Raw genomic sequence first — 56,601 nt, 5'->3', positions numbered from 1 at the left:
GTGCGCCATGCGCATTCCATCGGCAATCCTCACCCTGATTGCTGGCATGGCCTTGGTTCTACTAGGGCAATGGGTCGCCAACGATGTCAATTGGCTACCCGTCAGTGCCAGCACCAATGCACCCGTTTACGACGAACTGTTTCGGGTGTTGTTGGCTATCGGCACGATGTTGTTAGTGGGCATGACCGGGGTTGTTGTTTACAGCCTGATTCGCTTTCGCCGGCGTGACGGTGATCAAAAAGATGGTCCTCCAGTGGAAGGAAATCTTTCGCTTGAGTTGTTTTGGACTGCCATTCCTGCTGTTGTTGTGTTGTTTTTAGGCATTTACAGCTACGACATTTACGACCGTATGGGCGGCATGACCGACCTCAACGCCCACGGCATGGATCACCACGTCGCTGAGTTGGCCTCGGTGCGCCAAAGCCAACCGGGCGATGAGGAGCGCATTTGGGGCGGCATTGCCCCAGCCAGCGGCAACGAAGCTGTGTTGCCCGTGGAGGTCACCGCTCTGCAGTTCGCCTTTGTCTTCCACTACCCCGAGCAGAACATCACCAGCGGTGAGCTGCATGTGCCCACCGGCCAAGCGGTGGAGCTGCGGCTGAAAGCCAACGATGTGATCCATGCCTTCTGGGTGCCGGAATTCCGCATCAAGCAGGACGTCATCCCGGGCCAACCCACCGTGTTGACCTTCACCGCCAACCGAATCGGCGATTACCCCATCGTTTGCGCTGAGCTCTGTGGTCCGTACCACGGCGGCATGCGCTCCCACGTGGTGGTCGATGAGCCCGAAAGCTTCGCCACCTGGGTGGAAACCAACACCCCCGCCACCCTGTCATGACCATCGCTTCACCCCCGAGCCCCAGTCCCCAACCGTTGCGGCTGCAACCAACGGGCTGGCTGCGCTACTTCAGCTTCAGCCTCGATCACAAGGTGATCGGGCTTCAGTACATCGTTTGCGGATTTCTCTTCTATTTCGTCGGTGGTGCACTGGCTGGTGTCATCCGCACCGAACTCGCCACACCGATCTCCGACTTCGTTAGCCGTGACACCTACAACCAGGTGCTGACCCTGCACGGCACGGTGATGATCTTTCTCTGGATCGTGCCAGTGGTGAATGGGGGCTTTGGCAACTACCTCATCCCCTTCTATGTGGGTGCTCGGGACATGGCTTTCCCGCGCCTCAATGCGGTGGCCTTCTGGATGATCCCGCCTTCTGGCCTGCTGTTAATCAGCAGCTATTTCATTGGTGGCGCCGCGCAGTCGGGCTGGACGGCCTACCCGCCCTTAAGCCTCACAACCCCAGCAATGGGGCAAATCCTTTGGATTGTGAGCGTGCTGCTGCTGGGGGGAAGTTCGATCTTTGGCGGCATCAATTTCATCGCCACGATCCTCAAGTTCCGCCAGCCGGGCTTGAAGCTGATGATGCTGCCGATGTACTGCTGGGCCATGCTCGGCACCAGCATCTTGGTGGTGCTGGCCACGCCGGTGTTAGCCGGAACGTTGATTCTCCTCAGCCTCGACATCGTTGCCCACACAGGCTTTTTCAACCCAGCTGCCGGCGGCAATGCCGTGGTCTATCAACACCTGTTTTGGTTCTATTCGCACCCTGCGGTGTACATCATGGTGCTGCCAGCCTTTGGACTGGTGAGCGAAATCCTGCCAGTGCACGCACGCAAGCCGCTGTTCGGCTACGTGACCATGGTGTATTCGATCATGGCGATTGTGATCTTGGGCCTGGTGGTTTGGGCCCATCACATGTTCACCAGTGGCACCCCGCCCTGGATGCGGTTGTTCTTCACCATTGCCACGGCATTCATTGCCGTTCCAACGGGGATCAAGTTCTTCAACTGGATTGCCACCCTCTGGCAAGGGCGACTAGCCCTCAATAGCGCCATGTTGTTTTCCTGCGCCTTCATCTTGCAATTTGTCTTCGGGGGCATCACCGGTGTAGCCCTCGCCCAGGTGCCCTTCGACGTGCATGTGCACGACACCTACTTCGTTGTGGCCCACTTCCACTACATCGTCTACGGCGGCACGGTGTTCGTGATCTTCGCCTCGATCTATCACTGGTTCCCCAAATTCAGTGGCCGCATGCTGAATGAAGACCTGGGGCGGCTGCACCTGGCGCTCACCTTCATTGGCTTCAACCTCTGCTTTGCCCCTCAGCACTGGCTGGGCCTCAACGGCATGCCGCGCCGGGTGGCGGAATACGACCCGCAATTCACCTTGATCAATCAGATCAGCAGCGTGGGCGCCCTACTGATGGCGATTAGCACCCTGCCCTTCCTAATCAATGTGGTGATGAGCCTGCTGCAGGGTCCAGCCGCTGGGCCCAACCCCTGGCGCGCCCTCACACCGGAGTGGCTGACCAGTTCCCCTCCTCCGGTGGAGAACTGGATTGGCGCCGCACCGCTAGTGAAAGAGCCCTATGGCTACGGCAGCACTGAGGGGCGCATCGATGTGAACCAAGCCCGAGGCCAAGATCTCTGGAGACAGCAGCCATGACCACCACCACCCCCATTGACACCGATCTGCAGCAGCAGGACGACAACGAGAACCACGGCCATGGCCATGGCGAACATCCCGATCTGCGCATGTTTGGGCTGGCCACCTTTTTGGTGGCCGATGGCATGACCTTCGCTGGCTTCTTTGCCGCCTATCTCACCTACCGCGCCGTGAACCCCCTGCCACCAGGGGCGATCTATGAACTCGAGCTGGTTCTCCCAGTGATCAACACGGCGATTTTGATCGCCAGCAGCTTCACCTTTCACCGGGCCAGCAAGGAGCTGATGCGCGGTGCCATGGGCGCCTGCCGCGGCTGGCTCTTGCTGACGGCCGTGATGGGGCTGAGCTTCCTTGGCGGGCAAATGGTGGAGTATTTCGAGCTCCCCTTTGGCCTCACCGACAACCTCTATGCCAGCACCTTCTATGCGCTGACTGGTTTTCACGGCCTGCACGTGACCCTGGGGGCCCTGATGATCCTGATTGTTTGGTTCCAGGCCCGAGAACCTGGTCGCTTCACCCCCTCAGACCACTTCGGCCTCGCGGCTGCTGAGCTCTATTGGCACTTCGTGGATGTGATCTGGGTGGTGTTGTTTGGCCTGCTCTATCTGCTTTAAGCAGCAAGCGGCAGAATCAAACGATCTCGCAGCCGATCATGGAGAGCACGCAGCCACTGGTGGGTGATGCCCTGCTGAAGCGAGCCGGTGAGCTGAGTGATCGCGCGCCCGATCAAATTGCCCGCGCCTGCGGCTACACCGGCAACAGCGGCCGGGTGCTGAAAAAAGCATTTCTGCGGGCCTTGGTGGAAGCCAAAGGCTTTGTGTTTCCTGGCAAAGAGAGCAGCGGCAGCCGCGGCCGCCAAGCGGAATACCGCACCAAGGTGCACGGCAACGGCAACCTCTTGGTGGGCAATGTGTACACCCGCAAATTGGGATTGGTGCCGGGCCAAGAGTGCACAATCGAGCTGCACGAGGAAACCGGCACCATTTGGCTGCGCCTCCCCGACGATCTCGTCGTGGATGACGCAGCACTAGAGGATGAGCCGAGCGATCAGGCAGCGGATGCCTGAGGGCCATCGTTGTCGTCAGGTCCGTGGAAGCTGCTGGCGAAGGCGATCAGATCAATCCCCGAGAAGATGAAGCTGATCCCCACCAGGATCCCGAGCACCGAGAGCAGACCAAAGGCCTTCATCGACAGGATGATCAAGCCAAGGATCAAGGTGATGATTCCGTTGGCCAAACCCCAGCGCCAGCCTTCCACCTCCTGGTGACCCAGTGAGGCAATGATGGCGACGATGCCTTCCACCAAAAAGACGATGCCCACAGCCAGGCTGAGGGTGGCCACCTGAGCGGCCGCATCAATGGCTCCGGTTGAGAACTGATCAAGGATGGTCCAGCCAGCCACCAGGAACAGGGTGGAGACGACCAGACGCCAAAACACCAACCAGCCCTTCATGCCGCGGCTGCGGCTGAGGTTGTTAATCCAGCCGATGATGCCTCCCACCAGGAAGACAACACCCAGAACGGCGGTGACGATGAAGGAGGCTTTGATGGGAGCGATCAAAGCCAGAACGCCGAGAACGATCAGCAGGATGCCCTCCGCGATCGTGAATGATTTGAACATGAGAGCGAGGGATGCCCCCAAAAGCTAGACATTCCAACCATTCTCGGCCATCCACTGGGATGTCAGATCAGCTGAAGCCGACCCAGGCAGGAGACGTTCCACGTATTTAGCGAGCAAATCGGCTTCCAGATTGACCGCATCACCACAGCGCAGCTCCTGCAGTGTCGTTTGCTCCCAGGTATGGGGGATCACGGCCAAGCTGAAGCTGACGCCGTCTGGATGGCACGACGCCACCGTGAGGCTGATGCCATTGACGGCCACGCTGCCCTTCTCGCAGATGTAGCGGCCCAAGCGGGGGTCGTCCCAAGCCAGCTGCAGATCCCAGGAATGACCCTGACGGCTGATCGCCTCCACCCGCCCCAAGCCATCGATATGGCCACTAACGAGATGGCCGCCGAGGCGATCGGCCAAGCGCAAGGCCGGCTCAAGATTGACGGCTGCGCCGCTGCGGGCCCGCTCCCCCAAGGTGGTGCGGGACAAGGTCTCGGGGCTGACATCAGCTTCAAAGCCGTGCTCCAACAGCTTTCGCGCCGTGAGGCAAACCCCATCAACGGCGACGCTGTCGCCCACAGCCAAGCCGTCGGCCATCCAATGCTGCGGCGACCAGCTAACGCGCACCGCATCCGGCAGCGACTGCAGCCGGCCAACAGCCTGGACCAATCCGGTGAACACTGAGCAGTAACCACGTGGCTGATCTGGCCATAATCGTCGCAGCAGCCAGCACCACCAGATGGTGGAGATGAGCGTTGCAGGCATCGCCCTCGATGCCGCCAGTCGCAGCCCGATCGTGTTGTTGCGCGATCCATCGGGCCGGCGTCAGGTGCCGATCTGGATTGATCAAGCCCAAGCGCAGAACATCCTGGCGGGGCTGCACATCAAGGAACCACCGCGGCCCCTTAGCCACGATTTGATGGCCACCCTGCTGGCCCTTGGCGGCCTCGAGCTCAACAAGGTGGTGATCCATGCCATTGAGGACAGCACCTTTTTGGCGGTGTTGAAGCTCAACGATGAGGACGGCGAGGAGCACGCCATCGATTGCCGCCCCAGTGATGCGATTGCCTTGGCCCTGCGCACCGGAAGCAGCCTCTGGATGTTGGAAGAGGTGGTGGGCGATGCCTCCATCCCAGTGGATGCCGAAGCCGATGCCGAGGAGGTGGAGGATTTCCATCGCTTTGTCGAAGGTCTGAGCCCAGCGGAGCTGATCCGCCAGCAAGGGCTCGCCCAGCCCGATCCTGAGCCGCCTCTCGATGACGACGGGCTCGATTGAGCCGCAGCGGCGCCCCTTTGGATCGGGGAAGCCGGTGTCGCTGTTCACCTTGGGCACCATGCGCGCCCTGCAATCCCCCGGCCAATTGCAGGCCGTGGTGGAGGCAGCCATCGCTGCTGGGATCAATCACCTCGAGACCGCGCCGGCCTATGGCCCCAGCCAGCGCTATGTGGGCCAAGCGATCCGCCGGTTGGGGCTTCGCCCTGAGCAGCTGGTGATCACCAGCAAAGTTCTGCCAGGCCAAAGCCTGGTAAGCGCCCAAGACGAGCTGCGGCGCAGCCTCGAGCAGCTGGGGCTTGATCGGCTCGACAACCTGGCAGTGCATGGCATCAACCGCCCGCAGCACCTTGATTGGGCGTTGCAGGGACCGGGCCAAGAGCTGCTCAGCTGGGCCTTAGACGAAGGGCTTGTGGATCAGGTGGGCTTCAGCTCCCACGGCAGCCATGCGCTGATCGCGGCAGCAATCCGCTCGGGCCGGTTCAGCTTTGCCAGCTTGCACCTGCATCTGTTTGATCCAGGGCGGCTGCCTTTGGCCGAGGAGGCCCTGGCCAAGGGGTTGGGGGTGATGGCGATTTCGCCTGCCGATAAAGGCGGCCGACTATTTGATCCACCGGAGCTGCTGCGCCAGGCCTGCGCCCCTCTCGACCCGCTGCCATTGGCCTACCGCTTTCTGCTGGCGCGCGGCATCAGCACCCTCACCCTGGGGGCGGCCGAGCCCGCTGAGCTGCACTGGGCTGGCCTCACCGGCGGCCCGCTATCGGAGCTAGAGCAAGCAGCCCTCGAGCGGCTCCACCAACAGCAGCAGCAGCGCTTGGGCCCGGAGGCATGCGGCCAATGCCGGGCGTGCCTTCCATGCCCGCAACAGGTGCCCATCCCCGAACTGCTGCGTCTCCGCAACCTGGCTGTGGGCCATGGCATGGAGAGCTTCGCCAAGGAGCGCTATGGCTTGATCGGCCAGGCCGGCCATTGGTTTGAAGAGATCAATGCCGCGGCTTGCCTTGAATGCGGCGACTGCCTACCCCGCTGCCCCCATCACCTGGCCATCCCCGAGCTGCTGGCTGACACCCACCAGCGCCTGGCCTCACCCCCGCGGCGCCGGCTCTGGGGCTAGGGGCAAGAGGCTGGTGCAGCGCTGCAACACCTCAGCGGGTGGCAGCAGCAGCTCAGCGTGGGGTTGGCGGGCCAAGGCAGCCTCCAGGGTTGGCCTTTCCAGCGGCGGCGTGAATCCAGCGCGCAGCAATTGATCCAGCAGCGGTGAACGGCGCGGGTTCAGCAGCCACTCCACCGGCGGCGCCTCCCCCTGGGCCGTTTGTTGCAGCAGGGCCCACCACAGCGGAGCACCACTCTCTGGCAGCAGCGCCTGCAAGCGGGTGTCGCGGCTGAGCTGGGGAATCACCGCGCGGCTTGGCAACACGGCCGCTTGAGCATCGCCATGCAGCAGCAGGGTGAGCGCGTCGTGATCACCAAAGCCCAGGGCCTGCTGACGCAAACGGGCCAGGCTCTCAGCCGGATCACCAATGCGCCTGGCAATCTCTTCCACCACGCGCGCGCTGGCGGGCAACACCACTTGCTGGCGCAGGCTGGGATCCAGCAGCAACGACCAGCCCCGCTCCGCCCCGCCGCCGGCAAGCAGATCGCGGCGGTTGCGCAGCACCAACAGCCAAGGACCAAACCCCACGGGCAGGCCAAAGGGCAGCAGTGGTTGGGCCAAAGGCAAAAGCCCTTCGAGGGCCTCTTGCGGCCAGGCCTGCGCAGCCAGCGGCTGGTTGGCAATCGCCCAGCCATCGGTGAGCGCCAGGCAACGGCTGCCGCTGGGCCAAGCCGGCAAGCTCTGGCGCCAATCGAGGGATTCCGCCCGCCAACTGCGCGGCAAACGCCTCAGCCATGCGGAAGGCACTAGGCCCTGTTGCACCACCAGCTTCTGGCTCGTGCCGGAGCAGGCTGCCAGCAAGCCACTGCCCGCCAACAGCATCCAATGGCGCCGGGTCAGCCGCTGTCTCATGGCTCGACCTTAAGCAGCTGCCCGCAGGCCTGATCACAGGCGGCGGCGAGGGCCTGCGGGTCCAGGCCCGCCAACTGCGTCAACCAGGCCAGCCCACCAGCGCCCACTCCCTCTTTGACGTAGCCACCTTCGTAATCAAGCAGCGCCTGCTGCTGGCAGCCATCGAAGCGCAACGCGCTGCTGAACAGAGGCGGCTGCACGCCCCACACCGCAGCCAAACGCTGGGCCAGCAGCTCAAGGTTGCTCCCCGGTTCCTGCATCACCCAGGAGGTGGTCACCACAGCCAGCTGCTGGTGGCAGGCCGCCCGCTCGGCTTCGCTGAGGCTGGCCATCCACAGCCCCGCCAGCGCCAGCATCTGGCTGCCGCCGGCGAGCAGAGCCTGGGGCCCTGGGCCCTCAGCCGGCAGCAACAGGCCCTGCAACACCCCCAAGGCCATGGCTTGAAAGGGATCACCCACCGCCGCCAACACCTCCAATGGCTCCTCAGAGCTGATGCCGCGGGCTGTCATCGCATCGAGCCCCTGCTGCACCAAGACCCCACGCAGGCTGTGGGGCGGCTGCCGCAAGCTTCCGCTCACCAATCCAGCCGCATCGACACCCAAGCCGCGCAACAGGGCTTCAGCGGTGCTGGTGCCGCCTGGCACGCACTCAGCCAGCACGAGTAATCCCTCAGGGAAGCGCTGGCGAAAGCCAAGGCCCAACTGGCGGCCGCGCTGCAACAACCGCTCCACCACAGCTGGAGCCATGGCAGCCCCGCTACTGAGGCAAGCCGCTGGCGGCACCCCCAACTGCAGATGGGGCACCGCTGGGGCAACGAAGGCTCCGGCATCAGCCACCACCAGCGGCAAGCGCAGCTGCTGCTGCGCCACCCAACTGATCAACGCCGGGCTGACGCCAGCTGGCAGCGGCGGCAAGGCATGGGGCCTGGGGCCATTGGGGCCGCCCCAAAGCAATTCGGCATCGGCAGCAGCGGTGAATCGGCGGCTATCGGGTGTGGCACCAGCCGCTGAAATCCCAGGCACAGCTGCGGTTTGCGTGCCAGCAAGCACCAACAACAGCTGGCTCTGGTTGCTTTGCAGCGCTGCTTGAGCCCGAGCTCGCCAGCGATCAGGAAGGGTCAAGGGCCAGCAGGGGACGCAGCAGCCGAGGCGGGTCCGGGATCGCCTGACGCAAACGCGGCAACACCCACCAGGCCACGGCATGCAGGGCCAGCAAATACACGATGTTTTGCGCCACTACGAGCAGCAACGCCGCCACCTGCACCTGATCGAGGGTTGGAGCCACCGGCAGCTGCAGGCGATCGGCCAGGCCATTGAGCAAGCCCGAGGCAGCGCCTGTGATCACCACCCAAAGGTTTTCCCCTAGCAGCAGCGACACCAGCGCCACCCGCACCAAAAAACCCGCCGCCCCAATCAGCACGCCCACGGCCATGGAAAACCACCAGCTGCATTGGCGGCGCCAACACCAGCCCAGCCAGAGCGAGAGCAGGCCATAGGGGAACAGCATCAACGGCCCGCGCACCGGCCCCATCAACACGGTGAGCAGCAGCACCGTGACCGCCACACCCTCCAAGGCCGTGCGGCCGCCATGGCGCAATTGCAACAGCACCAGCGGCAATGGGATCGCCAGGCGAAACAGGGCATCACCGATGGGCAAGTAGTAGATCGCCACCCACAGCAGACCGGTGCTAGCGGCCATGTAGGCCGTCTCGGTCATCTGGCGCGGGCTCATGGCTGTTTGGCGGGCTGAAGCCGCTCGATGGTCTCCACTTCAAAGGGCAAGCCAGCGGCCCGCAAGGCTTTGGTCACCGCTTCAGCAGGTGCTGAAGGATCCGCCGATGGCAGCCGCAGGATGACGCGATAGGGCTGGGGATCGCGGGGCTCAGCGGTCTGCTCAGGCTCAGCCTTGGGTTCAGGCTCTGGAGCTGGTGTGGCTTCAGCGGCCGGTTCAGGGTCGGCTTGGGGCTCTTCCGCCTTGGGCTGTTGCGGTGGAACGGGCTTGATGGCTGGTTCCAACTTGGCCGCTGGCTTGGGTTCGGTTGGAGGCGGCGCATCAAAGCTGGCCCCCAACTGCTGGCCCAGGGGCGTGCTGCTGCATCCCACCAGCAGCAGTGGCAGCAGCCCAACAAGCAGGGGCCGAGCCATCAACTGTCGGCAGCCTTGATCACCCGCACGGCGCTAGCCCGCAGCCGGCCCGTCTTGGTGGTGCGCGGTGCTGCAGGTTTTTTGGCCGCTGGTTTCTTGGCCGCGGGCTTTTTCTTGGCTGTGCTCTTGCGGCTGGATTTTTTGGTGGCGGCCTTGGCCTCCAACAATTCGATGGCCTGCTCGAGGGTGATCGTCTCGGCGGTGGTGCCCTCCGGCAACGAGGCGTTCACCTTGCCCTGCTTCACGTACAGCCCATAGGGGCCATCAAACAGCTGGATTGCTTCATCGCTGCCATCGGGCGTGCCCAGCGACTTCAAGGCGGTGCGGCCGCCACGGCCCCGCTTGGGCATCGACAGCAGCTCCATGGCGCGCTCAAAGCCCACCTCGAGCACATCGTCATCGGCCTTGAGGGAGCGGTAATCCTTCTCGCCCTTGCCCTTGTCGTGAACGACATAGGAACCGAAACGACCCAAGCCCGCTTGCACCTTGCCGCCTTCAGGGTGCTCACCGAGCAGCCGGGGCAGCTGCAGCAAGCCACTGGCCATCTCCAAGGTCACGTCTTCAGGCTTGGTGCCACGCGGCAACGAGGCCCGCTTGGGCTTAGGGGTCTCCTCGCTGGCCTGGCCGCGCTGCACATAGGGGCCGTACTGGCCAAACAGCAGATAGATCGCCTCACCGCTGGCGGGATCTTCGCCCAAGCTTTCGGGGCCATCGGCCTTCTGCTTGAGCAGCAATTCCGCCTGATCACTGTCGAGATCAGCGGGCGTCAGGTCCTGGGGCAGGGTGGCCTTGATCAGCTCCTCTTCGCCGTCTTCGCCGGGGCGCTTGGCCTCGAGATAGGCACCAAAACGGCCGATTCGCACCACACAGGGCAAGCCATCGAGTTCGATCGTGCGGGAAGCCACCGGATCGATATCCCCCTCGCGCTTGGCCACCTGTTGCTCCAGGCCCTTGTCACCGCGGAAGAAGTGATCGAGGTAGGGAAGCCACTCCGCTGAGCCGTTGGAAATCTCATCGAGGGTGTTCTCCATCCGCGCTGTGAAGCTGGGATCAACCAAATCCGGGAAGTGCTCCTCCAGCAGAGCCGTCACGGCAAAGGCCGTGAAGCTGGGGGTCAACGAGTTGTTCTGCAGGGTGGCGTAGCCGCGATCGCAGATGGTGCCAATGATCGAGGCGTAGGTGGAGGGACGACCAATGCCCTCTTTCTCCAGCATCTTCACCAGAGCCGCTTCGCTGAAACGGGCGGGGGGCTGGGTCTGGTGGCCGTGGGGTTCGCAGCTTTGGCAGCTGGGGTGATCGCCGCTGCGCAGGGTGGGCAGCAGCACCTCTTGACCTTCCAGGGCCGCATCGGGGTCATCGCTGCCCTCCACATAGGCGCGGAAGAAACCAGCGAAATCGATGCGCTTGCCACTGGCGCGGAAACGGGCGTTCTCCACCTCGATCTGGGCGCTGACCATGGTCAGGCGGGCATCGGCCATCTGGCTGGCGACGGTGCGCTTCCAGATCAGCTCGTAGAGGGAGAGATCGAGGCCCTTGAGACCGGATTCGGCCGGCGTGCGGAAGCTGGAACCTGCGGGCCGGATGGCCTCGTGAGCCTCTTGGGCGTTGCGGCTTTTGGTGGTGTATTGCCGGGGTTGCGGGCTGAGGTGATCGGCTCCGTACTTATCGGACACGCAGCTGCGGGCCGCCGTGATCGCCTGCTCGCTGAGGTGCACCGAGTCGGTGCGCATGTAGGTGATGTAGCCGCGCTCATACAGGCCCTGGGCCGTGCGCATCGCTTCGCGAGCGGAAAGGCGCAGTTTGCGGTTGGCCTCCTGCTGCAGGGTGCTGGTGGTGAAGGGCGGTGCCGGCCGGCGGGTGGTGGGTTTTTCCTCAACTTCAGCCACCGACCAGGTTTTGCCATCGATGGCCTTCAGCAGCCCTTGAGCATCGGCTTCGCTGAGCAGCTTGACCTTGGTGCCGGCCTTGATGGCACCGGTGCTCTCATCGAAATCGCCACCGGTGGCAATGCGCTCACCAGCGAGATGGCTGAGCTTGGCTTCAAAACTGATGCCCTCGTGCTTCAACTGGGCCTTGAGATCCCAGTAGCTGCCGCTGCGGAAGGCACGCCTGGCCCGCTCGCGCTGCACCAGCAGCCGCACCGCGACCGATTGCACGCGGCCGGCCGAGAGCCCCCAGGCCACCTTCTTCCAGAGCAGCGGTGAGACCGTGTAGCCCACCAGCCGATCGAGAATGCGCCTGGTTTCTTGGGCATGCACCAGCTCCATGTTGAGCTCGCGGGTTTGGCCCAAGGCGCGCTTGATCGCCTCTTCGGTGATCTCGTGAAACACCATCCGCTTCACCGGCACCTTGGGGTTCAGCAGCTGCAGCAGGTGCCAGCTGATCGATTCCCCTTCGCGGTCTTCGTCAGTCGCGAGCAGCAACTCATCGGCCACTTTGAGGGCGTCCTTGAGCTCTTTGACGATCTTTTTCTTGTCTTTGGGAACCACATAGAGCGGTTCGAAATCTTTTTCGGTGTTAACGCCGGTCTTGGCCCATTTCTCAGCCTTGTGGCTCGCCGGGATCTCACTGGCGTTGTTGGGAAGGTCGCGCACATGGCCCATCGACGCCTCCACGCGGAAGGTGCGTGGCAAGAAGCCGCGGATGGTTCGGGCCTTCGTGGGGCTCTCGACGATGACGAGGGTGTTGGGCACAGGCGGCAGCAGCCGAACGCAGGGGAGTCCGAATCCGAAGGGTAGATCCGAGCCCTCAAGGGGAGAGGGCTACCATCCGGCTTAGTACGAAACAGTGCTGCGCGCAGATGGAGAGCCTGGCCCAGTCCCTCAATGCCGGGGCCATTGCGCCTGAAGCTGCCATCTTGATCGCTTTGTTGGCCTGCCTTTTGGCCGATCTGGCGGGTGAGAGAACAGCGGCGCGCCTGGTGCCCCCTTTTTGTTACGTCGGCTTGGGCACCAGCTTGGTGCTGCTGGCTTTGCAGTGGAGCGAGCCCACGGCCGATGCGTTTTTCTCCTCTTTTATTACTGACAACCTCGGCGTGGCCTTCCGCGCTGTGGTGGCCACTTCAACCCTGCTCTCGCTGCTGATTAGTTGGCGCTACGTGGAGCGCGCCGGAACGCCTGTGGGCGAGTACGCCGCAATCTTGATGGCCGCCACGGTGGGGGCGATGTTGCTCTGCGGCGCCACAGATCTGGTCTCCATCTTTGTGGCCCTGGAAACCCTGTCGGTGTCCAGCTATTTGCTGTCGGGCTACATGAAGCGCGATGCCCGCAGCTCAGAAGCTGCCCTGAAATATCTGCTGGTGGGTTCAGCCGCTGCAGCCGTCTTTTTGTATGGCACCTCGCTGCTTTACGGGGTCAGTGGCGGCTCCACCAACCTCGACGCCATCACCATCTCCCTGCAGGGAGCTGGTGTCACACCGTTGAGTGCTCTGGCTCTGGTGTTTGTGCTGGCCACGGTGGCCTTCAAAATCTCCGCCGTGCCCTTCCACCAGTGGACCCCCGATGTCTATGAGGGTTCCCCCACACCGGTGGTGGCCTTTCTCTCGGTGGGCTCCAAGGCCGCTGGTTTCGCCTTGGCTCTGCGCCTGTTGGTGGGCTGCTTTGAAAGCTTCCAGACCCAGTGGCAACTGCTGTTCACAGTGCTGGCCGTGCTCAGCATGACCCTGGGCAACGTTGTGGCCCTGGCGCAGACATCCATGAAGCGGATGCTGGCCTACAGCTCCATCGGCCAGGCGGGCTTCGTGATGATCGGCTTGGTCTGCGGCACCGAAGAAGGCTTCGCCGCGATGGTGCTCTATATGGCGGCCTACCTGTTCATGAATTTGGGGGCCTTCGCCTGCGTGATCCTGTTCTCGCTGCGAACCGGCAGCGATCGCATTTCCGACTACGCCGGCCTCTATCAGAAAGACCCTTTGATCACCCTGGGGCTCAGCCTTTGCCTGCTCTCGCTGGGCGGCATCCCACCGATGCTCGGATTTTTCAGCAAGATCTATCTTTTCTTTGCCGGTTGGGCCGATGGCCAATACCTGCTGGTGGTGGTGGGCCTGGTGACCTCAGTGGTGTCGATCTACTACTACATCTCCGTTATCAAAATGATGGTGGTCAAAGAGCCTCAAGAGGCTTCTGACGTCATCAAGGACTACCCAGCACCCACCTGGAACCTGCCCGGTTTACAACCGCTTCGGGCCGCCCTGGTGTTCTGCGTGGCGGTGACCGCCATTGGCGGCGTGCTCTCCAATCCCCTGTTCACCTGGGCCAATGCGGCCGTGGAAGGCACACCGTTGCTGCAACAGGTGATTAGCAACGGCGGCCATTTGCCGACCGGCTGAGATGGGCAGCAACCCGGTGGCCGAGCTGCGCCACATCCACAAGGTGTATGGCAGCGGCGATACGGAGGTGAGGGCGGTCAACGACCTCAACCTCACCGTTGAAGCCGGCGATTACATCGCCGTGATGGGCGCGAGCGGCTCAGGCAAAAGCACGGCGATGAACATCCTGGGCTGCCTCGATCGCCCCAGCAGCGGCAGCTACCTGCTGCAGGGCCAACAGGTTGATGGCCTCAGTGATGACGCCTTGGCGATCCTGCGCAACCGCTGCCTGGGTTTTGTCTTTCAGCAGTTCCATCTGCTCGGCCATCTCTCGGCCCAGGAAAACGTTGAACTGCCGATGGTCTACGCCAATGTGCCCGCCGAAGAACGGCAGCAGCGGGCCGTTGAAGCGTTGCAACGGGTGGGCCTGGGCCAGCGGCTGCGCAACAAACCCAACCAACTCAGCGGCGGCCAGCAGCAACGGGTAGCGATTGCCCGAGCAATCATCAACCGCCCCGCCCTGCTGCTCGCCGATGAACCCACCGGGGCCCTGGATTCGGAAACCACCGCCGATGTGCTGGAGATCTTTGATCAGCTCAACGGCGATGGCATGACCGTGGTGCTGGTGACCCACGAGCACGATGTGGCCGAGCGGGCCAAACAGCGGGTGCTGTTCCGCGACGGACGCATCGCCAACTGAGCCTCAGCGCTCCAATCCGCGCAGCATCTGATTGAGCAGGGCCGCGACGGCACCGGCTGGATCTACCTCCATGCCATCGGGCAGCAGGCGGCCAGGATCAACGGCCACCCAGCCGCCGGCTTGCGGGCGGCGCAACTCGAAATGCAAATGGGGGCCGGTGCTCAAGCCCGTGCTGCCCACTCGGCCAATCACCTCCCCCTGTTGCACGGCATCACCAGGCTCCACGTAGAGCTCCGAGAGATGGCCGTAGAGGGTGCGCTGCCGCTGGGGCTCTTGGTGGTCCAGCTCGATGGCCACGCCATACCCGCCAGCCAAACCGGCTGAACGCACCGTGCCGCCCAGGGCCGCCACCACGGGGGTGCCCTGGGGAGCCGCTAGATCACGGCCGGCATGCAGCATCAACCCGCCCAGCACCGGGTGCTGACGCCAGCCAAAACCACTGCTGGTGAAGGCCGATCCAATCAAGGGGAACAGCAGGGCCTGGTTGCCATTGCCCCCCAGCGGCGCTGGCCGCGGGGTGACCCGCAGCACCTGTTGCAGCGAGAAGGACCCATCCAATCCCCCCAGCAAGGCTGAAACAGGCACCTGCAGCGGATTGGGCGCCACCGCTGCGGTGCATTCCTGCCGGCTCACCGCACCATCGTCCTGCTGGCAGAGGCGCTGCAAGGCAGGGGTTGGCGCCGCGCGGAGGGAACCACGCTCCAGGCGCCGGCGCTCAGCCGGCGTGATCACCTGCTGCTGCTCCAACTGCTGCAGCGAGGGAGTTGGCAGCTGTGCCAGCAAGGGGAGCAGGACCAGCACAACAGCTCACAAGCAAAGCTCAGTGTCCCAGTTGCCAGCCTCGCGGGCCAGCCGTTCGATGGCGCCCAGGCCAATCAGCAGCAATTGATCAAAGCGGGGACAACGCCCGTTGAGCCATTGCTCGAGCGTGATGCCTGGAGGAGCAATGGGATGACGCCCATTGAGGCCAATGCCAAAGCGCAGCAAGCGAGGCTGCCCCCCGCGCCAAGTCACCGAGCTCAAGACGCCGGCCAATTTGCGCTGACCCACCATCAGATCGTTGGGGGACTTGATCGTTAGCGGGGGACTGGCCTCTGCCGTCCATGGCGCCAATTGAGCGGCGAGGGCGGCGGCCATGCGCCGGGGCAACTGCTCAGCAGCTGCAGGGGAAAGCGGCCGCTGCCATGGAATCGCTGCACTCAGCCAAAGCCCGCCTGCCGGGGATTGCCACTGGCGGCCGTGCTGACCAACCCCATAGCGCTGCCGGCGGGCCACCACCGCCAGCGGCGGTTCAGTCCCTTGCTGCAAGCAGCGGCTCAAGTCCCGTTCGGTGCTGGCGCACAGCGGCACATAGTGCAGACGCCAGGGCAGCAACAACGGGACTGGCTGCATCAAAGCAGCTTGATCACATCCACAGGACGGCGCAGCACAGCAGCAACTGAGCGAGCGGTATCCACGGCCTTTTCGTGGGTGTGGAACTGGAAGGCGTGCTCCAAAGTCTGGACCGTCTCGATGGTGTCATCAGCGGCCAAACGCAGGTATTGGCCATCGGGGCCGGCAGCCAAGGCATAACGCTCAGGCGCAACACCGCGAAGGCTGTCACCAGCGGGATCTAACCAAGGGCTCCAGAGATTCATGGCGGGGATGCAGGTGCTTCCACCATGCGTCGCACGGGTCTCAAAGTTTTCTCATCATGGGAAAAATTTCAGATTGTGCGTTGCTCCAGGGCCAACCGCAGGCGTGCACTGGCCTGCTCCAACACTGGTTCATCGGCCACCAGCGCCAGCCGCAGCCAGCCTTCCCCGCTGGGGCCAAAGCCCACCCCTGGCGTGAGCGCCACACCACTGCTGCGCAGCAGCCACTGGGCAGCCGCTTCACTGCCGAGATCATGCAGGGGTTCTGGGATGGGAAGCCACTGGTAAAGCGCCATCGAGCTGTTGGGCACCGTCCAACCAGCGGCCGTGAGCAATTCGGCCATGTGGTCGCGGCGCTGGCGGTAGCGATCGCACAATTGCCGCGGCCAATCCGGGAACTCCTGCAGTGCCGCAATGGCTCCAGCCTGCAAGGCCAGCGACTGGTTGAAATCCACCACCCCTTTGACCCGGGCCAAGGCCTCGATCAAGGCCGGAGCGCCCACAGCAAACGCCAGGCGAAATCCAGCCAGGCACCAGCCTTTGGAGAAGGAGAAAAACTCAATGCCCCGCTCACGCCAGCCATCACAGCGCAGCAACGCTGGAGCCTCCCCTTCCAGAGCCAAATCGACATAGGGGTTGTCGTGGGCCAGCACGGCATCACTGCGTTTGGCGATGGCCATGGCCTGCTCGAGCCACTCCTGCGAACCCGTGGTGGCCGTGGGGTTATGGGGATAGCCCAGCACCAACAAACGCAACTGCCGCCGCTGCTCATCGCTGAGCTGCTCAAAGGCTGGACGCCAGCCCTGATCAGCCAACAGCGGCAAACGCACCAACTCACCGGAAGCCAGGGCCACCCCACCGGCATGGCTGGGGTAGCTGGGATCCAGCACCAAGGCCGGATCGCCGGGATTGAGCACCGCCAACGGCAGATGGGCGGTGCCCTCCTGGGAACCCACCAACAGCAAAATTTCCTTCTCCGGATCCACAGGCACACCGAAGCGCCCCTCGAGCCAGGCGGCTGCGGCCTGGCGAAAGGGAGCGGTGGCAGCCTGCAAGCAATAGCGGCTGCTGGGGGGCTCAGCTATCGCCTCCGCCATCACCTGCAAGAGCCGAGCGGGAGGCTTGAAATCAGAGCTGCCCAGCGACAGATCAATCAGCGGACGCTGCTGCTGTTGCTGCGAGAGGCGATAACTGCGTTTTTCACCATCAACCCGGCCAAAAACGCCGGAGCCCAGTTGCCCGAGACGCTCAGAGATGGGCATCCAAGAAGGCCTTCAACTGGGGCTGCGCCATGGCGCCTTCATGGCGCGCCAATTCCTGGCCATTGCGGAACAGCACCAAGGCCGGCAACCCCTGCACCTGCAGAGCATCACGGCTGGTGGGATTTGGGTCAGCCTCCAACTTGCCCACCTTGAGGCCATCGCTATAGGTGCTGGCGGCCCAATCCATCAACGGCGCCATCAGGCGACAGGGGCCGCACCAGGTGGCCCACACATCGACCAACACCAGTCCGGAATACTCCATCACCTCGGCCTGGAAGTTGGCATCACTGAGGCTGTGGACAGTCACGGGAGGCGGCACTCAAACAGGGCTGATCCTAGGCAGCTGGCCGGGCGTTAGAGCTGATCGATCGAGCGCTTCAGCGACTCAAGCTCCTCATCGACCTGGGCCTGCTGGGCAGGCTGCAGTTGGGGCTTGGCCTTCTCATCGGGCAGGGCCAGCGGTGTGGGATTGACGCTGGCCTTGAGAGCCTCAAAGTCGGCATCCACGTCATCGCCGGATTCCAGGGCCTGGAAGCGGCTATCAAGATCAGCACCAGCAATCTCAGCGGCAGCCTGGCCCTGGGCCTCCAGCGCTTGGACTTTCTCCTCCATGCGCTCAAAGGCAGCCATCGAGCCATTGGTGTTCAGCCCCCCCACGGCTCCTTGCAACTGGGCCTGGGCCTGGGCGGCTTGGGCCCGGGCCTTGAGCATGTCTTTTTTGGTGCGGGCCTCGGCGATCTTGCCCTCAAGGGCCAAGAGGTTCTTTTTCAGGGCCTCCACCTGACCGCCCTGGGCATTGAGCTGGCCATTGAGAGCGGTGGCGGTCTCCTGATAGGTCTTGCGGCGGCTGAGGGCTTCTTTGGCCAGATCCTCCTCACCTTTTTTGAGTGCCAACTCCGCCCGCTGGTACCAGGTCTGCGCCTGGTTTTCGGCCTGCTCGGCCTGGTTTTGGATGCGTTTTTGGCTGGCGATTGCGGTGGCCACGGCCTGGCGCAGCTTGATCAGGTCCGACTGCATGTCGGCAACGGACTGCTCCAGGATCTTGACGGGATCTTCCGCCCGGCTGACCAGATCGTTCAAGTTGGCGCGAAACAGACGCCCGACACGATCAAAAAAGCCCATGGAGCCAGCACAAAGCAGCGGGCTGACCCTAGCTAGCTTGAGCCGATGAGTCCCATCCAGAGGCCCACACCCCGTGCTCCGGCACAGCCCCTGGGGCAATGCCTCGGCCAGCTGGAACGCCAATGGCAAAGCGAAGGCAGCCTGGCAGCCCTCTGGCAGGCCTGGCCGGAGATTGCTGGAGCCCAGTTAGCGCCCCATTGCCGGCCCTTAGCCCTGCGGGGCAACACCTTGCTGGTGGGAGCCTCCCAACCCCAATGGCTGCAAGCCCTGCGCTATAGCCGCCATCAGCTGTTGGCGGTGTTGCGTAGCCGCGGCTACGCGGTCAACCAGCTGCAGTTTCAGCAGCACGACGTCTCCAAAGCAAGCGAACCGTTCAGCGCGGAATTGGCCCGCAGCTGGAGCGAGCACCCCTGCCGCATCACCGGAAGCTCCACCGACTGCCCCCGCTGCGGCGCCCCCAGCCCCAGTGGCGAAATTGAGCGCTGGGGCTGCTGCGCCCTGTGCCTGCATCAACAGAGCAGCTAAAGGCCGAAGTGGCGGCAGATCAGCCAGGGGGTTAACAGCGTGAGGCCAATGGTCAGCGGTGCCCCGTAGCGGGTCATATCAAAGAAGCGATAGCGACCAGGCCCCATCACCATTAAGTTGCACTGGTAGCCAATCGGCGTCAGGAAGCTGAGGCTGGCCGCAAACAAGATGGCGTAGATGAAGGCCATCGGCGGCAGGGCCAAGCCTTTGGCCAACTCGGTGGCAATTGGGATGAGCAACACCACGGTGGCGCCATTGGTGAGGGTCTCGGTGAACAGCTGGGCCAACAGGAACACCACCATCAGCACCAAGTAGTTGGGCCAACCCTGCAGCGACTGCAGCAGGTCGACCGCCAAACCCCTGGCCAAACCGGTGCTTTGCATCGCCACGCTGAAGCAGACGATCGAACCCAGCAGCAGGATCACGTCCCAGCGAATCGCCCGTTGCAACTCACCCGGCCTAAGGCATCCGGTGACCACCATCAGCACGACGCCAAACAGCACCGACGCCATCAGATCCAAAACCTGCAGCATCGGCAGCAGGATCACAGCGATGCAGATGCCGATGGCGATGCCTTTGCGGCTGGTGGTGGGCAGATCTTTCTCAAGCTCATCGAGCAGCACCAGGTCATTGCGGTTCTGCAAGCCGCGAATCGTGTCGATCGGGGCCTGAATCAGGAGCACATCACCGGGCTGCAGCACCACACGGCCCAGCAGATCGCGGATCACATCGCGGCCGCGGCGCACGGCCACCAAGGTGGCGTTGTAGCGCTGGCGAAAGCGCAGCTCCCGCACACTGCTGCCGGCAATGCTCGAACCCGCCGGCAGCAACACCTCCACCAGGCGCATGGTTTGGCCCGCCTGCTGCTGCGGCATCGCTTGGCCGGCCACCGGCGCCAGGGCGATGGTGCTCTCCTGCTGCAACCGCAACAGGTCTTCTTTGCGGCAGCGCAGGAGCATGCGATCACCGGCCTGCAATTCCAAATCCGCCAACGGCGAACCGAAGCTTTGGCTGCCGCGGTGTAGCTCGAGCACATCAACATCAAAACGGCGCTGCAAGCGGCTGTTGTGCAGCGACTGACCCACCAGCTCCGAACCCGGCGGAATCAACACATCGGTGAAATAGCCCTGCTTGGCCATCGCCGCCATCAGGTCATCGTCTTGGCCGCGATCGGGCAGCAAGCGATCACCCACCACCACCATGTAGAGGGCGCCCAGCAGCCAAATGGGCAGGCCGATGGGGGTGAAATCAAACAGATCAATGCCGCCATAACCCAACTGCCGGCTGACATCACTGGCCAGCAGGTTGGTGGAGGTGCCCAGCAGGGTGATGGTGCCGCCGATCACCACGGCAAACGACATCGGCAGCATCACCTTCGAAGGGGAAATTCCGCGGCGATGGCACCAGTTCTCCAGCACCGGCAGCAGGGTGGCCACGATCGGTGTGTTGGGAATGAAGCCCGACAACGGCGAGACCACCGCCACCAGCAGCAGGATCATGCGCCGCGGCGTGCGCACGGATTCCGAGCCGAGAATCGCCCGTAAGCGATCCACCCCGCCACTGCGGAACAGGCCAGCCGAGAGAGCAAACAATCCCATCAAGGTGATCAGGGCCGGGCTGCCAAACCCCTTGACCGCCTGCTGCGGGTCGAGCACGCCAAAGCTGACCAGCAGCGCCACAGCCAAGAGGCCCGTGAGCTCCGGCGCCAACCAACCGCTGATGAACAGAACCAGCGAGACAGCAAACACCAGCAGGGTGATTAACCCGTGCGGCGTGCTGGCAGCAGCAAGAAATCCAGCGGCTTCAGGCACGGCTTACGGCCGTCGAGCGGCCGTAGACATCTTCGAGGCGGACGATGTCGTCTTCACCCAGGTAGGCGCCGCTTTGGATCTCGATCATCTCCACCGGGATCTTGCCCGGGTTGCTGAGGCGATGCTGCGCCCCTAAGGGGATGTAGGTGCTCTGGTTTTCACCAATCAGCTCCTCCACTCCGTTCTTCTCCACCAGGGCCGTGCCGCGCACCACCACCCAATGCTCGGCGCGGTGGTGGTGCATCTGCAGCGACAGGCTGGCGCCAGGCTTCACCGAAATGCGCTTCACCTGCCAGCGGCTGCCCTCAACGATGGAGGTGTAGTGGCCCCAAGGCCGGTAGATGCGCCGGTGGGCTTTGCCTTCTGAGCTGCCGTCGGCTTCGAGCTGCTGAACGATCGCTTTGACGTTTTGCGCCTGGCTGCGCTCTGCGATCAACACGGCGTCATCGGTTTCCACCACCACCAGGTTTTCAACGCCCAGGCCCACCACCAGGCGGTGCTCACTGCGCAGATAACAGTTGCGGCTGCCTTCCGAGATCACGCGACCGCGCAAGACGTTGCCGTTCTCGTCTTGATCAGCGGTTTCCCATAGGGCACTCCAGCTGCCCACATCACTCCAACCGGCATCAAGCGGCAACACCGAACCCAGCGGCGTGCGCTCCATCACGGCCACATCGAGAGCCACCGAAGGGCATTGGGCAAAGGCCTCACGATCAAGCCGCAGGAACTGCAAATCGGGGGTGTCGTGCTCCAGGGCCGAGCGGCAGCAGCTCACCAATTCAGGGGCCAGGCGCTCGAGCTCGGCGAGCATGGCGCTGGCGCGGAACAGGAACATGCCGCTGTTCCAGGTGAAACGGCCACTGGCCAAAAACTGCTCGGCGGTGGCGCGATCAGGCTTCTCCACAAAGCGGGCAATCGGCACCGGCGAGGCGGCATTGAGGGCCTCAGCCGATTCGATGTAGCCGTAGCCCGTTTCCGGAGCCGTGGGCACGATGCCGAAGGTCACCAGCCGGCCCGCTTCCGCCGCTGGAATCCCGGCTTCGACCGTGGCGCGGAACTTCTCTGGCTCACGAATCACATGGTCGGCCGCCAGCACCAGCAGCAAGGGGTCTTCACCGCGAGCGGTAGCCCGCAACGCCGCCACACACACCGCCGGAGCGGTGTTGCGGCCCATGGGCTCCAGCAAGATCGACTCCGGCTCCACCCCGAGCTGGCGCATCTGCTCGGCCACGATGAAGCGGTGGTCTTCGTTGCAGATCAAGATCGGTGAGCCCAGACCCGGCAAGCCTTCGAGGCGCCGTTGGGTGAGCTGCAGCAGCGTGTCTTCGGCGTTATGGGCCAGGGCCCAATACTGCTTGGGGTAGCTCGCCCGCGATAGGGGCCACAGGCGGGTGCCCGTGCCACCACAAAGGATCACCGGCAGCAATGCAGAGGCCTTGGGCATGGACCTAGCCGAACGGGGGCGCTCAGTATCGCTCGAGGTTGGGCAGGCGCCAGGTGGATTCCACACCGGAGGCCGCTAAGGCCTGGCCACGCTGCTGCAACGCATCCAAGGGGACGCGCCAGAGCCGGTAGATGCCAGCAGCGCCGAGTTGCTCATGGGGCATGTCTTGCCAATGGGGCAGCTCAGCGGTGGTGGCATCGATCACCACCAGCACAGTGCCGGGGGCCTGGGGCGGCAACTGCTCGGCTAAATCCAACAGGCCACTGGGCGGCCGGCCCACATAGAGCACCACCTTGCGGCTGTAGTAGTGCAGCGAAGGCTTATTCACGCCCACCATGGCGAGCTGTTCGCCCGGCCGCTGCTGCAGGCGCACCTGCTCAGCCAACTGACGCACGGGCTGCTGACGCCGCTGATCCACCAACTCACCGGTGGGAACCAGGGCCAGCACCTGCCAAGCCACCAAGGGAAGTTGCAACGCCAGGAGCCAACTGCCCGGCCAGCGGCCGCCACGGCGCCACAGCAGCACAGCACCAGCCATCGCAGCCAGGGCAAACACCCCGCCACTGATTACAAGCACCCCCGAGGCCTCTAGGGCCGGGCCAAGGCCAGGAATCTCCGGTGAATCGATCTGAACCGCCAGCGGCGCTGCGATCCAAAACGCTGCCGCCATCACCGCGGCCATCAGCACCGACGCCCAACGGGCCCAGGTGAGCCAGCGGCCAGGGGCATCAGCCAGGGCAATCAACAGGGCCGCTGCCGGCAGGGCGGGGAGCATGTAGCTGGGCAGTTTTGTGGCTGAAATCGAGAAAAACAGCACCACAAACAGCAGCCAGGCCAGGGCAAAGCGCGGCAAGCTCTGATCCGGTTTCAACGGCCGCCTCCACCAGCAGCCCTGAAGCTGGCTCGCGACGCCCAGCAGCAGCAGTGGCGTGAACGGCAGACTCGCGACCACCATCACCGGGGCATAGAACCACCAGGGCCCGGCGTGGTTGTTCACCACTGCCGTGTAGCGCTGCAGGTTGTGGTAGCCGAAAAAGCTGTCCCAAAACGGCTGACCTTCCACCAGCAGCTCCAGCACATACCAGGGCAGGGCCACCAGCACGGCCAAGGCAACACCAGGGACCAGGCGAACGGCGCGGCAGAGCCCGCCGAGATCGCGCTGCCAAAAACCGAACAGCAGCAGGCTGGGCACGGCAATCACCAAGGCCACGGGCCCTTTGGTGAGAACGCCCAAGCCCAACACCAGCCAGGGCCACCAAGGGAAAGGGGCCCGGGGTTGGGCATAGGTGTGCCAAAGCCCCAGCATTCCCAGCCCAACGCAAGCGACAAGCAAGGGATCACTCACGGAGACCCGGCCCCAGACCAACACCAAGGGCGAAAGGCCAAAGGCCAGGGCCGCCTCTAGTGCCACCCATGGGCCTGAGCGGGGCAGCACCGTGAGCGCCAAGCCCAGCATCAAGGCGATCATCGCCAGGGCCGACGGCAATGTGGAGGCCCAGCTGCCAAGGGGGTCCCATCCAGCTGGCAGCAGGGCCGTGAAACCGCCGATCAGCCAATAGATCAGAACGGGTTTGTCAAAGCGCGGATGGCCATTCACCCGGGGGGTGAGCCAATCGCCGGTTTCCGCCATGGCCCGGCCCGAGGCCGCAAAGATGGCTGGGGTTTCATCCCACTGGCCCACCGCGCCAAGACGCCAAACAAACAGCAGCGCCCCCAGCGCCAGCACAGCCAGCACCAGCCACAGTCGCTGCCGACGAATCAAAGCCAAAGGCTGGGGTTAGAAATGCAGGCCAGCCTATGCAGGGGTCTGGGCAGCAGCCACTAGGGAGCACTCAACCCCAAGGCGGGTGAGGCCCTGTTGCAGAAGCCGGCCAGGGGCTTGATAGATGGGCTTGGTGCGCTGGGGGCCTGCGGCGGTCTCGAGGTAGCGACCAACCTCACCAGGGGCCTGGGCCAGATAGCGGGCCAGCAGCACCTGGGCTTCAAAGCCATTGCAATTGCGGCGGCAGCCCCGCACCTCCAGCTGCCAGCGCGGCGGGGCGAGCGTTCCGTTCTCCACAGCCAGCAGGGCCTGGAGATCGGCCATCACCACCAAGGCATCGCCGTGCTGCAGCACCCGCTCGAGATTGGGCAACACGATGGGCTTGCGCTGCCCCAGCGGCGTCACCTGCAACGGGATCAAGCCGTATCCGCCCGAGACGGCAGCCAGACTCAAACCCACCAGGGTGTCGCCAGGCTCGATGCGGTAATCGGTGAGCAGCAGGTTGTCCTCCGCCAGCCGCAACACCCCGCGCACCCGCTCGCCAAAGGCAGTGGCCACCACCGCATCAGCCGCCACCTGCAGCGGGTTGATCACCTGCATGTCACTGAACAAGCCGCTGAGCTTGGCCCCATCCGCCAGCGACTGGGCCTGCACGGCCAAGCGGACGCCGGGCCAGCGCTCCTGCAGCTCCAAGGCCATGTCGAGGTTGTCCACCAGATCAGCCCCAAGCACTCCTACCGCCTGGCAACTGCTGCGCCGCAGGGCCCGCTGCGCCTGATCCAGTTGCGTGTAGGCCTGGCCGCTGCCATCGGGTTCAACGCGAACCACCTTGAATTTCTGCAGCTGCAGCAAGCTCGCCAGCCGTTCCGCCAGCCGGCCCCCTTCCAGCAACAGCACGTATTGGCTGCCCGCAGGCAGCGGGCGGGGCTGACGCCGGCCGAGGCGCTGGGCCAACAGGCGATCGAGGATCACGGCCACCAACCAGGCCGTCAGGAAGGTGCCCACCACGGCATACAGCAGGCTGAGATAGGCCAACGCGAGGTTGTCCGTTGCCATGGGGTTGTCCTCGACCAAGAAGCCAACCGAATCCAGAAACTCACCCTTCAGCAGGGCCAAGGTCAGCAGCAGCCCCCCCATGGCTGAACCGGAGCCAAAAGCGCTGCTGCCAGCGATCAGGGCCAGCAGCAGCAACCCACACCCCCACAGCAGCAGGGGATCGCGGCGGCGCACGCTGCGTTGAACCATCTCCGTGAGGTTGTCGAGGCGATGCAGCCATGGAGCCATCGCCGCGCGCAGCCGGTGGCGCCGGGGCGGGCGGGTCTCCAGGGTGCTGGCCAGCTCAAGGCAGAGCAGCCGATCACCGCTGCGGGGGCGATCATCGAGGTCCCACCACTGGCTGGCGGGGGCGCCTCCGGGGCTGCCCTCGGCCGGCACCCACTGCACCAGGCGCTCGCGGCGGCCCAGCAGATCAAAAAGGTCGCGGGCGCTGTCGCGCTGCACGGTGCGGCTACGGACACGAAACAGCTCATCGCCGAGGGCGAACGCTGCCTCGGTGCCATCGGTGCGCAGGGCATTGGCAAAGACGCCGGCAGTCAGCAGGCTTGGGTCCACCGTTGCCAACCCCGGTAGCCGCTGCTGCAGCTGACGCTCCAGGTTGCGGCGGCTGTTGGTGCGCACCACCAGCTGAGCCTTGGGATTGAGCAGCCGCACCTGCAAGGCCGCCTCCAGGTTGATGGCGCTGTCATGGCTGAGCAGCAGCACCGCGCGGGCCTCTGCTGCGCGCCCCATCCGCAGCACTTGCGGGCTGCGCATGTCGCCGATGAGCAGGTTGGCGCCGTACTGATCAGCCAGCAGCGCATCCACCCAGCGTGGCTGGCGTTGATCGATGCAGTGGATCTCAGCCTCAAAGCCGATCAGGGTGCGCAGGCAGGCTTGCCCCAGCCCGCCGAGACCGCAGATCAGGATCACGCCGGAGCGGGGATCCATGGTCCAGCACAAACCCCTTCAACGCTAGCCAGGCTGCTGCAACCAGGCTTCCAAGCGCGCGCCAAAGGCGTCCAATCCAAAGCGGCGCTCCGCCTGAGCGCGGCAGGCCAAACGATCGAGCGCCAAGGCAGCGGGAAGGTGCTGCAATAACGCCTCGGGCTGATCCGGCGGCACCCCATAGCCCGTGAGTCCGTCTTCGATCAGCTCCCCAGGCCCCCCGCGCCGGTAGGCCACCACGGGCACCCCGCAGGCCATGGCCTCCACCACCACGTTGCCGAAGGCTTCATTCCACTTGGGTGTGTTGAGCATCACGGCGCACTGGCCCAACTCCCGCTGCAACTGCTCGGTGGGTAAAAACCCACGCCATTCGATGGTGCCGGCCGGCACAGAGGCCTCCACGGCCGCTGCATAGGCGGCGTCTTCCTTCAACCCCCAAACCCGCAACGGCCATTGCTTAGCGGCGGCCACGTGGGCCGCATCTTCGAGGCCTTTTTCTGGGGCAATGCGCCCCACCCAACCCAGGCAGGGCTGGGGATCGGGATTGAAGCTGTAGCGGCTGAAGTCAAAGCCGTTGGCCAACAGCGTTGGGGGGCCAGAAAGCTGGAAATCAGCCGCCTGGCTGGCGGTGTGGAAGGCCAGCTGGGAGGGGAAATCTTTGGCAATGGCAGCGATGACCGCATCCATGGCCTCCCCAACGCTGCCCATGCTCACCAAATGGCAGAGGGGTGTTTGGAACTGGGGCGTGAGCCAGAGCGGCAGCCAGTCGTAGCCGAGGTTGAGCACCGCATCGAAGGGCTGCTGCTCGGCAATGGCCCGCTGCCAGAAGCGCGGCAGCAAGCCATCCGCTGGAATTTGCACCGGCGCGTTGCGCTGCTGGTGCTGCCAACTGGGTTGCGGCACCCCTGGCTCCAGCCAGCAGTTCTGCAAGGGGGTGCTGGGCAATTGGCTGCCCTCTGCAGCGACCAGCGACAGGGCATGGCCGCGGCGATGCAAGCTCTCCAGCACCGCTTCCAAGGTGAGCTCCACTCCACCGCCCAAGCCCTGTCCCAACGGGCCCATGGGGGTGCTGACCACCAGCAGCTTTAGGCCTGCCACAGCTCAGCGCGGCGATTAATCAAGATCACCGAGGCCAGCGCCAGCACCACCCCAAGCCACTGCAAGGGCTCGAGTTGCTCACCTAACAAAACCAGGCCACTGGCGAGGGCAAACACGGGGGTCAAAAAGGTGAGGGAGGTGAAGCCAGTGAGATCACCGCGGCTGGCAAACCAAAAGAACAGGCCATAGGCCAGGGCTGTTCCAAACAAGCTGGCATAAGCCATCCAGCCCCATTGCGCCGCGCTCAAGTGCGGCCAGTGCTGACCCGTCACGGCCAAGGGGCCCTGCAGGCTGAGCAGCAACAACGGAACGCCCCCCAACAACAGATGCCAGCCGGTGATGGCCACCGGATCGCTGTGGCGACAAGCCCAGCGTGACAGCAAGGTGCCGCCAGCCATGGCCGCAGCTGCGGCCAGCATCAAGAGTTCACCAGCTCCAGGCAACAGCGAGCCATCAAGGGCAGGGCCATCGAGCCACCAATGCTGCAAGGCACCAGCTGGCAAGCCCAAACACAGAATTCCCGACAAGCCCAGCAGCAGGCCAAACCAACCAATTGGGTTGATGGCTTCCCCCAGCAGCGAGCGGGCCAGCAGCGCCACCAGCAGCGGCTGCGAATCAATTAACACCGAACCCAAACCAGCGCCAGTGCGCTCGAGCCCCTCAGCCAGCAGCCCATGGAACAGGGCGCCATCGACCAGGGCAAACAGCAGCAGCCACAGCCAATCGCGGCGATCCACCTGCCAGGGGCGCTGCAGCAGAGGAGCAGCGAGCAGCAACACCACAGCCGCCGGCAGAATCCGCAACCAGGCCAGGGTCAGGGGCGAGATCTCCTGCAGCAGCGGTTTCATCGCTGCCATCGCCGTTCCCCACAGGGCAAAGGGCAGCAGCATGGCCAGCCAGGTGAGGCGCAGGGTCAACGGGGCCAGCAAGTCGGCGTTGAGCCTAGGCACCTCGCCCTGCATAGGATCCGCTGACCAACACCACGCCCCATGGTTTGGCCCCTGCGCCGCCAACGCCGTAAACGCATCGCCCGCATCAGCCTCACTGGCCCGATCGCTGGAGCCGCCCGCAAACGGGTGGTCAAAGCGCTTCGCCAGGTGGAGGAACGCAAGTTCCCGGTGTTGCTGCTGCGCATCGATAGCCCCGGCGGCACGGTGGGCGATAGCCAGGAAATCCATCAGGCCCTGCTGCGGCTGCGCGAGAGCGGCTGCCAGGTGGTGGCCAGTTACGGGAATATTTCCGCCTCAGGCGGGGTGTATGTGGGCTGCGCCGCCGACCGGATCGTGGCCAACGCCGGCACGATCACTGGCTCCATCGGCGTGATCCTGCGGGGCAACAACCTCGAAAAACTGCTGGAGCGCGTTGGCATCCGCTTTGAAACCGTCAAAAGCGGGCTCTACAAAGACATCCTGTCGCCCGATAAACCCCTCAGCGAGGGGGAGCGCTCGATCCTGCAGGCCTTGATCGACAGCAGCTACAGCCAATTCGTGGCGGCCGTGGCCCAAGGCCGCAAGCTCAGCGAGGAGACGGTGCGCACCTTTGCTGATGGCCGCGTGTTTAGCGGCGCCCAAGCCCTGGAACTGGGCATGGTGGACCTGCTCGGCGATGAGGACACCGCGCGGCGCGAAGCGGCACGGCTCGCTGGACTCGATGAAGAGAAGAGCCAGCCCGTGGAACTGGGCAAAGAACGGGCCGGCTTGGTGCAAAAGCTGCGCCAAGAGCTGCAACTACAGCTGGCCTGGGGCGGCCAACCCCTGTGGCTATTCCGGCCATGAGCAACACCAGCTTGAAAATGCGGGCGCTGCGGGGCGCCACCACCGCCAGCGCCAACACCGCCGCAGCCATGACCGAAGCGGTGGACGAATTGCTCGATGCACTGATCACTAACAACGGGCTGCAGGGCGATCAGGTGCTGAGCGCCACGTTTTCGGTGACCGCAGATCTCGATGCCATGTTTCCGGCCTCACTGGCGCGGCGACGGCCGGGATGGGATGGCGTTGCCCTGCTGGATTGCCAGCAGATGCGCGTGCAAGGCGACCTACCCCGCTGCATTCGGGTGCTGGTGCAGGCGCAAATGCCAGCCGAGCAAACGCTGCATCACCCGTATTTACGCGACACCCAACGGCTGCGCCCGGACCGATCCAGTCACAACTGACAGCTGATCCGCCGGCCCATGACAACCGGAGAAGGTGCAGAGCCTCATGAGAATCAATCCACTGATGTTGGGCATCTCATGGCTCTGCGACTGCGCACCGTGCTTGGCCTGGGGGGAGCCGCTGCCCTGGCAGGCGGAATTGCCCTGAGTGGCTTGAGCGAGGTGAAGGCCCAGAGCTCAGTGGGCACCCCTGGTTTCTCCTTTCGCTGGGACAGCACCAAAGACTTCAAAAAGCTCTACTACGTCATTTCCAACCAGGAACGCGACACCTGGTCGGACTACACGCTGATCCTCAAAGGCAAAGACCGCAAGGCGGCGATCATCAAGCTCGATGTGACCGTGCCGTCGTACTTCGACACCACCATCAATCCCAAGGAAGTGGCCTTGAAGTACTGCTCGGTGGGTAGTGCTCTGTCGCGCACCCGCTGCAAGGAAACGATCCCGGCCACCGTGGAGCTGGCCAACGATGGCAAAACCCTGGAGATCTTCCCGGACAGCCCAGTTCCTCCCAACAAAGCCATCGGCGTGGTTTTCCCCGTCTACAACCCCGGCAGCGGCATGTATCAGTTCAATGCCCTGGCTCAAGCCCCTGGCGATGTGCCCATGGCTGGTTATTTGGGCAGCTGGGTGATTGAGATCACCGACGGCATCGACGGCTAACCGCCCGGTGAACCGATAGGCCGCCTAACGACGTGCTGGGTTCTGATCGAGCCCAAAAGAATCCAACTCAACGGAAGCAACAAGGATGCGTTTTTCTCACGGTGTGATCACAGCCTGCGCCAGCGCAGCAATCGTCGCTGGCGGGCTGCAGCTGCCCCAAGCTCTGGCCCAAAGCTCATCGGGCGCTTTTTCGATCCTGCAGCAGCGCTGGGGCAACCGTGAAGGCTTCAAGAACCTCTTTTATTGGGTGTCGGAAACCAAGCCGAACCGCCGCTCCAACTACTTCTTGATCCTGGGCAAGAACGATCGCGACAAGGCGATCATGAAGCTGGATGTGATGGTGCCCAGCTACTTCGATTCGAAGCTGAAAACCAAAAACATCCAACTCTCTTACTGCCAGGGAGGCGAGGGTGCCATGAAGCGCACCATCTGCGAGGAAACAATTCCTGCGGCGATCAGCCTCGTGAACGACGGCAAAACCATTCAGATCGTGCCCGAAACCCCCATTCCTCCCGATCGCACCATCGGCGTGGTCTTCCGCGTGGCCAACCCCTCCAATGGCGGCATGTATCAGTTCAACGCGCTGGCTCAAGCCCCGGGGAAGGTGGATATCGCTGGCTACCTGGGCAGTTGGGTGATCGAAATCCAGCCCGGGGGCGCCCGTTGATCAGCTGATAAAATTTGAGATCGGCCCAGTGTTGAGAACAGTTCGATGACCAAGCGCACCCTCGGAGGGACCAGCCGCAAACGCAAGCGCGTCTCTGGTTTCCGCGTGCGCATGCGCAGCCACACCGGCCGCCGTGTGATCCGCACCCGCCGCAAGCGCGGAAGGGCCCGTTTGGCCGTTTGATCCGGCGACTGAGCTGAACCTTGGTCTTACCGCAACGGCATCGCCTGCGCGGCCGTGGTGTTTTTGATTACATCTACCAACGCGGGCAACGCTTTCAACAAGGCTTGCTGCAGCTTCGGGTTGCTGATGCAGCCACCGAATTGCTGCGGGAACCGCCTGAGACCCTTGAGGGCGAGCTGCGTTTTGGCGTGGTGATCAGCAGCAAGGTGAGCAAGCGAGCGGTCAAACGCAATCGCCTGCGGCGCCTGCTGCACGACGCGTTTTTGCGTCAAAAGTTCCGCTCGGATCTGCCGCCCACCTGGCTGCTGCTGAATCTGCGACCAGGGGCTATGGAGCTCAGTGACGACAATCTCCTGGAAGAATGGTCCACACTGATCCAGCGTGCCGGGCTAACGGATTCATGAGTGTTGTCACCCCACCTGCCATCAAAGAGGAGATCCACTACGAAGGCGGGCCTGCGCGCGGTGATCTGATCATCAACCTGATCTTTGGCGTCACCTTGATTGGTCTGCCCTTTGCCATTGGTGCGGTCGTCCGCGCCCTGTGGCTGCGCTTCAAGGTGACCAGTCGCCGGGTGTCCGTCACCGGTGGCTGGCTGGGCCGTGACCGCAGCCAGGTGACCTACACCCAGATCAAAGAGGTGCGCTCTGTGGCCCGCGGCTTTGGCGCCTACGGCGACATGGTGCTGGTCCTCAAGGACGGTGCCCGCTTGGAAATGCGCGCTGTGCCCCGTTTCCGCGAGATGCAGACGTACATCGAAGAGCGCATCGCCAGCAAAGGGAAGCCGGCCGATGCTCCCTCTGGCTTCACAGCCAGCAGCGCCAGCTAACCGTCATCAGTCACACTCACCGTCATCCAGGTTCCTGCCGTGATCGGATACATCTCAGACAACGTCCTGCTGCCCATCCTGGATTTCTTCTATGGATTGGTGCCCAGCTACGGCCTGGCCATCATTGCGCTGACGGTGGTGATCCGTTTGGCCCTGTTCCCCCTCAGCGCCGGCTCGATCCGCAATGCCCGCCGCATGCGCATTGCCCAGCCGGTGATGCAGCAGCGCCAAGCTGAAATCCGCAGCAAGTTCGCCAACAACCCCTCCAAGCAGCAGGAGGAGATGGGCAAGTTGATGAAGGAGTTCGGCAGCCCCCTGGCGGGTTGTCTGCCCCTGCTGGTGCAGATGCCCATCCTGTTTGCCCTGTTTGCCACCCTGCGGGGATCACCGTTCGCTGATGTGCCTTACAACATCAACGTCAAGGTGCTGCCGGCTGATCAGATCGCTGCGGTGGAAACCAAGCCGTTCAACAGCGCCAGCCACTCCATCTTTTTCACTGAGAACGATCACGTGCCTGTGATCGCTTCGTTGCCCGGCGGCAACAAGCTGGGTGTGGGCGAAAGCGCCCAGGTGCAGCTGGCATCGAAAACAGGCGAAACCATTGATGCGATCGAAGAGCGCATCCACCCCAGCTTTGATCTGACACCGCAGTGGAAGCTCACCAAGGGTGATGACGTGGTCAGCGTTTCCTCTGACGGCACGATCCAAGCCCTCAGCCCTGGTGATGCCACCGTTGAACTCAAAATCCCGGGCCTGGCTGCCCGCAGCGGCTTCCTGTTCATCAAGGCACTGGGCCAGGTGGGCTTCATGGCCGATGGCGTTATCAACTGGGATATCGCCACCTTGGTGGCTGGCTTTGGCTTGAGCTTGTTCCTCTCCCAAATCCTCTCGGGCTGGGGCATGCCCGCCAACCCGCAGCAGGCCACAGCCAACCGGATCACGCCCGTGATGATCACCGGCATGTTCCTGTTCTTCCCGCTGCCCGCCGGGGTGCTGCTCTACATGGTGGTGGCCAACATCTTCCAGGCGCTGCAAACCTTCCTGCTGATCCGCGAGCCCCTGCCGGACAACCTGCAGACGATCCTCGAACAGCAACTGGCCAACCAAACGGTGGCGGCCAGTGCCACGGCTGTGTCCGCTGAGCGCCTGCCATTTGAGCCCAAGGGCAAGCGCTGATGCGTCCAGTGGCCCTGCAGGAGCTCAAGCAGCTCGGCGATGGCAAACACTGGAACGTCGAGCAACAGCTGAGCGAGCTGGACAGCATCGGGCCGGTCAAAGGCTGGCTCAAGGCCTTGCATCGGGGTGATGACCTCTGGCTGGAAGCGGAGGCCACCGCCACCGTGGAGCTGATCTGCGATCGCTGCCTCAAGAGCTACCCGCAGCCGCTGCAGGCGCGGGTGAGCGAATCGATTGCACTGCAAAGCGGCGGGCCCGATGCCGAGCTTGAGGAGCTCGATGGGGCTGAGGCAGCGCTGGAAACCCTCGATCCCCATGGCCGCTTTGATCCGGAGCACTGGCTGTTTGAGCAACTGAATCTGCAGTTGCCGCTCAAGCGGCTGTGCAGCCCCGACTGCCCCGGGCTACTGCCAGAGCAGGAGAGCAGCCCGGCGACCAGTGCAGGGGTGGTTGATCCCCGCTGGGCTCAGCTGCAGCAGCTCAAAGGCGAGGCGCAGCCATGAGCCGCTGGGGAGAGCAACTGGATCTCTTGATCCGCAGCCGCACGCCCATCCTCTGGATCCATCAACAGGAGGAGGAGCGGCTGATCCGGCTGCTGGGTAATGCCTGCCAGCGGCTGGGCCAACGCACGCTGCTGCGCTGGGATTTCGTGGGCGGTCTGCAGGGGCTGCCCAATCACCAAGGCCATGGCGCCCGCCAACCACTGGTGGCGCTCGACAGCCTCGATCTGCTGGCTGGTGAGCAGCCAGCCATCTTGCTGCTGCTGGATTTTCATCGCTATGTGGAGGATCCAGCCATCTGCCGGCGCCTGCGCAACCTGGCTAGCGAGTTACGCCAAAAACCCCATACCCTGGTGATCTCCGCGCCGGATGCCAAGTTGCCCCGGGAGCTGGAAAGCAGCATCACCGTGCTGCCGCTGCCGCTGCCTTCCGAGAGCGAAATCCAGGAGCTCTTGGCAGGGATTGCCCAAGCCGCCGGCAGCCAATTGAGCGGTGATGCCTTGGAGCTGCTGGTGAGCAGCTGCCGGGGCCTGAGCGAGCAGCGCATCCGCCAGCTGGCTGCCCGCGCCTTGGCGCGCCATGGCTGTTTGGACGCCGCTGATCTTGATGATGTGCTCGAGGAAAAGCGCCTGGCCTTGGGCCGCAGCGACCTGCTGGAGTACTGCCCCACCGCTGCGGATCCCAGCGAGATCGGCGGACTCAATCAACTCAAAACGTGGCTGGACCGGCGCCGGCTGGCCTTCAGCGCTGAAGCCCATGCCTATGGGCTGCCCCATCCCCGCGGGGTGCTGCTGGTGGGCCCGCAAGGCACCGGCAAATCCCTGACCGCCAAAGCGATTGCCCACAGCTGGGGCATGCCGCTCTTGCGGCTTGATCTCGGCCGGTTGTTTGCCGGATTGGTGGGGGCCAGTGAAGCGCGCACCCGCGACATGATCGGCACCGCCGAGGCCATGGCCCCCTGCATCCTCTGGATCGATGAGATCGACAAGGGCTTCAGCCTCGATGGCCGCAGCGATGGCGGCACCGGCCAACGGGTGCTGGCCACCCTGCTCACCTGGATGGCGGAGAAAGACACCCCGGTGTTTGTGATGGCCACGGCCAACGCCATTGATCAGCTGCCCCCAGAGCTGCTGCGCAAAGGCCGCTTTGATGAGATCTTCGTTCTCGATCTACCCGATGGCAGCGAGCGCCGCGAGATTCTTGAGCTGCATCTGCGCAAACGGCGGCCGCAGCACCAGCTGCCGCTCGACACTTTGGTGGATCGCACCAGCGGCTTCTCTGGGGCTGAACTCGAGCAGGTGGTGCTCGAGGGCATGCTGAATGCCTTCAGTGAAAGCCGGGAATTTGGTGAGGCCGATCTGATCAGTGCTGCCGCTGATTTGGTGCCCTTAAGCCGCACGGCGCGGGAGCAGCTGGAAGTGCTGCAGCAATGGGCCAGCGAAGGCCGCGCCCGCCCGGCCCGCTGAGATTGCGCTACGTAAAGTTATCTCGCACGAGGTAACAAACCCCGCCGGCTGTCAAGGCCAGTTGAAAACATCTCTCTACGGTCGTCTCAGACCCGTACAGAGCGCGTGCAACAACCTCCCAGCCGTCGCGACGAAATCACCCAGCAGCTGGCCTTTGCCGCCCTGGGCGCTGGGGTGATCACCACCGTGGCTGTGGCCCAAGGCCAGAACCCACTCACCGCTCTGGGCATCACCGTGTTCTCCGCCGTGGCCGCCGTGATGGTGGGCCAGGTTCTCTAACAACACCTAAGCCGCAACTCGGCCCTCCCGTTGGCCAAAGAGGGCGTAATGCAAAGCCGGGTCTTGCCAGGCCCAGTCTTCCGAACGCAAATCAGCTTGATGCCTCTCTCGGTAGAGATTGGGATTGAAGCCTGCTGGGTAGCGGAAGCGTGGCAGCAGCTTCCAAGTCAAGTGGCAGTAGGGATACGGCGAAACCGGCCTGGTATGGGGATCTTGATACCAGTACATCGGCACTGAATCGATCGGGCAGTAATGGGTCACCAAACTGCGCCGCGTGGGGCGTGAGCCATCTGGGCGCAACTGCACCGGGCCACCGCCATGAATGAGCTGACTGCTCCAGATCAAGACGTCGCCTTTGGCCGGCCTGTAGACATGGGAGCCCAGAACGCTGGCGAGTTGTTGCAGTTGAGAGAGCCGTGCACTGTGGGCAGCTTGGTCATGGTTGTTCCACCACAGGGATTGCTGACCACCGGTAAACACGTGTTGGCATTGAGCGTCATCACTGGAGTTGAAGCGCAGCTGCCTCAAGGTGTGTGATGCCGGCACCACTACCAACTCACCGGAATCAGGCTGCACCTCCTCAAGGGCGATCCAACTGGCGATCAATTTCAACGGCCTTGAGACCCGCACGTACATCGGGTCTTGGTGCAGAGCCTGCTGAGACCCGTAGGTGAAAGCCAGTTGTTGATAGGCAAGAACTTCACTGTTGAGAGCAGCAACGAGCAGCTCACGCAACGCTGGGGCATAGCAAGCCTCAATGGCTGCTTCTTGGTTGCGGTAGAGGTCCATGCCGCGGTAGCGGCACTGGCTGCGCTCAACAACTGACTGCGAGAGCGGCACGCCATAGATCCGGCCCTGCTCGGGATCGTCATATTCGACCCAAACATCGTGAGGATTCTCAATGGCTGTGGCTGGATCAATCAGTGCTGCCAAGCGATCGCAAACACTGGCAGGGACAGCGCCAGGCAGAACGGTGTAGCCCTGGTGAAACAGCTCATGAAGATGGGGATTGCTGCTGCGGCGCACCACATCAGGCCGCTCGCATGCCAACAAGTCCGTTTCCGTGAATCTCGGCAGGCCCTGCAATGGAGTCAGCTCAGCCGAAAAAGGTGATCGCCAACCCTGAGGATTGAACATCAAGCAACAGCCGCCTCCAGTTGTTGATGCAGGGCTTGATCCACCTCAAAGCCCATGGATTGCATGAGGCGTTGCCGGATCAGATGTTCCTCTTCCTTGCTGAGCAAACCATTGGAGAAGCGTTTCTCCAAAGAGCCAAACACCCGCACATGGGTCAGTGGCGTGAGATCAACAGCGCCAAAGCGCCAGGCATTGAGATGGGCTGCGCAAAGGGGCAGAGCAAACCGGTCCAGGCCGTAGCCGCTGCGCACTCCTGTTAAAAAAGGCATCGCCAGTTCGAGCAGATCACGGCGAATGAACGGAGCCATGATTTCCACAATCGGCACCCGGTGCAGCGTCGTGCAGGCCCGTTGCCGCAGCCAGCCATATTCCTGGCAGAGGCTGCTACCAAAACTCACCGCGGGCTGCGCTGCACTGAGGTTGTGGATCCGCGCCACGGCCAGCAACCGATTGATCGCGCTGGCACTGATCAAAACATCGTCATCGATAAAACCCATGTAGTGCCCCCCTGCTGTCGGCGCAAGACGCTTCCAGGCCTCTTCCATCAGATGGCCTTTGCACTCGGTCGCCACGCTGATCACATCAAAGCCGTGGGGGTTACTGCCTGGCTCAAGGCCTTCACCGGTCCAATCGAACAAAACGACTGGGCACGCAAGGGGTTGATCAAACACCACGCAATGGCGGCCACGCTGGGTGGCAATCACCACCAGATCATTGGGCGTTGCCCCTGGATTCACCACCGGCTGGCCCTGCTCAATGGGGTCTTGCCGGTTGAGCTGGTCCACAGCGGCAGCCATCTCCGGGAGGAACTGATCGCTGTGGCTTCCCAAAACCCAGCGGGCCCACTGCTGGCGTTCCACATCAGAACGTCCCCGCAGCAATGAAGGGAAAGCGTCTGTCATGCCGCCTGCCAAGCCCCTAGCTGCTGCTGCGCTAATTCCAAAAAGGCCCAGTCCGCGGCATAAAACCGCTCCAAGGCTGCAAGCGCTTCGCTGCTGAGTTGATCACGCCGCAAACGGCGCCATGGATTGTTAGTCGCCTCCTCTCTGGAGACATGCTGCGGGGTGAGATCGAGCGGCAAGCCCGATGCCTTGGACCAATGAGCCACCAAGACATCGATCTGCTCCATGCCCAAGATCGTGCGATAGCAACGCGGATCACCACCGAGAAAGCTGATCTGGGGAATGGTGTGATGGCTCCAATCGATGTGACAGGCAATCCAAGCCGGAAGTTGCAGGGCCGCCTGATTCATCACATCCACCGGATCAGCGTCATCGGCAAACGAGCCAACGCCGTGGCCTGCAAACAATTCATCGTGAAAGCGCAAGGCATTCTCAAAACCACTCTGATCAGGGCAGGATGAACGCAACTTGGCGTGAACCGCAGCGGTGGTGAGCTCAACCAAATGGCTACGGCAGGCCGAAACAAAGCGATCGATGGGATCGCGCCAAATCGCAACGAGGGAGCGATGCTCCGAAACAGCGCGCAGTTCGTCTGGATTCAACCAATAGGCCGAAGGCAGCGCGGCGCTATGGGGATCAAAGCCAGGCTGCTGACAATCGGCGCCTTGGAGTTGCAGCCATACCCGCTTCAGGGTGCTGCAACCGTTCTTGGGAACCCACACCAGGCCGGCATCACCGCCAAGGGGCAGCAAGGGAGAGAGCTGAACGCCGTCGCGCATCCGCAGCTGAATCTGAGCCCAGTCGAAAGCGGGATCCACAACACGAAGACCTGGCAAGGGGTCGTGGGCTTGCAGCACTGCCATCAAGCCGCCAGTGGCAGGACCTCGGCTGGCTGCTGACCCACGGCTGGCACTTGCCGGCAGATGGTTTCCACCGCCAGCTGGAACGCTTCAGCGACCGACTTGTCGTGGAAGAGGCGCTCTTTGCGCTCAGCGATCTTGGCGCGCATCTCCTGATAGAAGGCCTCATCACTGAGCAAGCGGCTGGAAATCGCCACGTAGTCCTCGCCGTCTTGAGCGATCAGCTCCGGCAACTCCAACACCTCAAGCATCGCCACGGTGTGGCGGCCGCGCATGAATGCCGTGGGCAAGGTCACCACCGGGCAATCCAGCGAGAAGGACTGCATCGAACTATTGCCGCCATTCCAATCGATGGTGTCGATGGTGTGATGGCTAATCGAGAACAGCCCCATGAAGTCGCCGTAGTCGAGCCGCGGCAGCACGCGCAGATGGTTCTCCAGCTCCAAGCCACGCTCCTCAAAGTGGGGGCGCATGCGCTCAACCAGCCGTTCGCACAGGCCGCCATGGCCCATGTGCCCCACCAAAACGATGAAGGCTTCCGGGTTGCGCTTGGCAATCTCAGCGAAGGACCAATCATTGCGCGGCACGTACTTGAAGGTGCTCTGCAGTGAATTGAGAATCGGCCGGTCGCGCGGCAGATCGAACTTGTCAAACAGCAGCTGGCCGTCGTGGATGGCGGCCGGGGTGTCGTAGTTCAAGCCGGTGCGCGGCAAGCGCCAGAGCGTTTCGCTGTAGTGCTCCTCATTGCCGGAAGGCTCCATGCCTTCACCGGAGAGGTAGTAGTGAATCGTGCGCGATCCGCTTGTGATCGGATGGCCCCAACCCTGGCCCTGCACCGGCGCCAGTTGCAGCACCGAGGTGATCTTGCTGGCCGGATGCATGCCGATGTCGGTGTAGATCAGCAGATCAAGCCGGTCATCAAGGATCTGCTGCAGCATGGCCTCAGGCGCCTCAGCGCGAAGCGGCAGATGCCGGTAGGTGCCGAGGGCGGCAAAACGCTGGGTGCCGGAGTCTTCGTTATCGGCAACGTTGTAGCTGAAGATCTCGTAGCCGGGATTGTTGGCGATGCCCTCCAGCCAACCCAAAGCCCAGATCGAACCGTTGTGATTGACCAAATGCGGTGAGATCACACCAACCCGCAGGGGACTGGTGTCCCCAGGATGGCGCTGGGGCAGCGGCTGCATGAAAGCGCCGAGCTTGGGCCGCAGGATGCGATCGAGAATGCCGGCATAGATCTCCTGCAAGGGCCGATCGTCTTCCATCTGATAAGCCAAATAGAAGTTGGTGAGCGACCAGGCATGGCCATAGAGATGCTCCCAATGGGGATCCTCTTGGCTGATGCCATCGAGCAAGCCATAGAGCTCAGTGGCATCGTCATGCCAGCGCTGGCGGGTGCTGCTCACCTGCTCGTTGCTGTCATAGAGAACCGGCAAGACATGCAGCCGTGCCATCAACTGCAGGCGCCGGTCGGGTTCGGCGTCGGCTAGCGCTAAGCCATCGGCGTAGCGATTGAGTTCCATCAAGCAATTGATCTGCCCCTGCAGGCCCACCACCTGCTCCATCGGCGAGAGATCAAGCCGGCGGAAGAGACCAAACTCCTGATAAGCCTCGTCGTGGCGCTTGAGCTGCACCAGGGCCTGCGCCAAGTTCTGGCGTGAGGGCTTGAAGTCGGCACTGATCGTGAGGGCATGGCGATAGGACGCCATCGCCTCATCCATCTGCCTGAGGTTGCCGTAGGTCAGCCCGAGGTTGTTCCAGGCATCGGGATAGTTCGGGGCGTAATGCAGGCAGAGGCGGAAGGCTTCCACCGCTTCTGGGTCGCGCTTGAGATCGCGCAGCAGGTTCGCCAAGCAAAAGGAAGCCTGGTAGTAGCTGGGCTGATCGCGCAGCAACAAACGCAGCTGGCGCTCGGCTTCGGCGGTGTCCTGGTTCTCCAGCAGCGCCATCGCCAAGTTGTGGCGCGCTTCAGCAAAGGCCGGGAACAGATCAATGGCCTCCCGGTAGAGGCGCAATCCTTCAGCCGTGTTGCCAAGCCCGCGGCAGGAATTGCCCGCGTTAAAGAGCACATAGGGGGTGAAGAACCCAGCAGCCTGTGCGGCCACGTAGGCATCAATGGCGGCTTGGTGCTCACCAAGGGCGCCATGGGCCAAGCCCTGGATGTAAGCGATCTCGCCGGCATGGGGATGACCCTGCAAGCTGGCGGCTTGCTCAATCACCTCTTGAAAGCGCTGCTCATTGAGCGCGTCATAGAGATGACTCAGCCCCGCTTCTGGGCTGTTGTGATCAGGCCACTGCCCTTGCGGCGGATCAATCGACGGCAGCGGCGGCTTGGCCAAGGCCTGCTGGGCTTCGGCGAGCTGTTGCTGCAGCCCAGCAATTTGCTGATGGCGCTCGCGCAGCTGCTGCAGCGGATCCACCAGAGCGTCGGTGTCGACAGCCGCTAAGGGCCGCACCTTGTCACTGCGACGCCGGGGCATGGAATAGCCAAAGCGCTTGAGGTCATCGCCGTAGAGGTTTTCGACCAACTGCAAGCCGTCTTTGCTGTAGGCGTCTTCCCAGCGCTTGCCTAAGCGCTGGCGGTACTGCTTGTCATAAGTAGCCAGCTCGTCTTTGATTCGGCCCAAAGTGGCCGCCGGCACCAAAGGCTGCAGCAACCGCGGCAGCTGTTTGACCAACCCATCGCGGTCGAGACGCTGAAAGCCCGGGGCATCACCCAGCCACTCCCATTGGGGCCTCAGGTGGCCATCACTTTTAAGCAGTTCCCAGTGCTCTTCTAAAAAGCTGAGGAAATCAGCAAAACGGCAAGGTTCAGCCCCGCTGCGCTGACGCGTTGCTTGAACTGACGCATTGAGCGGCGCGTAGGCCGGCTCAGCGAGATGCAATTTGTCGTGCCAAAAGGACAGCAACCGTTCAGCCGGGTGACGCGTGACCACCAGCCGAAGGGCATGGGCATCACCAAGCCAATGCTCTTGTTGCTCCTGGCTGAGATCAGCCAGACACGGCAGACCGTGAACTTCAGCGCGGTGAATCGCCAGCGCTGGTCTGGTTTCACCAAAGGCAGTTGTGCTGAGCGGCTCACGGCCATCGGCCAACACCGCCACCCGCTTGAGCAGGGTGGAAGCCACCTTGGGCAACGGCGCGATGCACAAGCGCGCATTGGCAGCGACCAAGCTTGACGCGGTGATGGATGCAGCCATAACGCGCGTCTGACCCAAGAAAGTGCGGTCAAGTTAGGCGGTTTTATCAAGGCTGCCTACGCCGCTGTGGCACTTAGGCCCGCTTTCTGAAGCTGGCAGCTGGCAGTTCCCCAAACTGACGCCTGTAGGCCGCCGCAAAATGACCGCGGCTTTGAAAGCCAAAGCGCTCCGCGACAGCATTCACGGTTTGTGGCGCAACAGCCGACTTGGGGTCATGGCGCAGCAAAGCCTGATGGACCTGCTCAAGCCGCTGAATCCGCAACACCTCTTTGGGCCCCATTCCCAACAGCTCTTTGCATCCCTGGATCAGGCTGCGCCGTGAGCAGCTCAAGCGATCGGCCAGTTGATCCAAATCAAGACCTTCAACAGCGCCGCGGGAACCCAGCGCAATCAGGTCAAACACCAGCTGAAAGCGCATGACCCGGCGGAATGGAACCGCACCATCAACGGTGTCGTCATTGAACAAACGAACGACAGCCGCTGTGGGGGCCGAGGGAATGGCACTGGGATCCGCCATCCAATGCAGCAACAGCTCAACAAGCGTTTGATGCGCCTGCTGATGAAGCAACAACTGATTGTGGGACTGCATCCAACGCAGGCATTGCTGACCGCCGCAAATTTCGAGCTGCTCAAGCAAGTCCTGCTTGGGCAGCAGCGCAATGACCACGTCAGAGCCTGAGAGGAATTGAAAGAAGCTGTGGCTGAGTGCCAGAGAGACACCAGCAATGGCATGGGCGGCAACGGGCTGGCCATGGACCAAGACCACATCGGGCTTGCCCTCAATCTCAAAGCCGCAACAAATCAGCTCATCTTTGCGCGGACACCCAATCGAAACACCAAGACTGCTTTGCAGGCGCAACAACGCCATGCGTTGGCTTGAGAGGAACTGAAAACGCCCCTGAAGAACACCGCCTTCTAGCTGCAGCACTTGTGCTGCAAAGCCAATCGAAGCCAGCAGCGCTTCCAACTCAGAAGCGCTGCTGAATCGATGGTCAACCAGTCCGCTTAGGCGTCGAACCGACACAGAGAAGGTTCTCAGTACTGAGCACAACTGATAGTAATGAGATTGAGGCGTATTGCCGCGCCGCGCACAGTCGCAACCCGCGTCTTAGGTTATACAAGTAATACAAACAGCCAGTAATTAGGCCACTTGAATCCGCACAAAATCAAAAATATGAAGCGAATAGTGTTGACGAAAAGCCAAGAGAATCGGAACAAAATATCAAGCTGATCCCAATAGTGCATGAAAAAATTATCTACTCAGAAAGCTCTCACTTAGGTCAATAACTTGAATTGACTGGCTTGCTCCCCGGTGAATTCCCGCCTGCTGCTGATCAGCGCTGTTCTCCGCGCAGCCGGGTTTCGCCGCGGGAATCAGACACGTCGCAGCAGCCGTAGCCGTCGCTGGAGCCGATCAGCGCAAACACTCTTCGCGAGCTGGGCCGTCCTAGGCCAACTCGGCAGCATGGGAGTGCTGGTGGCTGAGGTGATCCAGCCTCAATTGGCGAAGGCCAACCCACCCATGGCTGGTGATTCCGGCGCAAATGCCACATCAACTGGTTCGGGAGCTTTTGCGATTGGGATTTCAGCCGCCGCCAACGGCACAAACTCCATAGCGTTGGGTTCTCAAGCCAACGCCAGCGGCAATTACGCCACGGCATCGGGTTATGGAGCCAACGCCAGCGGCAGAAACTCCCAGGCATCGGGTGCTTTCGCCAAAGCCATCGGCAATTACTCCCAGGCATCGGGTTATCAAGCCAACGCCAGCGGCCTCAGATCAACGGCATTGGGTTATCAAGCCGACGCCAGCGGCAATTACTCCCAGGCATCGGGTTATAAAGCCAAAGCCAGCGGCAATTACGCCACGGCATCGGGTTATGGAGCCAACGCCAGCGGGAATTTTTCAATCGCTATCGGCTTTGACGCCAGGGCCTCCGATACAAACGCCACCGCCATCGGATACAGCAGCAATGCAAGTAGCAAAGACGCTACTGCGGTTGGCGAATATGCAAGAGCTCTGGCAGAGAATGCGACTGCATTCGGCGCAAACTCTAATGCGCGCAAAGTCAATAGCACTTCCATCGGCCCTGAGACATGGACAAACGGAACTGAGGCAACAGCAGTTGGCTACAAAGCCAATGCAACAGGAAATAAAACTGCTGCTTTTGGCGCTTCCGCAAAAGCTTGGTCCGAACACACCACAGCTGTAGGTGTTTTAGCGAAAGCTGGAGCAGCAAATGGCCTAGAAGGCATCGGAGCTACGGCTATTGGCCGCAATGCAACTGCTAACAGCAACTTTTCAATCGCAGCTGGATATGAATCCGCTGCTTCAGGATTGAATTCGGCAGCAATTGGAGCAGCAACTGAAGCTAGTGGTAACTATGCAGCAGCCCTGGGATATGCCTCCAACGCCTATGGCGATGGATCGATCGCAATAGGGGTAAATGCAGTAGCACAAAACTTCTCAATTGCAATGGGTGAATACTCCATTTCGGGAGGAGAAGTATCAGTGGCTATTGGATATCAGGCCAATTCAAGTGGAAATGATTCCATGGCTCTTGGCAGAAACGCCAATGCATCCGGAGCCAATTCAACAGCTATTGGCAAAAAATCAATCTCAAAAGGCGACTACTCTACAGCTTTTGGCTTTGGAGCTAATTCCACCTCCTCTGCATCAACATCAATTGGATACAACTCGAAAGCTGAGAGTACTTACTCGACAGCTATTGGTGGTTGCGCTCAATCTATTGGTGGGCTATCAACAGCATTGGGATGGAATTCAAGCACTGTTGGTATTAACGCAACTGCAGTCGGCGCACATTCCAATGCTTCAGCTCTCAATTCCACAGCCGTAGGCATCAATTCAAAAGCACTGGGAGAGGGCACGGTTGCCTTAGGTGCGGGAGCAACTGCAGAGGATGCCATGTCAATAGCCATTGGAAGGCAATCCAAGGCAAACAAAGTAAGTGCCTCAGCTTTTGGGCAATCATCACAAGCTATCCATACAGGCTCAACAGCCATCGGATATTCGTCCATAACAAAACGAACAGACCAACTGATGTTGGGCACAAGTTTTACGAGCGTTACACTTGCCAACCTCACCAGCTCAGGATTAACCGCTGACATCTCTCAATCTGGCACCGCACTCGTGATTGCTAATGCCGATGGAACGTTGAAGCGGTATGCAATCGGCAGTGGAGGAGGAGATCTTAATGGCCTCAGTTCGCTCTGCGAAGGCAATGGCACCGATGCTGTTTGCTACGGATCTGGAGCCAATGCCACAGGCAAAAACACAACAGCGATTGGTGCCTACGCCAACGCAGCGACTTCGAGTAACACAACTGAATTTGCCGCAACGGCTATTGGATCAAATTCAACAGCGGCTGCGAAATACTCCACCGCGATCGGAGCCAATACCAAGGCACAAGACAACAGAACAACAGCTGCTGGAGCTTCAGCATCAGCAAGCAGCAACTCATCTTCAGCATTTGGATTTAACGCCACTGCATCGGGCTACCGAAGCCAAACATTCGGTGCACACTCAGAAGCCACCCAAAATGCAACCACTGCCTTGGGATACTCGGCCAAGGCTTTAGCCAACCGCTCAATTGCAATAGGCAGTTTTGCGAATGCATCTGAAAACGCTGCTATCGCAATCGGAATCTCGGCCAATGCTGCTGGAATTCAATCACTCGCTATTGGTTCCAATGCCTCTGCCTCATGCCAGAAAGCAACCGCAATTGGTCGAGGAGCAGAGGCCAGTGGATTTAGTTCAATAGCCATCGGTGTCGACAGCATTGCCAACGTGGGGAATGCGCAAGCAATTGGCCATGGCGCAATTGCCTCTGCTGTCAATACAACAGCCGTTGGAACATGCGCCGAAGCATCTGGGCGCAACGCAGTCGCATTTGGAAAATCAACAATTGCCAATGCAATCCACTCAACAGCGGTTGGCTCTGCATCAAAAGCCAGTGGGCTCAATAGTTCATCATTTGGCTACTTAGCCAATGCATCAGGGGGAGATTCCACAGCAATAGGCAAAAAAGCCAAGGCGACTAGCCAAGGTTCAACTGCTTTGGGTCATCTTGCTAAAGCTGAGCAGGCTCGGACCATTGCCATTGGTGCTGGAAGCATCTCCAACAAAACCTGCGCCATTGCAATTGGGCAGTTTTCAAAAGCAATCGCTGTCAATGCCACAGCCGTTGGCACCAATGTCACAGTCTCTGGGAACAACGGCATTGCCATCGGAAGTGAAGCCAATGCCGGCGGAGAGAACTCAACAGGTGTTGGCACCTTTGCAGCAGCCAATGGCAACTGGTCCAGCGCCTATGGCACCAAAGCCAATGCCAGTGGTGGTGCCGCCATTGCCTTTGGTGCAGGAAGCTGCTCCAGTGGCGTTGGCTCAATCGCTCTTGGCACCAACGCCTCGGGAACAGGCGACAACTCCATTGTTATCGGCACCGAAGCATTAGCCAACGCAGCCAACGCCATCGCCATTGGTATTGAAGCGGTTTCGAACCAGATCAACACCACTGCGGTTGGAACCCTCTCCAAGGCCACTGGAAACTACTCAAGTGCTTATGGAACCATGGCGAACGCCAATGGTGGAGGCTCGATGGCCTTTGGTGCCGGCAGCCTGGCGACTGGTCTTGGCTCTATTGCCCATGGCGTGAATTCAACGGCGGCTGCAACCAATGCCGTTGTCTTTGGTACCGAAGCCGGGGCCTTGGGTGAAGATGCCACAGCCATTGGCTACAGCGCCGTAGCGCTGGGAGTTGATTCAACTGCCATTGGCAAAAGTTCCAGTGCCAGCAAAGTCAATGCAACAGCACTTGGAGCAGAGTCAAAAGCCACAGGCATCTCATCAACAGCCTTGGGCGATGCAGCCAATGCATCCGCATTGCAAGCCATTGCTATTGGTGCATCAGCACGATCCTCAGATCAAAATTCCATAGCGATTGGTTTCAGCGCGAATGCTTCTGCAAACGATTCAATCGCCATTGGATACCAATCCAATTCTAAGTATGCAAATTCAACCGCGATTGGTGCAAGTGCCAACACCACACGCGCTGATCAACTCATGCTCGGCAAGGCAGCAACAGAAGTCACCGTTGCCAACCTTGCCAATAACTTACAGGCGAGAAATGCCATCGTCGTCGCCAACACAGATGGCACCCTCAGCCGTTATGAAGTTGGCGGTAGCACCTTCAACTCTCTTAATTGCGTTGGCAATGGCACCAATGCCGTTTGCTACGGACCTGGCGCCAATGCCACCGGCCAAAACACCACGGCCATTGGTGCTTTTGCCAATGCGGCTGCTACCAGCAACACCATCGATTACGGAGCCACTTCAATTGGCTCCAATTCACGCGCTGCTGGCTCCAACGCCACAGCCTTAGGCCGCAGTGCTTCTGCCAATGCAACCAACACGATTGGTATTGGTTATCAAGCTGCTGCCCAAGAAGACAACGCCATTGCCATTGGCGGTGGTTCGGGCGCCAATATCAATAGTGTTGTCGTTGGCCAAGGGGCTAGCGGGGACATTGACACCGTTGCCATCGGCTCTCTTTCCTCGGCACTGGTCGCCAAGTCAACAGCTGTTGGGTACCAGGCCTACAGCGGCGACCGGGGTGTTTCCTTAGGTGCTGCAGCCAATGCCTCAGGCACGCAAGGTGTCGCCATTGGTCAAGCTTCTAAAGCCACCGGCACTACATCCTCTGCCGTTGGCCAAGCTGCCCATGCCAGCGGCACTAGTTCATCGGCCTTTGGTAAGTCCTCAACGGCGAGTGCCAATTTCGCAACAGCATTGGGTGCCAGCGCCAACGCTGGGGGAATCGGCGCCGTTGGACTTGGCAACTCCAGCAACGCTGCAGCAGCTAACAGCGTGGCCCTCGGCTCGGCCTCAAAAGCCACCCATACCAATGCCGTTGCCATTGGCCCTGGCGTTGAAACAACAGCGGCTAGTCGCATCACCATGGGTGATGGCTCAAGCACCTACCAAACCCCTGGTCTCACCTCCTTATCTGGCCAGGACTATGCGCTGGTGGTGAGCAACCAAACCGGTGTGCTTGGAGTGCTCAACCTTGGCCAGCTCCCTGAAAACACCACCTTCTGCGTCGGTAGCGGTCAAGAAGCCACCTGCTACGGCGAAAACGCCAGCTCAATCGGCGCTGGAACCACCTCCATTGGTGCCAACAGCACCGCTTCTAGTGGAGCAGGCGCCAGCGAACTGGTTGCCTCCACGGCCTTGGGCGCGCGAACAAACGCCACCGGCAATGGTTCAACAGCACTCGGCACCTTGGCCAATGCCAATGGCGAAGGATCCATCTCTGCCGGCATGAATTCCTCCGCCGCAGGCCGTGGTTCGTTGGCTTACGGCTTTGGCGCCAATGCCACCAATGAAAACACCATCGCTATTGGTGGTTTTGCCTTTGCTAATGGCACCAATTCCTATGCCATTGGTGCTGGCGCTGTGGCCAACGGTGTGCAGGCAATCGCCATTGGTGCAGGCGCCCGAGCTGAAGGTTTCAACACCGATCCAACCGCCACCGGCACCAATGCCGTCGCCGTTGGCACCAGCGTTTCGGCCTATGGCAGTGAAACCTCAGCCCTTGGAACCAACAGCACCGCTCTGGGCTCCTATGCCAGCGCTGATGGCGTGAATTCCATCGCCATCGGCACTGCCCGTGCCAGCGGTACCAACGTCATGGCGATTGGTGGTGGCTCTGTCGCCAGCCACGATGGTTCAACCGCTCTCGGCGCCGGTGCAAGCACCACCCGCGCATCTCAAATGGTGCTCGGGACCGCCAAAACCGAAGTCACCGTGCCCAACCTCGCCGGTTCAGGCACCGCCATTGTTGCCGCCAATGAAGACGGCACCCTGCAGCGCTCATCCGTCTCGCTTGGCGAACTCGACAACGCCGTCAATACACGTCTGCCCAAGTTGGAATCGGCTGCTCGCAGCCTCGGCAATGCAGTGGAAGCCGCTGGCGCCATGGGTGCGGCCCTCTCCAGCCTGCCTGAGGTTTCTCTGCTTCCCGATGAACCCATGCGATGCGGCTTTGGCACCGGTGGCTGGGGATCGCAGTATTCCGTTGCTGGTGGCTGTGCAGCGCGCATTGCTGATCGAGTCCACATCAACGGCGCCATCGCCTACACACCCTCAGTCGACTACGAATTTGGTTCCACACCATCGGTTGGTGGTCGCTTGGGCTTCTCCTTCCCCATCGGCAAGTTGAACAAGCCAAAGGCCAGCCAAACCATGGCCAAGCTGGTGGATCAACGCGATCAGCAAATCGCCAAACTCAGCGAGCAACTTGAACAACTGCAACAGTCAGCTGATTCATCGGAGGCCAACCAACAACTCGTTGCTCTGCTCAAAGAACGCATTGAAGAACTCGAAGCAGAAAAAGAGCAGGCCGACGCTGAAAACCAACGCCAAGACGACAAGATCAAACAGCTCGAAACCAAGCTGAGCCAGCAGCAATCGCTGATGGAGCGGATGATGAAGCAGATGAAAAAGCTGATGCCCAACGGCGGCTAATTCATCCACCACACGCTGATTCCACTGCAGGTTTTTGCCCCTAACATCCAGCCAACCAACGTTCAACCTTCCGTGCTGCGCCATCTGCTGATCACCGCTGCTGCCGCCAGCTTTGCTGCTGCGATGCCATTGGCTGCGCAAGCCCAAGAGCAAGACCCTGAGCAGCTGGAGCAAGAGCTCACCGAGCAGTTTGTTGAGGGTTTCAACAGGGGCTGCGTGCGCGGCGAAACCCCCGGTGTGTTTGATCAACCGGCTTACTGCAGCTGCCTTTCAGATGCCTACACCAGCCGCTACAACGGCTTTGCTCTAGCCCAAATTTCCAACCTCTCCGGACCGATGGGCCCCAAAGGGGCTGAGCTGGTGAATTTGATGATGGCCCCAGAGATGGCCAGCTGCGCTGCTCAGTAGATCGCTCCTTAGGCAGTGGCATCACGCCACCACTTCGCTACAACGACAACCCGGCTGAGCTGTTCTGATCTCCATCCCCTCCTATCAGCTCGGCAATACCGTCATCCAGCCGCGCCAATGGCAGCAGCAGCTGATCCAGCTGCTCAGGCGCCGGCTTGAGCGCAACCAAACCAGCGATCAAGACGTGTTGGTGTTTGCGGGTCCTGGTGCCGGCAAAACTCTCGGTGCTCTCTTGGCCTTTAAGGCCATGCAGCAGCAAGGACGGCTGCAGCGCTTTGTGGTGTTCTGCCACCGCACCTCGATCCTGAGCCAATGGCAAAGCGCCGCGCAGCGGCTGGGCCTGCAGCTGGAGGAATGGCCCTGCAGTGATCAAGCCGATGGCCTGCTGATCACCTACCAAGGCGCTGGCCGCCAGCTCGAGCAGCTACGCGAAGACCTGCGCCAATGGGGCCTGGCTGGCAGCTTGGCGATCGCCGATGAGGCCCATCACCTGGGCCTGAATCCCGATGAGCCCGACAACACGGCTTGGGGAGGCACATTCCTTGAGCTCACCCAGCACTGCCGCCTGCGCCTCGGGCTCACCGGCACCCCGTTTCGCGCCGACAACCTGGCCTTCTGCGCGGCACGCCGCATCCGCTTGCGCCAAGGCAACGAGTTGATTGAGCAGATCGTTCCTGACCTGGCGGTGGAGCCGCGCGAATTGATCGCAGCCGGTGATGTGCGCCCGCTGGAATTTCGCTTTCAAGATGGCTGGGTTGAGCACAGCCGTGAAGGCATGCCCGATCGCGATGTCTCGCCGCTATCAGCTGAAACACGCGAAAGCTGGCGGGCCCGCAACCTACGCCGCGCCATTGAACTCGGCGATGACAGCGGCATTGGCCAGCAACTGCTGCTGCGGGCCCAGCGCAAACTCAAGCAGGTGCGCATGCAGCACCCCAACGCCGCCGGGCTGGTGATCGCCCGCGACATCGACCATGCCCAGGCCATCACCACGCTCTTAGAAGAAGACGGCCACCGCGTTGATCTGGTGCACTCGCAAGAAAGCGGAGCTGCGGAGCGCCTCAACAATTTTCAAAAAGGCTCCGCGCAATGGCTCGTCAGCATCGACATGTGCGCCGAAGGCTTTGATGCACCCAGGCTTCGGGTGATCGCCTACCTCACCACCGTGGTCACCAAAAGCCGGTTTTTGCAGGGCATCACCCGCGCGGTGCGGATGACGCCAGAGCTGGCCGCCCAAGAGCCCACACCGCGGCATCCGTCGTTCGTCTATGCCCCCGCCGATCCGCTGCTGATGGGCTACGCCCGCACCTGGTCACTGGCTGAGCCCTATGTGATTCAACCCAAACAGGAGCAGTTGGTTGACGTGCCCAGTGGCGGCAGTTGGCGTGGACCAAGCTTGCCTTTAGAAGCTGTTGACGATGGCGCGAGCCAGTTGATCCGGGTGCGCTCGCCGCAGCTACCCGGATTTCTGCGCCAAGCCTGAGAGCGTATCGATCGCCAGCATCGCGGCATTGCGGTACACCTCATGCAAGGTGACGGCCGGGAAGGATTTGTACTGCAGGTCAAAGACGGTGTTGCCATCGGCGACCAATGACGCCCCCAGGTGGATGAGCTCAGAGGCGCCTTCCCCGTAGACATGCACCCCCAAGATGCGGCCGTCCTGGCGCAGGCACACCAGCTTGAGGAAATAAGACGCCGGCAACGCCTTCAGCCGGCCGCGAATGGTGTCAGCAAACGGCGCCAACACTGAAAACACCTCGGCTTCGCTGTAGGTGTTGATCGCTTCGCTTTGGGAGCTGCCCACAAACGCCAACTCCGGGATCGCCCAGATGATCGAGGGGCTGGCATGGCTCGGATTGCTCTGGGCGGGCTGTTTGCTCTTGAGCACCAGCGAGGGCAGCACGTGATCCACCAAGCCCTGCGCCTGCATCACGGCTTTACACGCCAGCCCGCTACCGGAGACATCGCCAATCACATACACCGATCCCGCATTGGTCTCCAATTGCTGGTTCTCCAGCAGCGGGAGCTTTTTGAGTTTGCTGACATCGTCGGCCTCGAGCAAAGCTTCCATGCCGAGATCTTGTGTTGTCGGTACCCGCCCCACCGCTGAGAGCACCGCCGAGAAGCGGCGCTCACTGATGCCGCTGGGCAGCTCCAGTTCCACGAGCGGGCCAGCCTCATCCGCGCGCCACCCCTTAACGCTGGCCTGGTAGAGGATCTCAACCCCTTTGGCTTCCAGATCACTCAGCAAGGCATCACGCATCGAGCCATCAAGCATCGGCAAGAGGTCATCGCGCTTGCCACGCGCTGCAACGCTCACCTGAACGCCCATCTCGGCAAAGATCGTGGCGTATTCCAAGGCAATGATTCCGGTGCCTTGGACAAACAGGCTGCTGGGTTTGCTACGCAGTGAACCGATCGAATCGGAGTCGTAAAAACCAGGTTGCTCAAAGGGAATACCCCCCAGACGCCGGGCTTTGGAGCCGGTGGAAACGACCACCTTGCGGGCCAACAGCTCACTGGCACCAGTGGTGCCATCACGAACGACAACCGTGGTGATGCCATCGCCGTTGCAACCGCTAATTTCTCCAGTGCCTTTGAAGTGCGTGACGCCATAACGCTGCAATTGCAACGCCACCCGCTTGGCATCGTTTTGAGCAATGAGCTGCCGGATCGACACCACGTCATCCCATGAGGTCCCAGCTCCGTGGTCCATCGCCACTTCCCGCAGCACCTTGCTGCTCACGCCGGTAGGCGAACCAAAACTCTCTTTGGGCTCCACCAACGCCACCTTGAGCCCTTGAAATGACAAGCGGCAGGCCGCCGTCAATCCGGCGGGCCCTCCGCCGATCACCACCGCATCCCATGACGCGGTTTCAGATGCGGCGTCATCACCACTCGAGAGCTGCTGCAGCAGCTGAAAGTTGGCGGGCCGGCGCAGCAGAGCCCGCTCTTCCAGATAATCCGCGGCTTGGGCCGCCAGATTTTCCAGAAAGTCAATCTCGCGAACGCCGAAATCAGGACGCGGCACCACATCCACTACACAAAAGGTGCCGACATGCATGCCTTTGGAGGTGCGAATCGTGGCGCCGGCATAAAAATGCGCCGGCTTCAGCGTGATGCCGCCGGCTCCATCGGGCCAGGGGATGGGATAGCCGCCCACTTGTTTGGCCTGCTCGAGAAATTCAGCCGGGTAACTCGCCCCATCGCCATGCTCAAGAAACTCCTTGAGATCAGGAATCACCAAATGATCCGATTCCATGATTGTGTACTGACAAATCGAGCACTCCCTGGGGGTGAGCATCTCCTTGAAATCCAGCGGATCACAGGCCTGCTCGCCTTGCGGCGCCACCGTCACCGTGAGCAAGCGCTGGGTGTTGTCTTCAATGAAGCCAATGAACGCCACTGGCATCTTCAACAGCGAGCGGGCAGCATTACGCAGCGCAACCAATTCGGGTTGATGTTCTGAATTGGCTTGGTTTAACCCGGTGACCGCATCCAAGCGCTGGGGTTCATTGGCCGGCTTTGGATTGGCTCCGCGTTGTTGATGCGGACGATTCAATTCTCGCTGACTTTGAGCATTATCTGAATTACTTTTATCGGAAGAATTTTGAACAACACGCTTGGCCTTTTGAATCACTTTTTGAAGGACTGATTGAAGGCCGGCCATTAAAAAAATGATTTGCGCCATTGTGCAGGAAGCGGATCAGCTTGCAAAGGCCCGTCCCATCCGCTTGAACCGCAACACGTCTGCCCGCCGCCTCCATGCCAGCTGAAGAGCTCAGATCACTGCTGCCGGCCCTGGGCAACAAGCACTACTTCAACTTCGGCGGCCAAGGCCCCCTGCCCACGCCATCACTGGAGGCGATGGTGGCCTGCTGGAGGGAACTGCAACGGCTGGGGCCTTTTAGCCGCGATGTGTGGCCGTTTGTGGAAGCCGAAACCTCAGCGCTCAGGCGGCGCTTGGCCCAGCTCTGTGGCGTGCCGCCGCACCGGCTCAGTCTCACGGAAAACGTGACCAGCGGCTGCGTGTTGCCGCTGTGGGGATTGCCGTTTGAACCGGGCGACAGCTTGCTGCTCAGCGATGCGGAACATCCCGGCGTGGTGGCCGCTTGCCAAGAGCTGGCGCGACGCCAAGGCCTCACCATTTCCTGGTTCTCTGCCCGCGATTGCCGCAGTGATGCCGCCCTGCTCGAATCGCTGGAAGCAGCCCTGGAGCCGAGCACACGGTTGGTGGTGCTCTCCCACCTGCTCTGGAACAGCGGGCTTGCGATGCCGATCGAAGCGGTGGCCGCTCGCCTCAAGCCGCACCCGCGCCAGCCCTGGCTGCTGGTGGATGCCGCCCAATCGATGGGCAGCTTGGAGCTCGGCGGTGTCCCTGCTGCGGCCGACATCTATGCCTTCACGGGCCACAAGTGGTGCTGCGGCCCTGAGGGTCTCGGCGGTGTGGCGCTCTCCGAGCGCGTGCTCGAGCAAAGCCAGCCCACCGTGATCGGCTGGCGCAGCCTGCGCAATGAGAACAGCAGCGGCAGCCAGTGGCACCACGACGGGCGCCGCTTTGAGGTGGCGACCAGCTGCATTCCACTGGGTGCCGGCCTGCGCAGCTCCTTGGACCTGCTGGAGCAACTGGGCAACGTCCAGCAACGGCAAGCCGTGATCTGTAAGCGCAGTGCGCGCCTCTGGAATGGGTTGCAGCAGATCCCAGGGGTGCAAACCGTGGTGAAAGAGGCGCCACCAGCCAGCGGGCTGGTGAGTTTCACCATCGATCACACCCCAGCCCAAGCAGCCGTGAGCGCCCTAGCGGATCAACACTTCCAGCTGCGCAGCCTGGAGGATCCGCTCTGCCTAAGGGCCTGCACCCATGTGTTCAGCACAGAGAGCGAAATCGATCAGCTGCTGGAGGCAATTAGCCAGCTCTAAGCGGCGGCTGCCTTAGGCCTGGAGGGCTTTAGCCGCTTCTTCACGGTCATCGAAATGCACCTTGGTGGTGCCCAGGATCTGGTAGTCCTCATGGCCCTTACCGGCGATCAGCACCAGATCTCCAGCCTTGGCTTGGCCAATGGCTTGGGCAATCGCCGCAGCACGATCAGCCACAACAACGCACGCACTCTCGGCGGGAATCCCAGCAACCACGTCATCAAGGATCTGCTGCGGGTCTTCGGTGCGTGGGTTATCGGAAGTCACCACCAACTCATCGGCGAGCTGAGCGGCAATCGCCCCCATTTGAGGCCGCTTGCTGCGATCGCGATCACCGCCGCAACCAAACACGCAGATGAGCTTGCCTTCAGCAAACGGGCGCGCCGCCTGCAGGGCGTTGTCCAACCCATCAGGGGTGTGGGCGTAGTCCACCAGCACAGCGGGTTGATCAGGCCGGTGCGGCACCCGCTCCATGCGCCCTGGCACCCCGTTGAAGCTTTCGAGCGCCTGCAGCAAGCCATCACAGGGCAAGCCGTGCTGCAGCAGCACCCCCACCGCCTGCAGCAGGTTCATCAAATTGAAGCGGCCCACTAACGGCGACTGGAACGGGACATCGCCAGACGGCCCATGCAACACGCCTGTCACCCCTGTGGCGCTGAACTGCAAGCCATCCATAAACAACTCAGCGCTGGAATCCTCCAGCGAACTGCGCCAGCACTGATCCCCCAGCCGTTGCGCCAGCTGGCGGCCATGGGTGTCATCGCTGTTCACCACCGCCTGACCCTTGAGATACGGCGAGGCAAACAGCTGGGCCTTGGCCTCGAAGTAGTCCTCGAGCGTGGGGTGATAGTCGAGGTGGTCTTGGCTGAGGTTGGTGAACACCGCACCGGAAAAACTGCAACCCGCCACCCGGGATTGATCCAGGGCATGGGAGCTCACTTCCATCGCCGCCATGGAGCAACCAGCCGCCTTGGCAGCCGCCAAATCAGCTTGCAATTGATCGGCAAATGGGGTGGTGTGCACCGCGGTGCGGCTATGGCCCGGCCAGCGATTGGCCAAGGTGCCCATCAAGGCGGTGGGGCTGCCGCAGGCCAGCGCCAGGTGCTCAATCAAATGGGTGGTGGTGGTTTTGCCGTTGGTGCCCGTCACCCCAATCAAAGACAACTGATCGCTGGGGTGATTCCAAAATGCCGCCGCCAAGCGGCCAGCGGCCGCCGCCACAGGATCGGCCACCACCAGCACCGGATCGCCAGGAGCAGGGGGCTCTTGCTGGGCCGCATCGGGGCCGATCACCGCCGCGGTGGCCCCTTGCAGCAGCGCCGCGCGCCAGAAGCTGCCGCCATCAACGCGCCCACCGGGCAGGCCCACAAACAAAGTGCCGGGGCGAATGCGACGGGAGTCGCAGCTGAAGTCCGTCACCACTGGATCGGGCAGCTGCTGGGGAACGCTCAAACCGGCATCCCGAATCAGGAGATGCAAGCGCGATGCCTCAGAAGCCATGCCGCGAAGGAGGTGGTGGCCATCGAGTTTTAGGCGGAATTGCTGCTGTTGAGGCTCCTCTGCAACCAATCAGCGAGTCGGTCGCCGCTCAGCCGTGGCGGCACCCGCGCCAACACCTCACCAGAGGCGGTCATCAGCACAGGCACCTCCAAACCAAACCGCGCCTGCAACTGCGCATCGCCATCCACATCCACGCACTGCAGCGGTGGGGCGGGATCCAACGCCTCAAGCCGCTCTTGCAGACCCTCACACAAGCAGCAGCCTTGGCGGGTGAGCAATGTCAGCGCTGGCCAGCTCAGATCAGCCATCGCCATCACTCCGGCACCGGGTCATAGCCGCCTTCGGCAAAGGGATGGCAGCGCAACAATCGCTTCAAGGTGAGCCAGCTGCCGCGCAGGGCCCCATGGCGCTGCACCGCCTCCACGGCATAGCTGCTGCAGGTGGGCACATAGCGGCAGCGCGGACCCAGGAGCGGTGAAATCAAGCGGCGGTAGATGGCCAGCAGCAACAGCAGAACTGCAGCCAAAGGGCCAACAGCGGCAGGCTCCCCTTGGGCAGGTAAATTGTTGGATTGTTCAGGCTTGCACTCGCACACCGAGAAAGGCCTTGATCAATTCCTATCCATCCTGACGCTCCACTGATTTATGTCTCGCTACCGCGGTGCCAGATTGAGGGTGACGCGGCGCTTGGGAGACCTTCCTGGTCTCACCCGTAAGGCCGCCAAACGGTCTTATCCCCCCGGTCAGCACGGCCAAGCCCGTCGCAAGCGCTCCGAATACGCCATCCGCCTGGAAGAGAAGCAAAAGCTCCGCTTCAACTACGGCGTGTCTGAACGGCAGCTCGTTCGCTACGTCAAGAAGGCCCGTGCCCAAGGCGGCTCAACGGGAACCAACCTTCTCAAGCTGCTGGAAAACCGCCTCGACAACGTTTGCTTCCGTCTCGGCTTCGGACCCACCATCCCCGGTTCCCGTCAGCTGGTGAACCATGGCCACGTGACCGTGAATGGCCGCGTCGTCGACATCGCCAGCTACCAGTGC

53 protein-coding genes (1 of these 53 cut by a window edge) are annotated in these 56,601 nt (G+C 61.9%); 25 read left to right on the top strand and 28 right to left on the bottom strand.

The window, feature by feature from the left end; translation table 11 throughout:
* Positions 1-7 precede the first annotated feature (7 nt).
* The 4 genes from coxB to SynMINOS11_RS03540 are packed head-to-tail and all read left to right on the top strand — an operon-like array spanning position 8 to position 3,571.
* The gene (coxB, locus tag SynMINOS11_RS03555) at positions 8-838 is read left to right on the top strand and encodes a cytochrome c oxidase subunit II (RefSeq protein WP_186549895.1); all 831 of its coding nucleotides are present in this window, start codon (positions 8-10) and stop codon (positions 836-838) included.
* The gene (ctaD, locus tag SynMINOS11_RS03550; RefSeq protein WP_186549893.1) at positions 835-2,505 is read left to right on the top strand and encodes a cytochrome c oxidase subunit I; all 1,671 of its coding nucleotides are present in this window, start codon (positions 835-837) and stop codon (positions 2,503-2,505) included. The genes coxB and ctaD overlap by 4 nt, the downstream gene beginning before the upstream one ends.
* Positions 2,502-3,119, top strand: coding sequence for a cytochrome c oxidase subunit 3 (locus SynMINOS11_RS03545; protein ID WP_186549891.1), 618 nt, complete (start codon positions 2,502-2,504; stop codon positions 3,117-3,119). Before ctaD ends, SynMINOS11_RS03545 begins: the two co-directional genes overlap by 4 nt.
* A 38-nt stretch (positions 3,120-3,157) precedes the next feature.
* On the top strand, positions 3,158-3,571 hold the full coding sequence (locus SynMINOS11_RS03540) for an AbrB family transcriptional regulator (protein ID WP_186549889.1): 414 nt from the start codon (positions 3,158-3,160) through the stop codon (positions 3,569-3,571).
* On the opposite strand, the gene SynMINOS11_RS03535 is transcribed toward SynMINOS11_RS03540, so the two are convergent.
* Together SynMINOS11_RS03535 and SynMINOS11_RS03530 are read right to left on the bottom strand one after the other, a co-directional pair.
* Complete coding sequence (locus tag SynMINOS11_RS03535) at positions 3,553-4,125, bottom strand: HdeD family acid-resistance protein (protein WP_011935086.1); 573 nt, start codon at positions 4,123-4,125, stop codon at positions 3,553-3,555. The genes SynMINOS11_RS03540 and SynMINOS11_RS03535 overlap by 19 nt on opposite strands.
* 24 nt (positions 4,126-4,149) lie before the next feature.
* The gene (locus SynMINOS11_RS03530) at positions 4,150-4,797 is read right to left on the bottom strand and encodes a riboflavin synthase (protein ID WP_186549887.1); all 648 of its coding nucleotides are present in this window, start codon (positions 4,795-4,797) and stop codon (positions 4,150-4,152) included.
* A 58-nt stretch (positions 4,798-4,855) separates the two neighbouring features.
* Between SynMINOS11_RS03530 and SynMINOS11_RS03525 the strand changes: the two genes are divergently transcribed.
* Both SynMINOS11_RS03525 and SynMINOS11_RS03520 read left to right on the top strand, forming a co-directional pair.
* Entirely contained in the window at positions 4,856-5,392 is a 537-nt protein-coding gene (locus SynMINOS11_RS03525) for a bifunctional nuclease family protein (protein ID WP_011935084.1), read from the top strand.
* On the top strand, positions 5,373-6,503 hold the full coding sequence (locus SynMINOS11_RS03520) for an aldo/keto reductase (protein WP_186549885.1): 1,131 nt from the start codon (positions 5,373-5,375) through the stop codon (positions 6,501-6,503). Before SynMINOS11_RS03525 ends, SynMINOS11_RS03520 begins: the two co-directional genes overlap by 20 nt.
* On the opposite strand, the gene SynMINOS11_RS03515 is transcribed toward SynMINOS11_RS03520, so the two are convergent.
* The 5 genes from SynMINOS11_RS03515 to topA are packed head-to-tail and all read right to left on the bottom strand — an operon-like array spanning position 6,474 to position 12,231.
* Positions 6,474-7,394: a twin-arginine translocation pathway signal gene (locus SynMINOS11_RS03515; RefSeq protein ID WP_255445476.1), complete on the bottom strand. Its 921-nt coding sequence runs from the start codon at positions 7,392-7,394 to the stop codon at positions 6,474-6,476. The two genes, SynMINOS11_RS03520 and SynMINOS11_RS03515, sit on opposite strands and share 30 nt — an antisense overlap.
* Positions 7,391-8,515, bottom strand: coding sequence for a nicotinate-nucleotide--dimethylbenzimidazole phosphoribosyltransferase (locus SynMINOS11_RS03510; RefSeq protein WP_186549883.1), 1,125 nt, complete (start codon positions 8,513-8,515; stop codon positions 7,391-7,393). Before SynMINOS11_RS03510 ends, SynMINOS11_RS03515 begins: the two co-directional genes overlap by 4 nt.
* Positions 8,502-9,125: a DUF2232 domain-containing protein gene (locus SynMINOS11_RS03505; RefSeq protein ID WP_186549881.1), complete on the bottom strand. Its 624-nt coding sequence runs from the start codon at positions 9,123-9,125 to the stop codon at positions 8,502-8,504. Before SynMINOS11_RS03505 ends, SynMINOS11_RS03510 begins: the two co-directional genes overlap by 14 nt.
* Positions 9,122-9,538, bottom strand: a complete 417-nt coding sequence (locus SynMINOS11_RS03500; RefSeq protein WP_186549879.1) for a hypothetical protein — start codon at positions 9,536-9,538, stop codon at positions 9,122-9,124. The genes SynMINOS11_RS03505 and SynMINOS11_RS03500 overlap by 4 nt, the downstream gene beginning before the upstream one ends.
* Positions 9,538-12,231 (bottom strand): type I DNA topoisomerase, encoded by a 2,694-nt coding sequence (gene topA / locus SynMINOS11_RS03495; protein ID WP_186549877.1) that lies wholly within the window; start codon positions 12,229-12,231, stop codon positions 9,538-9,540. Before topA ends, SynMINOS11_RS03500 begins: the two co-directional genes overlap by 1 nt.
* Positions 12,232-12,338: 107 nt before the next feature.
* Between topA and SynMINOS11_RS03490 the strand changes: the two genes are divergently transcribed.
* Complete coding sequence (locus tag SynMINOS11_RS03490; RefSeq protein WP_011935077.1) at positions 12,339-13,865, top strand: NAD(P)H-quinone oxidoreductase subunit N; 1,527 nt, start codon at positions 12,339-12,341, stop codon at positions 13,863-13,865.
* Position 13,866: 1 nt separating this feature from the next.
* Positions 13,867-14,544, top strand: a complete 678-nt coding sequence (locus SynMINOS11_RS03485; protein ID WP_011935076.1) for an ABC transporter ATP-binding protein — start codon at positions 13,867-13,869, stop codon at positions 14,542-14,544.
* 3 nt (positions 14,545-14,547) lie between these two features.
* On the opposite strand, the gene SynMINOS11_RS03480 is transcribed toward SynMINOS11_RS03485, so the two are convergent.
* From SynMINOS11_RS03480 to SynMINOS11_RS03455, 6 genes are all read right to left on the bottom strand, one after another.
* On the bottom strand, positions 14,548-15,345 hold the full coding sequence (locus SynMINOS11_RS03480) for a M23 family metallopeptidase (protein WP_186549876.1): 798 nt from the start codon (positions 15,343-15,345) through the stop codon (positions 14,548-14,550).
* A gap of 6 nt (positions 15,346-15,351) precedes the next feature.
* Positions 15,352-15,936 (bottom strand): biotin--[acetyl-CoA-carboxylase] ligase, encoded by a 585-nt coding sequence (locus SynMINOS11_RS03475; RefSeq protein WP_186549874.1) that lies wholly within the window; start codon positions 15,934-15,936, stop codon positions 15,352-15,354.
* Positions 15,936-16,181 (bottom strand): hypothetical protein, encoded by a 246-nt coding sequence (locus tag SynMINOS11_RS03470; RefSeq protein WP_011935073.1) that lies wholly within the window; start codon positions 16,179-16,181, stop codon positions 15,936-15,938. Before SynMINOS11_RS03470 ends, SynMINOS11_RS03475 begins: the two co-directional genes overlap by 1 nt.
* Positions 16,182-16,249: 68 nt before the next feature.
* Positions 16,250-17,440 (bottom strand): aminotransferase class I/II-fold pyridoxal phosphate-dependent enzyme, encoded by a 1,191-nt coding sequence (locus SynMINOS11_RS03465; RefSeq protein WP_186549872.1) that lies wholly within the window; start codon positions 17,438-17,440, stop codon positions 16,250-16,252.
* Positions 17,427-17,702 (bottom strand): thioredoxin family protein, encoded by a 276-nt coding sequence (locus SynMINOS11_RS03460; protein WP_255445533.1) that lies wholly within the window; start codon positions 17,700-17,702, stop codon positions 17,427-17,429. The genes SynMINOS11_RS03465 and SynMINOS11_RS03460 overlap by 14 nt, the downstream gene beginning before the upstream one ends.
* A 92-nt stretch (positions 17,703-17,794) precedes the next feature.
* Positions 17,795-18,562, bottom strand: coding sequence for a PspA/IM30 family protein (locus tag SynMINOS11_RS03455; protein WP_186549869.1), 768 nt, complete (start codon positions 18,560-18,562; stop codon positions 17,795-17,797).
* Positions 18,563-18,607: 45 nt separating this feature from the next.
* On the opposite strand from SynMINOS11_RS03455, the gene SynMINOS11_RS03450 reads away from it, so the two are divergent.
* Positions 18,608-19,087 (top strand): DUF721 domain-containing protein, encoded by a 480-nt coding sequence (locus tag SynMINOS11_RS03450; protein WP_011935069.1) that lies wholly within the window; start codon positions 18,608-18,610, stop codon positions 19,085-19,087.
* On the opposite strand, the gene SynMINOS11_RS03445 is transcribed toward SynMINOS11_RS03450, so the two are convergent.
* The 6 genes from SynMINOS11_RS03445 to SynMINOS11_RS03420 are packed head-to-tail and all read right to left on the bottom strand — an operon-like array spanning position 19,084 to position 28,102.
* Positions 19,084-20,898, bottom strand: coding sequence for an SLC13 family permease (locus tag SynMINOS11_RS03445; protein WP_186549868.1), 1,815 nt, complete (start codon positions 20,896-20,898; stop codon positions 19,084-19,086). The genes SynMINOS11_RS03450 and SynMINOS11_RS03445 overlap by 4 nt on opposite strands.
* Entirely contained in the window at positions 20,891-22,342 is a 1,452-nt protein-coding gene (locus tag SynMINOS11_RS03440; RefSeq protein WP_186549867.1) for a mannose-1-phosphate guanylyltransferase/mannose-6-phosphate isomerase, read from the bottom strand. The genes SynMINOS11_RS03445 and SynMINOS11_RS03440 overlap by 8 nt, the downstream gene beginning before the upstream one ends.
* Before the next feature lie 22 nt (positions 22,343-22,364).
* Positions 22,365-24,110: an ArnT family glycosyltransferase gene (locus SynMINOS11_RS03435; RefSeq protein WP_255445475.1), complete on the bottom strand. Its 1,746-nt coding sequence runs from the start codon at positions 24,108-24,110 to the stop codon at positions 22,365-22,367.
* A gap of 27 nt (positions 24,111-24,137) precedes the next feature.
* The gene (locus tag SynMINOS11_RS03430) at positions 24,138-26,090 is read right to left on the bottom strand and encodes an NAD-binding protein (RefSeq protein WP_186549866.1); all 1,953 of its coding nucleotides are present in this window, start codon (positions 26,088-26,090) and stop codon (positions 24,138-24,140) included.
* Positions 26,091-26,114: 24 nt separating this feature from the next.
* Complete coding sequence (locus SynMINOS11_RS03425; protein ID WP_255445532.1) at positions 26,115-27,149, bottom strand: glycosyltransferase; 1,035 nt, start codon at positions 27,147-27,149, stop codon at positions 26,115-26,117.
* Positions 27,150-27,172: 23 nt separating this feature from the next.
* Complete coding sequence (locus SynMINOS11_RS03420; protein WP_255445474.1) at positions 27,173-28,102, bottom strand: DMT family transporter; 930 nt, start codon at positions 28,100-28,102, stop codon at positions 27,173-27,175.
* Between the two features lie 72 nt (positions 28,103-28,174).
* On the opposite strand from SynMINOS11_RS03420, the gene sppA reads away from it, so the two are divergent.
* From sppA to SynMINOS11_RS03365, 11 genes are all read left to right on the top strand, one after another.
* Entirely contained in the window at positions 28,175-28,960 is a 786-nt protein-coding gene (gene sppA / locus SynMINOS11_RS03415; protein WP_011935062.1) for a signal peptide peptidase SppA, read from the top strand.
* Positions 28,957-29,340, top strand: a complete 384-nt coding sequence (gene aroH, locus SynMINOS11_RS03410) for a chorismate mutase (RefSeq protein ID WP_186549863.1) — start codon at positions 28,957-28,959, stop codon at positions 29,338-29,340. Before sppA ends, aroH begins: the two co-directional genes overlap by 4 nt.
* Before the next feature lie 78 nt (positions 29,341-29,418).
* On the top strand, positions 29,419-30,000 hold the full coding sequence (locus SynMINOS11_RS03405) for a DUF2808 domain-containing protein (protein WP_186549861.1): 582 nt from the start codon (positions 29,419-29,421) through the stop codon (positions 29,998-30,000).
* An 85-nt stretch (positions 30,001-30,085) separates the two neighbouring features.
* On the top strand, positions 30,086-30,667 hold the full coding sequence (locus tag SynMINOS11_RS03400) for a DUF2808 domain-containing protein (protein ID WP_011935059.1): 582 nt from the start codon (positions 30,086-30,088) through the stop codon (positions 30,665-30,667).
* Positions 30,668-30,712: 45 nt separating this feature from the next.
* A complete protein-coding gene (gene rpmH, locus SynMINOS11_RS03395) occupies positions 30,713-30,850 on the top strand; it encodes a 50S ribosomal protein L34 (RefSeq protein WP_011935058.1) in 138 nt (45 codons plus the stop codon).
* Between the two features lie 20 nt (positions 30,851-30,870).
* Entirely contained in the window at positions 30,871-31,254 is a 384-nt protein-coding gene (gene rnpA / locus SynMINOS11_RS03390; RefSeq protein ID WP_186549859.1) for a ribonuclease P protein component, read from the top strand.
* Positions 31,251-31,679: a PH domain-containing protein gene (locus SynMINOS11_RS03385; RefSeq protein WP_011935056.1), complete on the top strand. Its 429-nt coding sequence runs from the start codon at positions 31,251-31,253 to the stop codon at positions 31,677-31,679. The genes rnpA and SynMINOS11_RS03385 overlap by 4 nt, the downstream gene beginning before the upstream one ends.
* A gap of 39 nt (positions 31,680-31,718) precedes the next feature.
* Complete coding sequence (gene yidC, locus SynMINOS11_RS03380) at positions 31,719-32,855, top strand: membrane protein insertase YidC (protein WP_011935055.1); 1,137 nt, start codon at positions 31,719-31,721, stop codon at positions 32,853-32,855.
* Entirely contained in the window at positions 32,855-33,358 is a 504-nt protein-coding gene (locus tag SynMINOS11_RS03375) for a YceD family protein (RefSeq protein WP_186549857.1), read from the top strand. The genes yidC and SynMINOS11_RS03375 overlap by 1 nt, the downstream gene beginning before the upstream one ends.
* Positions 33,355-34,821, top strand: coding sequence for an AAA family ATPase (locus SynMINOS11_RS03370; RefSeq protein WP_186549856.1), 1,467 nt, complete (start codon positions 33,355-33,357; stop codon positions 34,819-34,821). Before SynMINOS11_RS03375 ends, SynMINOS11_RS03370 begins: the two co-directional genes overlap by 4 nt.
* 105 nt (positions 34,822-34,926) lie before the next feature.
* A complete protein-coding gene (locus tag SynMINOS11_RS03365; RefSeq protein WP_011935052.1) occupies positions 34,927-35,100 on the top strand; it encodes a hypothetical protein in 174 nt (57 codons plus the stop codon).
* A gap of 6 nt (positions 35,101-35,106) precedes the next feature.
* On the opposite strand, the gene SynMINOS11_RS03360 is transcribed toward SynMINOS11_RS03365, so the two are convergent.
* The 5 genes from SynMINOS11_RS03360 to SynMINOS11_RS03340 all read right to left on the bottom strand — a co-directional run bounded on the left by SynMINOS11_RS03360 (position 35,107) and on the right by SynMINOS11_RS03340 (position 42,163).
* Complete coding sequence (locus SynMINOS11_RS03360) at positions 35,107-36,150, bottom strand: phytanoyl-CoA dioxygenase family protein (protein ID WP_186549854.1); 1,044 nt, start codon at positions 36,148-36,150, stop codon at positions 35,107-35,109.
* 86 nt (positions 36,151-36,236) lie between these two features.
* Entirely contained in the window at positions 36,237-37,139 is a 903-nt protein-coding gene (locus tag SynMINOS11_RS03355) for a hypothetical protein (RefSeq protein WP_186549852.1), read from the bottom strand.
* Positions 37,136-38,002: a sulfotransferase family 2 domain-containing protein gene (locus tag SynMINOS11_RS03350; protein ID WP_186549850.1), complete on the bottom strand. Its 867-nt coding sequence runs from the start codon at positions 38,000-38,002 to the stop codon at positions 37,136-37,138. Before SynMINOS11_RS03350 ends, SynMINOS11_RS03355 begins: the two co-directional genes overlap by 4 nt.
* The gene (locus SynMINOS11_RS03345) at positions 38,002-41,196 is read right to left on the bottom strand and encodes an O-linked N-acetylglucosamine transferase family protein (RefSeq protein ID WP_186549848.1); all 3,195 of its coding nucleotides are present in this window, start codon (positions 41,194-41,196) and stop codon (positions 38,002-38,004) included. The genes SynMINOS11_RS03350 and SynMINOS11_RS03345 overlap by 1 nt, the downstream gene beginning before the upstream one ends.
* A 73-nt stretch (positions 41,197-41,269) precedes the next feature.
* The gene (locus tag SynMINOS11_RS03340; protein ID WP_186549846.1) at positions 41,270-42,163 is read right to left on the bottom strand and encodes an AraC family transcriptional regulator; all 894 of its coding nucleotides are present in this window, start codon (positions 42,161-42,163) and stop codon (positions 41,270-41,272) included.
* A 498-nt stretch (positions 42,164-42,661) separates the two neighbouring features.
* Between SynMINOS11_RS03340 and SynMINOS11_RS13120 the strand changes: the two genes are divergently transcribed.
* The 3 genes from SynMINOS11_RS13120 to SynMINOS11_RS03325 all read left to right on the top strand — a co-directional run bounded on the left by SynMINOS11_RS13120 (position 42,662) and on the right by SynMINOS11_RS03325 (position 50,630).
* Entirely contained in the window at positions 42,662-48,739 is a 6,078-nt protein-coding gene (locus SynMINOS11_RS13120) for a YadA-like family protein (protein ID WP_370586193.1), read from the top strand.
* 72 nt (positions 48,740-48,811) lie between these two features.
* Positions 48,812-49,147: a hypothetical protein gene (locus SynMINOS11_RS03330; RefSeq protein WP_186549842.1), complete on the top strand. Its 336-nt coding sequence runs from the start codon at positions 48,812-48,814 to the stop codon at positions 49,145-49,147.
* A gap of 103 nt (positions 49,148-49,250) precedes the next feature.
* Complete coding sequence (locus SynMINOS11_RS03325; RefSeq protein ID WP_186550671.1) at positions 49,251-50,630, top strand: DEAD/DEAH box helicase; 1,380 nt, start codon at positions 49,251-49,253, stop codon at positions 50,628-50,630.
* Here SynMINOS11_RS03325 and SynMINOS11_RS03320 read toward each other — a convergent pair.
* Positions 50,604-52,709: an FAD-dependent oxidoreductase gene (locus tag SynMINOS11_RS03320; protein WP_186549840.1), complete on the bottom strand. Its 2,106-nt coding sequence runs from the start codon at positions 52,707-52,709 to the stop codon at positions 50,604-50,606. The genes SynMINOS11_RS03325 and SynMINOS11_RS03320 overlap by 27 nt on opposite strands.
* Before the next feature lie 203 nt (positions 52,710-52,912).
* On the opposite strand from SynMINOS11_RS03320, the gene SynMINOS11_RS03315 reads away from it, so the two are divergent.
* Positions 52,913-54,067 carry an aminotransferase class V-fold PLP-dependent enzyme gene (locus tag SynMINOS11_RS03315; RefSeq protein WP_186549838.1) on the top strand — a complete coding sequence of 385 codons (1,155 nt, stop codon included), beginning with the start codon at positions 52,913-52,915 and terminating at the stop codon, positions 54,065-54,067.
* Positions 54,068-54,079: 12 nt separating this feature from the next.
* Here SynMINOS11_RS03315 and SynMINOS11_RS03310 read toward each other — a convergent pair whose 3' ends face one another.
* From SynMINOS11_RS03310 to yidD, 3 genes are read right to left on the bottom strand one after another with little or no spacing between them, the layout of a single operon-like run.
* The gene (locus tag SynMINOS11_RS03310; RefSeq protein ID WP_186550669.1) at positions 54,080-55,564 is read right to left on the bottom strand and encodes a UDP-N-acetylmuramoyl-L-alanyl-D-glutamate--2,6-diaminopimelate ligase; all 1,485 of its coding nucleotides are present in this window, start codon (positions 55,562-55,564) and stop codon (positions 54,080-54,082) included.
* A gap of 29 nt (positions 55,565-55,593) precedes the next feature.
* Positions 55,594-55,872 (bottom strand): glutaredoxin family protein, encoded by a 279-nt coding sequence (locus SynMINOS11_RS03305; protein ID WP_186549836.1) that lies wholly within the window; start codon positions 55,870-55,872, stop codon positions 55,594-55,596.
* Positions 55,873-55,877: 5 nt separating this feature from the next.
* Positions 55,878-56,090, bottom strand: a complete 213-nt coding sequence (gene yidD / locus SynMINOS11_RS03300) for a membrane protein insertion efficiency factor YidD (protein WP_043737840.1) — start codon at positions 56,088-56,090, stop codon at positions 55,878-55,880.
* A gap of 118 nt (positions 56,091-56,208) precedes the next feature.
* On the opposite strand from yidD, the gene rpsD reads away from it, so the two are divergent.
* Positions 56,209-56,601: the 5' portion of a 30S ribosomal protein S4 gene (gene rpsD / locus SynMINOS11_RS03295; RefSeq protein WP_011935039.1), read on the top strand. It continues 216 nt past the right edge of the window; 393 of the gene's 609 nt are visible here — the first part of the coding sequence; its start codon is at positions 56,209-56,211; the stop codon falls past the right edge of the window.

Origin of the sequence: Synechococcus sp. Minos11, from assembly GCF_014279855.1 — a bacterium.
Classification (GTDB): Bacteria; Cyanobacteriota; Cyanobacteriia; order PCC-6307; family Cyanobiaceae; genus RCC307.
Note: the sequence above shows the minus strand (reverse complement) of the source record. Positions and strands in the feature narration are given on the sequence as shown.

What these genes read in the sequence shown, in the direction of transcription:
- coxB (WP_186549895.1), top strand. Translation starts at nt 8, where the DNA reads ATGCGCATTCCATCGGCAATCCTCACCCTGATTGCTGGCATGGCCTTG.
- ctaD (WP_186549893.1), top strand. Translation starts at nt 835, where the DNA reads ATGACCATCGCTTCACCCCCGAGCCCCAGTCCCCAACCGTTGCGGCTG.
- SynMINOS11_RS03545 (WP_186549891.1), top strand. Translation starts at nt 2,502, where the DNA reads ATGACCACCACCACCCCCATTGACACCGATCTGCAGCAGCAGGACGAC.
- SynMINOS11_RS03540 (WP_186549889.1), top strand. Translation starts at nt 3,158, where the DNA reads ATGGAGAGCACGCAGCCACTGGTGGGTGATGCCCTGCTGAAGCGAGCC.
- SynMINOS11_RS03535 (WP_011935086.1), bottom strand. Translation starts at nt 4,125, where the DNA reads ATGTTCAAATCATTCACGATCGCGGAGGGCATCCTGCTGATCGTTCTC.
- SynMINOS11_RS03525 (WP_011935084.1), top strand. Translation starts at nt 4,856, where the DNA reads ATGGTGGAGATGAGCGTTGCAGGCATCGCCCTCGATGCCGCCAGTCGC.
- SynMINOS11_RS03520 (WP_186549885.1), top strand. Translation starts at nt 5,373, where the DNA reads ATGACGACGGGCTCGATTGAGCCGCAGCGGCGCCCCTTTGGATCGGGG.
- SynMINOS11_RS03515 (WP_255445476.1), bottom strand. Translation starts at nt 7,394, where the DNA reads ATGAGACAGCGGCTGACCCGGCGCCATTGGATGCTGTTGGCGGGCAGT.
- SynMINOS11_RS03505 (WP_186549881.1), bottom strand. Translation starts at nt 9,125, where the DNA reads ATGAGCCCGCGCCAGATGACCGAGACGGCCTACATGGCCGCTAGCACC.
- SynMINOS11_RS03500 (WP_186549879.1), bottom strand. Translation starts at nt 9,538, where the DNA reads ATGGCTCGGCCCCTGCTTGTTGGGCTGCTGCCACTGCTGCTGGTGGGA.
- SynMINOS11_RS03490 (WP_011935077.1), top strand. Translation starts at nt 12,339, where the DNA reads ATGGAGAGCCTGGCCCAGTCCCTCAATGCCGGGGCCATTGCGCCTGAA.
- SynMINOS11_RS03485 (WP_011935076.1), top strand. Translation starts at nt 13,867, where the DNA reads ATGGGCAGCAACCCGGTGGCCGAGCTGCGCCACATCCACAAGGTGTAT.
- SynMINOS11_RS03475 (WP_186549874.1), bottom strand. Translation starts at nt 15,936, where the DNA reads ATGCAGCCAGTCCCGTTGTTGCTGCCCTGGCGTCTGCACTATGTGCCG.
- SynMINOS11_RS03470 (WP_011935073.1), bottom strand. Translation starts at nt 16,181, where the DNA reads ATGAATCTCTGGAGCCCTTGGTTAGATCCCGCTGGTGACAGCCTTCGC.
- SynMINOS11_RS03465 (WP_186549872.1), bottom strand. Translation starts at nt 17,440, where the DNA reads ATGCCCATCTCTGAGCGTCTCGGGCAACTGGGCTCCGGCGTTTTTGGC.
- SynMINOS11_RS03460 (WP_255445533.1), bottom strand. Translation starts at nt 17,702, where the DNA reads ATGGAGTATTCCGGACTGGTGTTGGTCGATGTGTGGGCCACCTGGTGC.
- SynMINOS11_RS03455 (WP_186549869.1), bottom strand. Translation starts at nt 18,562, where the DNA reads ATGGGCTTTTTTGATCGTGTCGGGCGTCTGTTTCGCGCCAACTTGAAC.
- SynMINOS11_RS03450 (WP_011935069.1), top strand. Translation starts at nt 18,608, where the DNA reads ATGAGTCCCATCCAGAGGCCCACACCCCGTGCTCCGGCACAGCCCCTG.
- SynMINOS11_RS03440 (WP_186549867.1), bottom strand. Translation starts at nt 22,342, where the DNA reads ATGCCCAAGGCCTCTGCATTGCTGCCGGTGATCCTTTGTGGTGGCACG.
- SynMINOS11_RS03430 (WP_186549866.1), bottom strand. Translation starts at nt 26,090, where the DNA reads ATGGATCCCCGCTCCGGCGTGATCCTGATCTGCGGTCTCGGCGGGCTG.
- SynMINOS11_RS03425 (WP_255445532.1), bottom strand. Translation starts at nt 27,149, where the DNA reads ATGGGCCCGTTGGGACAGGGCTTGGGCGGTGGAGTGGAGCTCACCTTG.
- sppA (WP_011935062.1), top strand. Translation starts at nt 28,175, where the DNA reads ATGGTTTGGCCCCTGCGCCGCCAACGCCGTAAACGCATCGCCCGCATC.
- aroH (WP_186549863.1), top strand. Translation starts at nt 28,957, where the DNA reads ATGAGCAACACCAGCTTGAAAATGCGGGCGCTGCGGGGCGCCACCACC.
- SynMINOS11_RS03405 (WP_186549861.1), top strand. Translation starts at nt 29,419, where the DNA reads ATGGCTCTGCGACTGCGCACCGTGCTTGGCCTGGGGGGAGCCGCTGCC.
- SynMINOS11_RS03400 (WP_011935059.1), top strand. Translation starts at nt 30,086, where the DNA reads ATGCGTTTTTCTCACGGTGTGATCACAGCCTGCGCCAGCGCAGCAATC.
- rpmH (WP_011935058.1), top strand. Translation starts at nt 30,713, where the DNA reads ATGACCAAGCGCACCCTCGGAGGGACCAGCCGCAAACGCAAGCGCGTC.
- SynMINOS11_RS03385 (WP_011935056.1), top strand. Translation starts at nt 31,251, where the DNA reads ATGAGTGTTGTCACCCCACCTGCCATCAAAGAGGAGATCCACTACGAA.
- SynMINOS11_RS03375 (WP_186549857.1), top strand. Translation starts at nt 32,855, where the DNA reads ATGCGTCCAGTGGCCCTGCAGGAGCTCAAGCAGCTCGGCGATGGCAAA.
- SynMINOS11_RS03370 (WP_186549856.1), top strand. Translation starts at nt 33,355, where the DNA reads ATGAGCCGCTGGGGAGAGCAACTGGATCTCTTGATCCGCAGCCGCACG.
- SynMINOS11_RS03355 (WP_186549852.1), bottom strand. Translation starts at nt 37,139, where the DNA reads ATGACAGACGCTTTCCCTTCATTGCTGCGGGGACGTTCTGATGTGGAA.
- SynMINOS11_RS03350 (WP_186549850.1), bottom strand. Translation starts at nt 38,002, where the DNA reads ATGGCAGTGCTGCAAGCCCACGACCCCTTGCCAGGTCTTCGTGTTGTG.
- SynMINOS11_RS03345 (WP_186549848.1), bottom strand. Translation starts at nt 41,196, where the DNA reads ATGGCTGCATCCATCACCGCGTCAAGCTTGGTCGCTGCCAATGCGCGC.
- SynMINOS11_RS13120 (WP_370586193.1), top strand. Translation starts at nt 42,662, where the DNA reads ATGGGAGTGCTGGTGGCTGAGGTGATCCAGCCTCAATTGGCGAAGGCC.
- SynMINOS11_RS03315 (WP_186549838.1), top strand. Translation starts at nt 52,913, where the DNA reads ATGCCAGCTGAAGAGCTCAGATCACTGCTGCCGGCCCTGGGCAACAAG.
- SynMINOS11_RS03310 (WP_186550669.1), bottom strand. Translation starts at nt 55,564, where the DNA reads ATGGCTTCTGAGGCATCGCGCTTGCATCTCCTGATTCGGGATGCCGGT.
- SynMINOS11_RS03305 (WP_186549836.1), bottom strand. Translation starts at nt 55,872, where the DNA reads ATGGCTGATCTGAGCTGGCCAGCGCTGACATTGCTCACCCGCCAAGGC.